Raw genomic sequence first — 57,671 nt, forward strand, 5'->3', positions numbered from 1 at the left:
GCTTTTATTTTATCTTTTGAAGAAAATTTAGCCATAAAAAATGCACCTCCAATTGTTAGTTATGTGTCTAACAATTGGGGTGCACTTCAATGCGATTGGGCCCTTTTTATTTACTTATTAAAGTGTTGTAAAATTGCTTCTACAATGCGCTCTGATGCACGACCATCACCGTAAGGGTTAGATGCTTTCGCCATCTTATCATGAGCTTCTTTATCTGATAACAACTCATCAGCAAGGCCGAAGATTGTCTCTTCGTCTGTTCCTGCTAATTTCAGCGTACCTGCTTCAATACCTTCAGGGCGCTCTGTTGTATCACGAAGAACAAGAACTGGTACACCAAGTGATGGAGCTTCTTCTTGTACACCACCAGAATCCGTTAACATTAAGTATGAACGAGCTGCAACATTGTGGAAATCAATTACATCTAGCGGCTCAATTAAATGAATACGGTTATGTTCACCTAAAATTTCATTTGCTATTTCACGAACAACAGGGTTCATATGAACAGGGTACACAACTTGTACATCTTCATGTTTGTCAACGAGACGCTTAATTGCACGGAACATATTACGCATCGGTTCACCTAAGTTTTCACGGCGGTGAGCTGTCATAAGTACAAGACGATCATTTCCAAGGTTCTCTAGTACAGGATGACTATATGTTTCTTTTACAGTCGTTTGTAGCGCGTCAATCGCTGTGTTTCCTGTGATGAAAATACGTGACTCATCTTTATTTTCCTTCTGTAAGTTCGTTGCTGATTTTGCTGTCGGTGAGAAATGAAGATCCGCCATTACACCTGTTAATTGACGATTCATCTCTTCTGGGTATGGAGAATACTTATCCCATGTACGAAGGCCCGCCTCAACATGCCCTACTGGAATTTGATTATAAAAAGCAGCTAAACTTGCAATAAATGTTGTTGTTGTATCACCATGTACAAGTACAATATCCGGCTTCGCTTCTTTCATTACTTTATCCAAACCTTCTAAACCACGCGTTGTAACATCAATTAAAGTTTGGCGGTCTTTCATAATATTTAAATCGAAATCTGGCGTAATTCCAAAGATACTTAATACTTGATCTAACATTTGGCGATGTTGTGCTGTTACAGTCACAATCGATTCAATTTTTTCTGGGTGTTTTTGCAACTCTAATACAAGAGGTGCCATTTTAATTGCTTCTGGACGTGTCCCGAAAATTGTCATTACTTTTAAACGTTCAGTCATGTGATTGCCTCTTTTCTTTCACTAATTACAGCTTCTATTATGACATATAAAAATATGCATGAGTACATCCCTTTTTAACGCATAACAGAAACTTTTCTATTACAAATACTTTTTCTTCCCACCGAGTAATAATCTATCTTTTGTTTCTTAACATCTTCATCAGTATAACAATTTCTCCCATCAAATAAAATAGGCTCCCTCATAAGTTGTACGTACTTTTCTAACGGATAAGTTTGAATATCTCCCCATTCTGTTACGATAAAAACCGCACTCGCATCTCTAATCGATTCATCTATACATCTACTATATTGTATAGCATCTCCAAATATATTCTTTACATATTGAATTGCTTTTGGGTCATAAAGAACAATATCTGTACCTATATTAATTAATGCTTCTATTATAATAAGAGATGATGCCTCTCTAATATCATCCGTATTCGGTTTAAAGGATGCGCCAAGAACTGCAATTCGCTTTTTATTCATGTTCATAACTTTTTTCGCTTTTTCAATCAATAGCAGCTGTTGCTTATTATTTACTTCAATAACTGCTTTTAACAAACGAAAATCATGAGCAACATTTCCCGCAATTTGCACCAGCGCTTTCGTATCTTTCGGAAAACACGATCCTCCGTAGCCAATGCCCGCATTTAAAAAAGATGCACCGATTCTCTTATCCATTCCCATCCCTTTGGCAACATCCCATACATTCGCACCTACCTTCTCACATATATTTGAAATTTCATTAATGAAACTAATCTTTGTAGCTAAAAAGGCATTCGACGCGTATTTAATCATCTCTGCACTTTTAATATCTGTAACATACGTTTCTAAACATAATTCACTATACAAACTCTCTACTCTTCTTGCTACTTCTTCACTATCCGCTCCAATTACAATACGATCTCCATGAAAGAAATCATAAATACCTGAACCTTCACGCAAAAACTCTGGATTCGATACGATATGTACTGTATGCCTCCCTTTTAACTTCTCCTCAATCCATCCCTTCATTACATCATTTGTACCTACTGGAACTGTACTTTTCGTAACAACAATAATATCGTTCGTCGCATATAATCCAATATCGTTACAAGCACTCTGAATATACGTTAAATCTGCCGTCCCATCTAATAAAGGTGGTGTTCCAACTGCAATAAATATAAACTCTACATCATCAAATGCCTCTTCTTTATTTGATGTAAAAGTTAAAGCATTATTCTCATATGCATAATTTATTAATTCATGTAATCTGGCCTCATAAATAGGTAAATCCCCTTGTTTTATCCGTTCAATTTTTTCATCATCTATATCAAAACATGTAACTGAATGCCCTAATTTTGCCAATCCTACTCCTGTAATCAATCCAACATATCCAGTACCTACTATCGTAATTTTCATTTCCTTTTCGCACAGGAATTTACAATAGAAAAGATATGAAATATAGAACTCTCCCTGCGCTTCCCCCTCTCATATTAAAAATGAGAAAACCCTTTTCCTTCTTCATTATATGAATTACTTCCCTTACTTTTTTTTAAGTTTTTGTAAAATTAAATGCACTATAAAGTAAAACTTAATCAGTGAGAATCAGACTGCCAGGTCACGCGTGATAAATTCCCACATTTTAACACGAAACTTACTCATTTCTACGTGCAACACTTATAATACTGAAATAAAAGTATTCACTATTGAAGAAAAAGAGGAAATGTTACATTCCAAAGCCCAGTACGATTAACCTTCTTATATGATTCAACATTCTATATACAATTGTCATATATTCTATCCGCTTCCATTAACCGTAAAAAGAAAAAAAGATTGAATTCTAATCTTTTTGTGATACCATATGTTATGAGCCTGTAAATAAACATCATAATTTTCAGATAAATATATTTTCAAAAAAAAAATTACGTTAGACTATAAAGGGTGGGGTATTAATGGACTCACAAGTGATTTATGCCATTTTGGCATCATTCATCACTGTACTCGTCGTTACTCCTTTAGTTATTAAATTAGCTTTTAAAATAGGAGCGACAGATAAGCCAAACGCACGTAAAGTGCACCAAAAGATTATGCCACGTCTTGGCGGGTTGGCAATATTTATTGGTGTAGCTGTAGGATTTGTTGTCGGCGGCTTATATGAACAAAGAATGTTATCGATAACGCTAGGTGCGATTATCATTGTAATCATCGGAATTTTAGATGATATGTACGAGTTATCTGCGAGAGTAAAATTCGGTGGACAACTGTTAGTTGCCATTATGATTGTAAAAAGTGGATTATTAGTGCAAGTATTATATATCCCATTCCTTGGGGATACTGAACTTGGATGGCTTGCTTATCCAATTACAGTATTTTGGCTTGTAGGTATTACGAATGCAATCAACTTAATTGACGGCTTAGATGGATTATCTGCTGGGATTTCATCTATCGTACTTGCAACGCTAGCATATATGGCCTTCACTAGCCCATGGGGTACTGGAACAGCTATTATCTTGCCACTTGCATTAATTATATTAGCAAGTACAATTGGATTTTTATTCTACAACTTCCATCCAGCAAAAATTTTCATGGGAGATACAGGAGCACTATTTTTAGGATACTGTATTTCTGTTATATCGTTACTTGGATTATACAAAAGTGTAACGTTATTCAGTTTTATCGTTCCAATTATCATTTTAGGTGTACCTATATTTGATACGATATTTGCAATCATCCGTCGTATCGTAAATAAAAAACCTATTTCAGCACCAGATAAATCGCATTTACATCACCGCTTACTTGCAATGGGATTCTCTCATCGCAAAACGGTACTAATTATATACGCATTCGGTATTTTCTTTAGTGTAAATGCCATTATTTTCACTAGTGCAACGTTATGGTTATCCATTATTCTTCTTTTCGCTTTGATTTTCTTCACAGAAATCATCGCTGAAATAATCGGGCTTGTACATGAACGCTACAAACCAATCATTTCCTTTTATAAAAAAGTGAAAAAACGCGAAGACTAATTGTAGTATAGCCTTTTCAATTATGAAATATTCAAATAGCATCCTCTTTCTTATAAGAGGATGCTATTTTTTATTCTCATTTTATATTTCCAAAATATAGATTGTTTGAGAGTTCCTCTATTGGAGAAAGATATACATAATAAGAAAAGTATCAAGTTTTCTTTTTTACATCTTGATTGTCAAACTGAGGGTGAATGTTATGATCAAGCGAGTATTTCAATGTATTATTTTATTTTTAACGATTACTATGTACGTATCATCTAATACTGAAGCAACAACTGTTATTCCTGCTGAATATCATCCAAATACTGAAACAACTTCTCCTACACAAAAAATTGCGTACTTAACATTTGATGACGGGCCAAACAAATATACTACACAGATTTTAAACATCTTAAAAGAAAAGAACGGAAAAGCAACTTTCTTTGTTATTGGCGGAAAAGTGCCACATTACACAAAAACGATGCAACGATTAATTAAAGAAGGTCATTATATCGGGCTCCACAGCATGTCACATGATGTAAAACGCCTTTACACTGGTGACCCTTCCACTTTAATTGCAGAAATGGAGCAAACACAAAGCATTGTCCAGCAAGTTACGAAATTAAATACACATCTCGTTCGCGTTCCATATGGTAGTATGCCTTACTTAAAAAAGAATTACCGTGACGCACTTGTATCGGCCCAGTATAAAATGTGGGATTGGACGATCGATACATACGACTGGAAAAGCTATGACAATCCTTCTGCCATACTCGAAAGAGTACGTAATCAAAGTGATGAACAAATCGAAGTCATTTTAATGCATGATTCGAGTGTAACCGTACAAATACTGCCAAAAGTAATTGATTATTTACAGTCACAAGGATACAAACTTCTTCCCTATAATCCTTCTTCTCATCTCAAGGTGAATTTTTGGAAAGACACAAGATTGTAACAGCTTTAGTGCCTATGTGCTAAAGCTGTTTTATTTTTCTCTTCCCACCCTTCCCATTTTTGTGTAAAATTTTAAATAGTGATGAAGTTTCGAGGTGAATAGAAATGAAACGAATAGATCTCATTTTTAACGCAATACAAAAAGGCAATTATACAGAAGGTGTAACCGCATCAGAACTCGCTACATTTCTGCAACTAGATCGCGCCAATGTAAGTAGCGATTTAAACAAACTTGTAAAAGATAAACGTTTATTAAAAACAAATACGCGACCTGTTCGTTTTTACATAGAAACGAACACTTCGTTGGAAACGCATTCAAAAGACATAACTTCATTAGATACATTTGCAATTGAAAATACGAGCCTTAAAATTGCAATTGAAAAAGCGAAAGCTTCTATTCTCTATCCTCCAAACGGTATGCATACTTTACTACTGGGAGAAACAGGGGTCGGAAAGTCTATGTTTGCTTCTTTAATGCACGAATATGCAATTGAAGTTGAACAGCTTCCCAAAGATGCACCATTTATCGTCTTTAACTGTGCTGATTATGCAAATAATCCACAGTTACTACTCGGGCAATTATTTGGGATTAAAAAAGGAGCTTATACAGGAGCAAGTGATCAAAAAGGGTTAATTGAAAAAGCACATGAAGGAATTCTTTTCTTAGATGAAGTACATCGCCTGCCTCCAGAGGGACAAGAAATGCTTTTCACCTTTATTGACCGCGGAGTATACCGCCGCCTTGGAGAAACAGAGAACGAACGTAAAGCACAAGTATTAATCATTACTGCAACAACAGAAGAACCAAATTCATTTTTATTAAAAACATTTACAAGACGTATACCGATGACTGTTACGCTGCCACCACTTCGTGAGCGTACACATAAAGAGCGCTTTGCTTTACTACAGCTATTTTCCACAAATGAAGCAATTCGTCTGCGAAAAGACATTCACGTTAGCCCAAATGCAATGCGTGCTTTCGTCTTTTACAATTGTCCCAATAACATTGGTCAATTAAAAACAGATGTTCAAATTGCCTGTGCGAAAGCCTATTCTGATTTGGTCACAAAGAAACGTGATTCTGTCTATGTTTCAAGTACAGATTTACCTTGGTATATGAAAGAAGGATTGTTCATTGAAAGGAAGAGCCGTCACTTATACCAAATACCAAATGAAACATTTGTATTTACAGGTGAGGAAGGTTGGAGTAATCATAAAACAGAAGATGAAAAACGCTCTTCTATTTACGATTATATTGATTATAAATACGAAGAACTTCAAGCACGTGGTATTGAAGAGGAAGAATTAGAATTACTAATAGAAAATGATGTTCAAAGCTTTTTCGTACAATAATTTAACCAAATATCAAAAAAAACAAGCCATGAAAATGTTTTTAAAATTGTGGATCGTAATATCGTTTCCGTATGTGAAAAAATAGCGGAACTTGCTGAAAAGCATTTATCTAAGACGTTTGATGAAAAAGTATTTCTCGCTTTAAGTTTACATGTACAGACAACTCTACAACGTTTACAAAGCGGAAAACAAATACATCACCCACAATTAAATCAAATTCGTACGAAATATAAAGAAGCTTTTTCCGTAGCTATGCAATGCATTCAACTACTGGAGGAAGAATTACAAATAACAATGCCTATTGATGAAGCTGGCTTTTTAACAATGTTCTTCGTTGTTGATCCAATTCCTGCCTCACAAACAGAAGTAAAAGTATTAATATTAGCACACGGTAATGGCATCGCAACTGAAATGGCAAACGTCGCAAACGAACTTCTCGGCATTGAGGAAGTAACCGGTATTGATATGCCGTTACACGAATCACCGAAAGATTTCTTGGAACGTGTGAAAGTGTATATGAAAACACTACAAAATGTAAATGGGCTTCTCTTACTTGTCGATATGGGGTCACTTGCTTATATCGGTGACATATTAGAAACGGAGTTCAAAATCCCTGTACGTGTTCTCTCGATGACGAGCACACCACACGCACTAGAAGCAGCTCGAAAAGCTCAGCTCGGTTATTCATTAGATGCGCTGTATGAAACAGTAAAAAATTTAACACCATTTTACTTAAACGTACAAGAAGAAAAGAAAAAACCTCTCTCTCCAATGAAATCTGTTATTTTAACAGCTTGCTTAACTGGTGAAGGAAGTGCTTTAGCTATTCAAAAAATGTTAGAGAACTATTTACGATTTGATAAAGACTTAATTGAAATTATTCCGATTAGTATCGTCCATGAAAAAGATTTAACGAAAATGATTGAGAACATAAAAAAAGAGCGTAACATCATTTGTATCGTCACGAATTTCGATGTGCAAGTACCATGCTTAACATATCATTTCCAAGACATCGTAAACTACACAGCGATTCAGCCCATTCAAGAATTAATTACGTATGAAGAAACATATGCAAAAATGGCGGATATTCTTGAACAACAAATGCAGCGTAACGATGGAGCATTACTAATCAAAACAATTCGTTACGCATTAAATACAATTCAGGAATTAATTTCCTTACAGCTAACTCCTGATAGCTTAATGGGTGTTATTCTGCATATGAGCTGTATGGTTGACCGTCTTCAAAAAGGAGAAAGCCTTCTTCCTCACCCTGATAAAGAGAAAAGAAGACAAGATGAGTACTGGATGTATATGAAAGTAAAAAAAGCATTGCAACCAATTGAAAACACATTTGAAATACAAATACCTGATGACGAAGTATTTTATGTTATGGACTTCTTTATTAAAAATCAGCCTGTTAAAAATTAATTGAGGCAATTTTTAAAAATATCGACCGTAACGTGAGTTATATCAGCGATTATTGAAATATATCGGCGCAACTCAGATTATATCAGCGATTTTCAAAATATATCGATTTACCGACAATAATTGCTAAAACTAGCACCTTATATAATGAGAAAAGGCTGTTCCAACATATGGACAGCCTTTTCCTCTATTTCTTTACTTTTCTAACTCGCCCTCTTATTTCTCCTCTTTTTTGTGATTTCGTATGGACATTAACATATACATTTGCTTGAATAATTTCTTGAAGTAAATGTACAAATGATTTCCCTTGTAAAGGTCCCTCAAAATCCTCCACATTCACTACACCAGTAATACTTCCCTCGTTCAAGCTAATCCCTTGCTCCAGTGGACCATACAAATATAAAACAACAGGACCAATTTGAGTAGACTTCCCTAAATGAATTTGACACGATGTAACCTTTTCTATATTTTTTAGTATTACTCTGTAATGCAATTTCGTTAAATCATCACTAAAAATAAACTCTGCTACCCCAAAAGCTTCTGTATTTACAGGAGGCACTTCCCTCTTACCTGTTAACCTGGCAAAGAAATGTGTTGTCATAAGGCATTCTCCTTATATAAATTTCCCAGCACTACTTCTACTACTTTATGGTTTAGACATAATCATTTATGACTTTTTCAATTTTAATTACAAAGAAAAGATTCACAAAATCTTTACATTAGATTTGTTCCTTTTGCTTTACCACTTCTTGTATAATGCACATAGCAAAAACATTCTAGGAGGTTATTTTGAAAAAAAACAAACACACCTTTCACACATTATTAGAGATTTTTCTCGTCTCATTTAAATTAGGACTTACTTCATTCGGCGGTCCTGTCGCTCATCTTGGTTATTTCCACCACGAATACGTGCAAAAAAGAAAATGGATGGATGAAAAAAGTTATGGAGACTTAGTAGCACTGTGTCAATTCCTTCCTGGCCCTGCCAGCAGCCAAGTCGGTATGGGTGTTGGATTATTACGGGGCGGGCTTTTAGGAGCTATTATTTCATGGATTGGATTCACTTTACCGTCTGTCCTTGTTTTAGTTTTCTTCGCCTCATTCCTTAATCAGTTCGATCTTGGGAGTGCTGGCTGGATTCATGGACTAAAACTTGTAGCAGTCGCTATTGTCACTCACGCCATATGGGGAATGGCGCAAAAGTTAACTCCAGATCGCAACCGTGCGACGATTGCGATTGTAACTGCCGCAATCGCCTTATTATGGCCAAGTAGCTGGACGCAAGTGATCCTCATTATAATATGTGGCTTTATCAGCTGGTTTTTATATCGCAACCAACCAATTAGCCAATCTCAACATATAAAAGTACCTATTTCAAAAAAGATAGCAGTTTCTTGTCTCGTCTTATTCTTTGGACTCTTACTACTGCTACCAATATTAAGACCGTTCTCTTATTACATCGCTTTATTTGATAGTTTCTATCGCTCTGGCGCACTTGTATTTGGAGGAGGACACGTCGTGCTGCCCCTTCTTGAAGGTGAGTTCGTACAAAACGGCATGATGACGAAAGAACAGTTCCTAGCTGGATACGGATTAACACAAGCAGTACCAGGACCACTATTTACATTCGCCTCGTATATAGGAGCAGTGTTAAACGGGACGATTGGGGCAATACTCGCAACAATTGCGATTTTCCTCCCTGCTTTCTTACTCGTTATTGGTGTTTTACCATTTTGGAACAGCGTGAGAAAAATATCATTCATACAAGGCGCACTACTTGGAGTCAATGCCGCTGTTGTCGGTATTTTAATTGCCGCTTTTTACGATCCCATTTGGACGAGTACAGTTATGAATGCTTCAGATTTCGTTTTCGCTTCGCTTCTTTTTTGCTTACTAGCTTTTTGGAAAACACCACCTTGGGTTATCGTTATACTCGGGGCATTTGGCGGATATGCTCTATCCATTTTATAAATAAAAAACGACGGCATGATGTAGCCGTCGTTTTTCTATTAAAACTTCACAAGCTCTATTCCTTCTGGTAATTCGCTCTCTGTTAAAATACGCAATTCCTTCACACGACCCATTACGTAAGAAGAACGCTTCACAAGCTCTGGATCAATATAGGCTGGATGAACCATAATTTCTACCGTTTGTTCACCTTGTACTCTTTCTTTTAACTTCACAAAGTAATCTTCCGTCACACCATCCGCATAAAAGTCACTGTAAAATACATCAGAAAATGGATGCACCGCTCTATCTTCCCCACAACGACGAATTGGAACATTATATTTAGCTGCTAATCTCTCAAGAACATCGTGTAAGATCGGTAATCCGTGTACATGATGATGACTATCTAAATGAGTTGGTGTTAATCCGTAAGATAGGAATTTCTCAATTTGAGCAGTCCACTCTCTCTCAACTTCTTCTGGATTTATATTCCCTTCCCTTACAACACTTTGTTTATGAAACGATCCGTCGCTACCTACAAGTGATGGTACGTCTCCAAGAAGTGGTTCCCCTGCTGTTAATACGAGATGTACGCCTACTCCGAGTAGGTTATACTCTTTCGCTAAGCGTACCGCATGCTCTGTTCCTGGCATATTCATCATCATCGTCGTTGAATTTACAAGTCCATTTATATGCCCATCAATAATGCCGTAATTTGTACCTTCTGTAAGACCGAAATCATCTGCATTTACAATTAACTTAATCATCATAATACCTCCTAATAGAATAAAAAAAGCGGGCTAAATAGCGCCGCTTTTACTTCTCTACCTTTTTAAAGAACTGTGGAAGATATTCTTTATGTGCTTCCAACATTTCATCTAAAATTTGTTTTGCAACTGTATCTGATGGTACAAGTGGATTGATTGTCATAGCAAGCAGCGCCTTATGATAATCCCCTGTAACAGCAGCTTCAATTGTTGTGCGCTCGAATGATTTAATTTGTTGTACTAAACCGCGAACTGGTACTGGAAGGTCTCCAACTGCAATTGGTTTTGGACCTTCTTTCGTAATAATACAGTTCACTTCAACAGCTGAATCATGTGGCAAGCTTGCAATTGTTCCGTTGTTTCGTGTATTAACAGGCTGGATATCACCTTTATTATTGTAAATAGACGTAATTAAGCTACATGCTGCATCACTATAATAAGCTCCGCCACGTTTTTCTAATTGTGGTGGTTTAATATCTAAGTTCGGGTCTTTATATAACTCAAATAAATCATTTTCTAATTGTTTTACTACTTCTGCACGTGTACCTTTTTCAACAGAAGCCTCTTTCTCTTCTTCTAACATTTCACGTGTTTTGTAGTAGTAACGATGGTATGGACATGGAATTGCACGAAGGCCGCTAATAAAGTCTGGTTCCCAGTTAAGCGCTGCGATATTTTCCATCGTAATTTGCTTTTCTGGATCTGTCACAAGCTCTAACACACGATCCATTACACTTACGCCATCTAAGTATACATCTAGTCCGTATACCATATGATTTAAACCTGCGAAATCAACGTGGACACGACTTGCATCTACTTCAAGTAATCTTGCAAGACCCATGCGGATTCCGATTGGAACGTTACATAGACCAACTACTCTTTGAATATTTGTATAACGAAGGACAGCCTCTGTTACCATACCAGCTGGATTTGCAAAGTTAATTAACCATGCATTCGGACAGAGCTCCTCCATATCTTTACAAATATCTAAAATAACAGGAATCGTTCTCAACGCTTTGAATAGACCACCAGGACCATTTGTTTCCTGACCGATTACATCATATTTTAACGGGATTGCTTCATCTTTTGCACGTGCTTCTAATAAACCAACGCGAAGTTGTGTTGTTACGAAGTCAGCATCTTTTAATGCCTCACGGCGATCAAGTGTTAAATGTACCTCGATTGGTAAACCTGATTTTTTCACCATACGTTTTGCTAAGTTACCAACGATTTCTAACTTTTCTTTTCCTGCCTCAATATCTACTAACCAAATTTCACGAACAGGAAGCTCATCATAACGCTTAATAAATCCTTCAATTAACTCTGGTGTATAACTAGATCCACCGCCGATTGTAGCAATTTTAATTCCAGTCATGCTTTATTCCCCTTTCGCTTCAAGCTTTTTATAAAGATCGATAAACTCTGCTGCTAATTCTTTCACTGTAATCGCATTCATTAAATGATCTTGTGCGTGAATTAAAAGAACACTAACCTCTGTTTTTTCTCCTCTTGCTTCTGATTGTATGAGCTCTGTTTGGAAATGATGCGCTTCATTAATCGCTTCTTTCGCCTTTACCATCGCTTCATCTGCTTCTACCATTTTCCCCTGTTTGGCAAATTGAAGTGCCTCCATCGCAAAGCTTCGTGCGTTACCACTATTTAAAATCAATTGGAATGGAATTTGTTCTGCTGTAGTCATCATAATTACCGCCCTCTCTATAAGGTTCAACCGATTTAAATACCCCTTCAGTTTGAACATGTCTATTAAAGTATGAATTTATTAATGATAGTTTAGTGTTCATATAGATGTTTTTCATCTTTTTGAACATGATATAAAGGTAATTGTTCTCACAGGTATCGTTGTCTATGAGAACAATTACTATGTTACATAGGTAAAGAATTACTATTACCTTGTGCTGCTGCTTTTTCAGTACGAACAACTGAACGGTCACATAACACAACGAATGGATAATAAATTACCATTGCAATTACAAAGTTGAATAACTGTAGAATTGCACCAGAAATATGTCCACCTGTTACAAGATAACCACTAATAATTGGTGGTGTTGCCCATGGAATCATCACAACTGTTTTTGGTACCCACCCCATAGATATAGCTGTATAAGAAGTAATTACTAATACAATTGGTGTTAGGATAAAAGGTAAGAATAAAATTGGATTTAAAATAATTGGTGTACCAAATATTACTGGTTCGTTAATGTTAAATGCACCAGGTCCAATTGATAAGCGAGATACACCACGTAATTGTGCACTTTTTGCTACGAGTAATACCACTACTAAGAATGCTAATGTCGCACCAGAACCACCAAGGTATACGAAAGTATCAAAGAATGGTTTTGTAATAATATTTGGAACATCAAATGCAGATGTACCACCTTTGAATAAATTTATATTTTTCTCTAATGCCGGTAAGTATAATGGCTCAATAATACCACCAACGATATTAGGCCCATGTAAACCGAAGAACCAAAGAAGATGAACAAGGATTACAATGATAATTGCACTTGGTAATGTCCCTGCTAAACTTTGCAGTGGTGATTGAATCGTATTAAAAATAAATTCATGAACACTTGTACCAGATAATTTCACTGCTAATTGAATACCTGCAACTACTGTTAAGATAACAAATGCTGGAACTATAGCTGCGAAAGATCTTAAAACTGCTGGTGGTACTCCATCAGGCATTTTAAAAGTAATGTTTCTTTGTACAAAGAAACGGAATACTTCAGTAACAAGGAGTGCCACAATAATTGCTACGAATAACCCTTGTGCACCTGTCCAAGCTAAGTTCAATCCGCCTTCTTTCGGTGTTGTTGGTGTAAGAATAATTAACGCACCAAATGAAATAATACCTGCTGACAAACCATCAACGCCGTAAGATTTTGCTAAGTTATAACTTGTTGTAAATGCTATGATTAGTGCTAGAATCGCGAAAGAACCAGTCCACATTCCGCCGCCGACTTGTTTCCACGTTTCACCAAACCAACCTTTCATGAAATCTTGGAAAACTTCAGATGGAAAACCATTAATTAGTGATGCCAGTGCACCAACTAAAATAAGTGGCATAACTGCAATAAATCCGTCACGGATTGCAGCTAAGTGACGTTGCGATCCGATTTTACCAGCGACAGGAACAATATATTTCTCCATAAATGCAATAAACTTTTGCATTTCGCTTCCCCCCTAATTATTTTTTAAGTGTTAATGCGTGATCTAAAACTGCTTCTCCATTCATCATGCCGTAGTGCATTGGATTGATAACGTCGATTCCAACGTTTTTCTCGTCAGCAAGCGTTTTCATTGAAGAGAGCATATAACGAACTTGTGGTCCTAGTAATAACACATCTGCTTGGTCGATATTGTTTTTTACTGCATCCCCAGATACAGCCCAAATCTTTCCTTCTAGACCGCGAGCTTTTGCAGCCGCTTCCATTTTTGTAACTAGTAAACTTGTAGACATCCCTGCTGAACAACATAATAAAATATTCATTTGAAAATCCCCCTTGTGTAGTATAAAAAATTTATGTTTATTTATTTTTCTTTACGCTATTTATTAATGCAATTAGCGTGCCAACTTTTTAAAACCACTAAAATCAGTGCTTTTTCGAGCATTTCCTTTGTGTGTTAGCGCTTTCAATTAGTGTGTCGTTCAAAAAACACACAGTGTGTTATAAAACAACACGCTTTTAACACATAACTGTATGAAAATAGATTAGTGTTTAGTCGTCTAGTTGTGTTTAATATGAAAAAACACTAAAAAAACTTTTTCAATGAAAAATAATTCATTATTTTAACCCACTATTTAGTGAAATAAAAAAACCTTGCATAAGCAAGGTTCATTCATCCACCGACATCTTCCTATATAACTCTACAAACTCACTCGCTAATTCTTTCACCGTAATTGCATTCATTAAATGGTCTTGCGCGTGTACCATTAAAAGAGTAACTTCGGTCTTTTCGCCACCAGCCTCTTTCTGGATAAGCTCCGTTTGTACGCGGTGCGCCTCCTTTAATTCCTCTAGTGCTTCTTGTAATTTAGCTTCAGCTTCTGTAAACTCCCCACGCTTCGCACAATCAATTGCTTCCATTGAACAACTTCTCGCGTTTCCCCCATGCAAGATTAAATGAAAAGCTTTCGTCTCTATCGTATCCATTGTAGTTCTTTACTCCCCCTTTTCTTCCGCCAGTTTTTGTTTATCCCATATTTTTAAGAACGGTAAATAAATGAAGAATGCTAGCGCAAAGTTAACAAGTTGCAAAATAACACCTGAAATTTTCCCGCCCGATCCTAAATATCCACTAAAAAGAATAGGTGTCGTCCAAGGTACAGCGGCCCCACTCGGACGTGCAACCCATCCCCATTCCATTGCAAAGTAAGAAACAATTGTTAGCACGACTGGAACTAATATAAATGGAATTAGTAAAAGTGGGTTCATCACAATCGGCATACCAAAAGTTACCATCTCATTAATATTAAATATACCAGGTGCAATTGACAATCTCCCTAAACTTTTTAATTGTTGACTTCGTGCAAATAGTAACATTCCGACAACTAGAGCAAGCGTTGCACCAGAACCGCCCATATAAATCCATAAGTCAAAAAACTGTGCCGTAATCGTATTTGGTACATCTTGCCCAGCTTGAAAAGCAACTCGGTTTTGATCCATTAACGACAACCAAACGGGGCTCATTACACCACCAACAATAGTAGCACCATGAATTCCACACGACCAAAGAACATGAACGAGAATAACTGCTATTATTGCGCCCCAAAGACTAGCACCAAGTACACTAAGCGGTTCCTGTAAAATTTGTCCTACAATATTATGGATACTGCCAAAAGAAGTATTTTCTATAATTAAGCGTAAAATCCAAATAACTGTTACAACAATAAATCCTGGAACAAGTGCTGCAAATGAACGCGTGACAGCTGGTGGAACTGTCTCTGGCATCTTTATAATTATCTTTTTTTGTACAATAAACCGATAAAGTTCAGTAGATATAAGTGCAATAATCATTGCTACAAATAACCCTTGGCTTCCCATTAATGCAGCTGGGATAGCGCCTTCTACAAGTACACTTTCTTTTGTACTTGGTATAATATATGCAACTTGAAATGGAGTCGCAAGTAAAAACGTCACAAGCGACAATGCCCCGGATGCTAAAGCATCTACTTTATAATACTCTCCAAGTATGTAAGCGATTCCAAAAACAGCTATTAAAGCCATTATATTAAAAGTTGCACTAACTGGATACCCTAAAGCTCGCTGCCAATTCTCCCCAAACAAACCTGCCATAAAATCGTTATATCCCGGTATCGGCAGTGCACTAATAATGAGGAAAAACGATCCAATAATTAAGAAAGGCATCGTTAAAATAATTCCATCTCGAATTGCTTGTAAATGCCTCTGCTCTGCAACCTTCCCTGCTACCGGCATCACATACTTCTCTAAAAACCGTATCATCTATCCCACTCTCCTCATGGTTTCATTAACAAAGCTGCTTGCAAGATAGCTTCTCCATTACAAAGTCCGTAATGAACAGATTTAATGACATCAACAGGTATCCCTTTATCCTTACATAGTTCTTTCATTTTCGGTAATAAATAACGTACTTGCGGTCCAAGTAAAAGGACATCAGCTTTATCAATATGACTATTCACTTCAGAACCTGATACTGCCCAGATTGTTACTTCTATCCCTCTTGCCTCTGCTGCTTTCTCCATCTTTGTAACAATCAAACTGGAAGACATTCCCGCTGCACAGCAAAGTAAAATATTCATCCCGCTTCCCTCCCCCTTTTTCTCTACCTAAGTTATGGTGCACTCCTTGCCACCACTAGGTTACAAATATATATGTCTAGATTTCCTGCTGTATGCCGAGCTTAAAAACAAAAATTTCTTGATTTTCACGCTATTCCATTTATCCGTATTCTCCTAGTAAACAGGCCCCTAACTCGCTATAATGATTCAGTATGATTTTTTTAATTGATAGGAGGATATATTTATGAAGGCATATCGCTTTCCACTTATTTTATTATCTTCTATCCTAATTGGTGGTTTCATTGGTTATTTCATGGGTGCCGATGCAGTTGCTTTAAAGCCGCTTGGTGACATTTTCTTAAACTTAATGTTTACGATTGTTGTACCTCTAGTGTTCTTTAGCATCGCATCGTCTATTGCTAATATGGATGGATTAAAACGTTTCGGTAAAATTATGTCTAGTATGGCTGGGACTTTCTTATTTACAAGTATTTTAGCTGCTATTTTTATGATTATTGTCGTGAAAGTATTCCCGCCAGCACAAGGTGTTGTACTAGAACTAACACAACCTGACAAAGCCGGTAAAGCTGTTAGTGTTGCAGATCAAATCGTTGGTATTTTAACAGTATCTGACTTCTCGAAGTTACTATCTCGTGAAAATATGTTAGCTCTTATTTTCTTCTCTATCTTAATGGGGATTGCAACTTCAGCAGTTGGCGAAAAAGGAAAGCCATTTGCTACATTCCTACAAGCTGGTGCAGAGATTTCAATGAAGGTTGTATCTTTCATTATGTACTACGCTCCAATCGGACTTGCTGCTTACTTCGCAGCATTAGTTGGCGAATTCGGACCACAACTTCTTGGAACTTACTTCCGAGCAGCAATGGTATACTATCCTGCTTCTCTAATTTATTTCTTTGTATTCTTCACATTCTATGCATACCTTGCAGGTCGCAAACAAGGTGTACAAGTATTTTGGAAGAACATGGTCTCTCCTACAGTTACATCACTTGCAACTTGTAGTAGTGCCGCAAGTATTCCAGCAAACTTAGAAGCAACAAAGAAAATGGGTATTTCTTCAGACGTTCGTGAAACAGTTGTCCTTCTTGGTTCTACTCTTCATAAAGATGGCTCTGTTTTAGGCGGCGTATTAAAAATTGCTTTCTTATTCGGTATTTTCAACATGGAATTCGAAGGACCGAAAACATTAGCAATCGCACTTGTTGTTTCTCTATTAGTAGGAACAGTAATGGGCGCTATTCCAGGCGGCGGTATGATTGGTGAAATGTTAATCGTTTCTTTATATGGCTTCCCGCCAGAAGCATTGCCAATTATCGCAGCAATCAGTACAATCATTGATCCTCCTGCAACGATGTTAAACGTAACAGCAGATAACGCTTGTGCCGTAATGACAGCTCGCCTTGTAGAAGGTAAGAACTGGATCAAAAACAAATTTGCTTAATAAATAGAAAGAGGATGCTCCAAACGAGCATCCTCTTTCTTTGTTGTTAATCCATTCCGCCACAAATTTGTTAAAACCTTCACAAATATTCCACACCTCTTATCCATTCTCCGTACTATAATCATGTATGGAAAAGGAGATGGATCTAATGACTCAAAGCGCACCAGAATTTAAAGTTTTGCAAAGCATTGCATTTCTCGCTGTCGTTTTGCAAAGTTCTTTATTATATACAATGAATCAAGGAAATGTCTTACTTGAGGAATCCCTCATTATGGGCATGCTATTTAATCTTGCAAAATTCTCAGCACCAGCATTCATATTTATCGTTGGATTTCACTTAATTCGTCACTATACAAAGCAATTAGTATATAAAGAATATATTTCCGAAAAAGCGATACACTTACTCATTCCGTATTTCTTTTGGTCTATTCTTTACTTATTAACAACAAACGATCTTATTACATTACAAAGTGGAATAAAAAGTTTATTACTCGGAACAGCTGCGCCCCATCTTTGGTACGTTATTATGATGTTCCAAATTCACTTATTGTTCCCTTTACTATGCACACTTTTTTATTGGTTTCAAAAACGAACAGAAAATAAAAAAGACATATATAAATATATGACCTTTTTCGCTTGCCTATATTTTCTATTAATGTGGTTCTCTTCTCACTATATTTTTAATGGAGAAAAATTAACAAGTTCAACAATTTTACATTATACAGATCGATCATTTCTATTCTACTCATTCTATTTCGTTATGGGCGGCATTGCCGCTGTAGCACTAAAAACTTGGCGTCTATTCGTCATGAAACATATCCCGCTTATAACAATATTATTTTTCATCTTATTTTTATTCATCAATTATGAGTTGTTTAGTTTTTACGGAGCAAATTCTATTCATTTAACTGTTTCTACCTATTTAAAACCATCTATGTTTTTATATATCGTATGCGAAATTATCATACTGTATGTGTTATCTATTATGATAGTACAGCGTCGTGGTTTCTTATATAAAACGTTACGTTTCATTGGAAATTACACGTATGGTGCTTATTTAGCTCATTTATTCTTCTTGCAACTATGCACAAAACTTCTTTCCTTATTCACGCTGCAAGAAAATACTATATTATATAGCCTATTACTATTTGTGTTAACGGCTATTATCTCTACTTCAACAATGGTCATTTGTAGCACAATACCATTTCATACTTGGATTACAGGTCCTTCTCCTACAACAAAGATGAAATGGACGAAGGTTGTATTACGAAAAAATCATAAAAAACTATTCAAGCCATATATTTGATATAATAATACGCATATAAAAAGAAAGCGAGAGACACCTATGATTAATCAAGTTGGACAAATTATGCTATATGTAAATAACCAAGACGAAACAGTACAATTTTGGACAGAAAAAGTAGGGTTCCAAATCATTGCGGAAGAAAATAACGGAAACGGATTCCGCTGGATTGAAATTGCACCGGCGAAAGAAGCAGGAACAAGCATCGTCCTTCACGATAAAGCGTTAATCGCGAAGATGCAACCTGAACTAAACCTAAATACACCTTCACTTATGTTCTTCTCAAATGACTTAGACCGTCTATATAAAGATCTTTCTGAGAAAAATGTCACAGTTGGACAGGTTGTAGATTTACCTACTGGTAGAGCATTCAACTTTGCTGATAATGAAAATAATTACTTTGCAGTAATGGAACGCAAATAAAAAATAAGCTATCCGAAAAAATCGGATAGCTTATTTCATTTTAAGAAACTTGTTCTGCATTCGTTTCTCTATGCTGTATATGGCTCGTGACCCAAGCAATTCCACCGGCAACAACGAGATAACATAGCAATATTAAAATTTGCATTTGTAATTGCGACCAATCTCCTAAAGAGATAACATCTTGTAATCCTCTAAGAGAATGAGACATTGGGAGAAACTGTCCAATTTTGCTAAGAACAGCTATGTTTAATTCTCCTGGGAAAGTACCTCCGCTCGTCGCTAATTGCAGGACAAGAAGCGTTACCGCTAAGAACTTTCCAACAAGACCAAATACTGTTACTAGCATAAGAATAAATGTCATAAACGTAAAGGAAATAACAATACTTGATAAAACAAAGAGTGGCACACTTGCGACTTCTAATTTCATAACACCTAGCACAACTACATCTACGAGTAGAGCTTAAATAAGTCCAATTAAATATACCAATCCTAGTTTATTAATAAAATGTACCGTTCCGCTTACCTTCATGTTTTGTCTGCGGCCAAGAGGTAAAATATTCGATGCCATAATTCCGCCAACATAAAATGCAAGTGATAAGAAATATGGTGCAATGCCTGAACCGTAGTTAGGAACGTCAGAAACTGTTGACTTCACTAACTGAACTGGCTCTGAGAACATCGTATTGCGTGCATCATCATTACGAACATCCGCTATCTTCTCTGCGCCCTCTCCTAATTTCGTAGAAAGTTCTTTCGCACCATCATCAAGTTTAACAAGTCCATTTGTTAATTTACTAGCACCGTTATTCAGCTCCGTTTCCCCACTTCATAAATCCATCAGCCAAATTCGATGCACCATCTGCTATCTTTTTCGTTCCAGCAGTAGCTTCATTTAACTTAAATCCGAATGTATTCATGCCTTCTTCAATCTTATGTTGACCATCAGTTAGCTTCTTCGCACCTTGTGTCAATTGTTGTTGGCTATTATTTAAAGTACTTGTTGCTTTAGCTAGTCCATTAGACGTAGCAACAATTTTTTGAAAAGCGGGATCTTGCTGCACTTCTGGATGATTTTTCACGTACTCTTCTAATTGTTGTTTTACACTATTTGCCGCATTGTCCGCTTTCGCTTGCCCTTCAGCAAGTTTTTCATTTCCATTCACCCATTCATTTGTACCAGCACTTAATTCACTAATTCCTGATTGTAACGTTTTTTCACCTTGTGCTAATAACTCCATACCACTATGAAGTGATGTCGCTCCTTGACTCAGCTCATTTGCTCCCCCCGTTAAGGCAGATTGGCTAGACGCAAGCTTGTCACTTCCTTCTTTCAATTTCGATGTCCCGTCACTTAAACGATCAATACCATTCGCAAGCTGACTTGCTCCATTTTTTGCATCGGTCGTTCCTTCATGTAATTTCCCCGCACCGTTACTTGCATCACTCAACCCTTGTGCCAAATCTTGAAACTTTGAAAAGACACCTTCTGTATAAGATTTCGTAATACTGTTTGAGATTTTTGTTTTCATATTTTCAACAGCTGTCGTTCCAATTTGAGCCGCTACAAAGTTTTTACCTGGATTTACTTTGTACTGCAACTTTGCTGGCTCTGGTTTCTCATTCATAAGTGTACTTACCTTTTTAGAGAAATCTTCCGGAATCGTAACAACCATATAATATTTATCTTCTTTTAACCCTTCATCAGCATTTTTTTCTGATACGAAATGAAAAGCCAATTCCTTATTTTCTTTTAAATTTTTAACAAAATCGTCTCCTGCATGAATTGTTTTTTCATCCATCGCAGCGCCCTTATCTAAATTCACAACTGCAACAGGTAATTTATCTAATTTTCCGTACGGATCCCAATATCCAGCTAAAAAGAATCCTGAATAAATTAACGGAACGATTAATAAAAAAATTAAAGCGATACGTCCATGTTTATGGTGCCACATCGCTTTCCAATCTTTAAATATAAGTTTAATTCCCTTCATGAAACATACTCCTCTTCTAATTTAACACCCTTCGAATGGTTTAACAGATTTACTATACACGTCACTTTACATACTGTATAATACATCTTTAATTATTAATTCATTCCTTTTGGTCTATAGAAAGGAGACTCGAAATGGAACTGCTCCAGTTAAAATACTTTCAGACAGTTGCACGACTAGAACACATGACAAAGGCAGCTGAAGAATTGCATATCGCGCAACCTTCACTCAGCAAAACAATCGCTAGACTCGAAAAGGATTTAGGAGTCCCTTTATTTGATCGCCAAGGCCGACAGATTACTTTAAATTCTTTCGGAAAAGTATTTTTAAAACGAGTAGAACGTATTTTTCATGAATTAAGCGAAGGGCAGCGAGAAATTAAAGATTTAGCCGAATTACAACAAAGCTCTATTACGCTGGCCGTTTCTATTCCGAGAATATTACCAGAACTACTTGGCTCTTTTTTACTAGAACATCGTAACGTTCGATTCCAACAATTTCTTGCATCCACTCCTTCTATGAAACGACAACTAGATAATATAGAAATTGACTTTTGTATCTCCTCTGTGCCAATTGAAGGTGAGGAGATTGTTTGGGAACCACTTATTACAGAAGAAATTTTCTTAGTCGTCCCTTCAGGCCATCGTTTATCAGGCCGAGAAAATATCCACCTGCATGAAGTAAAAAACGAACCGTTTATTAGTATGAACACTGGCTATGGATTTCGACACTTAACGGATGGATTTTGCAAAGAAGCTGGTTTCACTCCGCATATTGCTTTTGAAGTAGATGAACCGACCGTGATTAGCGACCTCATTAAGCAAGGTCTCGGCATCGCTTTTGTTCCAAGTTTAACTTTATTAAAAAACTCTACTTTAGCATCAAGCAAGTTGCGTATTATTGAACCCAATTGTCAGCGAACCATCGGATTAAGTTGGTCAAAAAAACGCTACTTATCAAAAACAGCTCAGCAATTCCGTGAATTTGTGATTGATTACTTCTCCAACATTAGGACGTAAAATTATATCAACAAATAAAAGTTGCCACCCTCATATGGTGGCAACTTTTATTGTTCACTCTTTTTTAATTCCATTTCAGCTAAAAGTGGTAGTACATTATCAAAAATATGCGTATTATTATTTTCACCTGTTACATATCCACCGTAATATCTACTAAATACGTTATCATTTCGGAATGTGGCCATATGATCATACAATTCTTTCGCAAACTTTTTATCACCTGTTTGTAGTACGTACAAAATCGTTAATCCGTATGCGGCTGGCGATTCATAATTCACAGTTTGTTTTCCTGTTTCTAAATTGTAACGACCGTATAGCTTTCCATCCTCCTGGAATTTCTTCTTTATAAATTCCAAATAAGCAGCTGATGAAAGACCACCTAAACTTCGATGATATGCAACGTATGATTGGTCAATAAGATTCACTTCTTTATCGTACGTAAATGTACCATCTTCTTTATACTCTTTCGGGAATGCCCAGCCATGCCTTGGATAATCCGCTAAAAATTGAACGACTTCCTGATATTGCTGAGTAGAAACTTTGTCGTACTTCTTCATATAGGAGAATGCACGTGGATTTATGTATGATGTTGTTACAAAATTATTTTGTTTCCCTGCATCTGCATCATAATAATCAACATAATAATTATCTTTTTTATTATAACGAAGTACAGCATCACTTAATTGATCGGCAAGGTTTTTATAACACTCTTCCTTATACATTTCATAAGCACGATATAATTGTTCTATAATACGAAGATCATCTATAAGTGCATTTGTAGCTGACTGCCTCTCTCCCTTTTCAGAGAGTTTCCATAAAACGATATGATTCTTATATACGAAATTATCTTGAATAACCTTTACTTGCTCATCAAATAACGCCTGATCATCTTTATCAAGTGTATATTGTAACCATAATCCCGCTGATTCTGATAAAGCTTCACGTCCCTTTGCTTCACCCGTACCTGCCTTAGTATCTACTAAACGATACGTGGCAAGCGTTCCATTGTCATTCACCATATGCCTTAAAATAAAATTTTCTGTACGGTTTCCTTGTAAAGCTGACCAAAATACAATTCCACCTAAAGCGATTAAGAAGATAACTCCAATCCCTATATATAAACGTTTCCGCAATCTTTTCACCTCCCTAGTAAGGCTAACCTTAATTTTATCAGAACATACATAAATTTAAAAAAGACAATCCACTAGATTGTCTCCCCCATTTCTATCCCTCGCAAACCTCTTTAGAAGGTTTATATAGCGATTGTACAAGTCGATCATATTCACGACGTGTAATCTCTTTATTATATAGCTTCAATAATAAATCTCTATGCTCTTTTGAAAATGCCATCTTTTTAATGACTTCAGGATACATAAAACACCCTCTCCATTTCACATAAACTTCTTCTTTCCGAAAAAACAGAACTTATGTTCGCATAAAAGATTATAAAAGATTCCTGTAAAAAAACAAACAAAACATGAGAAACTATTTATTTCTTTCTATTCTAAATATTACAACATTATATTATCATATTCACTTTTTAAATACATATATATTTTTGGTAGTTTTTTTGAATAAATCTTCCAATTCAATCAGAAAATAATGGCAAAAAAGAAGAGGAGTTTACATATGGATACGGTAACATTAGCAAGAGCATTTTTTGGTTCTTCATTAGCATTCCACATTATTTTTGCAACACTTGGCGTCGGACTTTCATTGATGATTTTTATAAGCGAAATACTCTATCACTGGAAGAAAGACTCCGACTATGCCATTATGGCGAAAAGATGGACAAAGGCGTTTGCTATTCTTCTCGGTGTAGCAATTCCAACTGGAACAATTGTTGGTGTGCAAATCTCACTTCTTTGGCCTGGTTTCGCCAAAATTGTTGGGCAAGTTATTTCTGTTCCCTTCCAAATTGAGATTTTCGCCTTCTTTTTGGAGGCTTTATTCATGTCGATTTACGTATATGCAGCCGATAAACTTCCTCCATTTATGAGATTAATCTCGCTATTTTTCGTCATGCTTGGTGCCACGGCATCCGCCGTGCTTATTACATCAGCAAATACATGGATGAATACACCAGCAGGCTTTTCAATGAATCCAGATGGATCTGTTTTTAACGTTGATCCGTGGAAAGCTTTCTTTAATCCAAGTTTTGGCACAAGTGCATTTCATGTCGTTATTACGGCTTATGCAACTGGTGCGGCTGTCATTGCTTCTATTGCTGGATTTAAATTATTGAAGAAAAATTTAAGTACACGTGAAATTGCTTATCATAAAAAAGGGCTGCTATTAGGGCTTGTGGTTACATTTATTACAGGCGCTACGATGTGGCTTTCAGGACATGAATCAGCGATTGCCTTACATAAACACTCACCTGAAAAACTTGCATCTGCTGAAGCTTTATTTGAAACAACATCACACGCACCGCTATCCATTGGTGGAGTTGTGGATCCTAATACACTTGAACTAAACTATGCACTTGAAATTCCAAACATGCTTAGCTTATTAGTGGGACTAGACCCTAGCACTGTCGTAAAAGGACTAAACGAATTCCCACAAGAAACATGGCCACCATTTTATACACATACACTATTCAACTTAATGGTCGGCACTGCTGCGTTTACCTTCGCTGTTGCAGCAATTGCGCTCTTATATTGGTACTTCGTTTACCGAAAAAAAGGAACAGAACTACCGAAGTGGCTACTTTTGGGGGCTGCCGCATGCGGACCAATTATGATGCTCGGTATTGAATTCGGATGGATTTTCAGTTGTAGCGGTCGTCAACCATGGACAATTTATGGTATGCAACGTACCGTCGATGCATCTACACGCGCCGATTTCGTCGGTCCTTTATTTGTTTTGTTCATCATTTTATATATTGGACTCGCTATTTTAACAGTCATTGTTCTACGGACATTCTTTAGAAGACATCCATTAAAGAATGATTTACAACACCAAGGAGGCGATTCTCATGCATGAGGAAAGTATTGCAATCATCATCTTATGGGCCCTTATTTTCGTATACAGTATACTAGGGTCCATTGATTTTGGCGCTGGTTTTTGGGGCATGGTATACGCAAAACATCCGACGCTCGCTGCTAAACTTGCGAATCGGTACTTATCACCAACTTGGGAAGTAACAAATACGTTTCTCGTTTTCGTCGTTGTCGCATTTCTCGGCTTCTTTCCGAAAGCGGCCTTTACTCTTGCGACAGTAATGTTCGTACCAGTTATGTTAATTTTAGTGCTCATTGCAGTACGTAGTACATTTATGGTATTTGCTTACTCCTTGCCAAAATATCAATACCTTCTTCGGGTTATTTCAGGTATTACTGGTCTATTAATTCCAGCACTATTAATTACCGTTTTACCCGTTACAGAGGGAGCCTATATTACAATGTCTGAAGGAAAGGAAGTACTCTTATATGGAAAACTTCTTTCTAGCCCAGTTATCTACTGTTATATGCTCTTCGGACTAACTTCTGAACTATTTCTCTCCTCTCTCTTTCTTGCTGATTTTTCGAGAGAACAAAGTTCAGAAGATACGTATAGAATTTATAGAAGAAATGCTATCATCCTTGGTCCTGCAACGCTCGTTACGGCAATTATTGCCCTCGTTGTAATGGATCCAGAAACACATTGGCTTATGCAAGGATTAATAAAGCAATTCCCGTGGTTTACAGTTTCTATTGTTTTATTCGTTATCGGATACTCGTCCCTTTGGTGGACAAACAAAAAGTACAATACACTAGGATACCCTCGCATTGCCGTTTTAGCTGTCGTCGCTCAATATGCATTTGCAAGCTATGCTTACGGGGTCGCGCATTTACCGTATATTATTTATCCTGACGTAACTGTATTTACAAGCTTTACAACGAAAGAAACGTTCTATGCACTGCTCATTCTATACGCAATTGGGATTGCAATTTTATTACCAGGATTTATTTTCTTCTGGAACTTATTCTTGAAGGATCGTACTTTTTTGAAGGAAAAATAATATAGCATTGGAGTCTGTTCCAAAAGGCATTTTGGGATAGGCTCCTTTTTTCATGTTTTGTCGATAAGTCTATACATTTTAAAAATCGCTGATATATTTTCAGTTGCGCCGATATATCTCAATAATCGCCCATATAAATTTCATTTACTATCTTACTGCCCAATAATTTATAGACTCCTCTCATAATAGTTATTTCACTATTCGTGACACTTGTCCTTTAGCATGAAAAACACATATTCACTTCATCTCGTTATACGTCTAGTTCTTCTTATTTTTTGCTGAATATACTACCAATATAAACTTGAGACAAGCTACATCTGTTTAAGGGAAAATAGAAAGGTAGGCAAAATATGAGCATTGAAATATGGATTACTATTATTGTATTCTTCTTAACAATGATTGTTATCTTTTGGCGGCCTAGAGGTTTAAATGAGGCGTGGCCAGCAGCAATCGGAGCTGGTATCATCATAATTACTGGACTTGTATCAAAACCAGACATCATGGATATTATAAGTAAAATTGGCGGTGCTTCCATAACAATATTAGCAACTATTGTTATGGCAGTTATATTAGAAAGCTTCGGCTTCTTCCATTGGTCCGCAGCGAAACTGGCAAATCTAGCGAAAGGTTCTGGACGCCGTCTATACTGGTATATTCAATTATTATGTTTTCTTATGACTCTTTTATTTAATAACGACGGTAGTATTTTAATTACAACTCCAATTTTAATTCTTCTAAAAAACCTTCAATTAAAACCACATCAACAAATTCCTTATTTATTAAGTGGTGCTTTAATCGCTACGGCATCTAGTGCACCAATTGGTGTAAGTAATATCGTAAATTTAATCGCATTAAACATCGTCCATATGACTCTTTATATGCATACTGCTATGATGTTTGTACCTGCAACATTAGGCTTATTATTTATGTCATGGCTCATGTATACAGTTTTGAAGAAAAAACTTCCGAAAAAATTACCTGTTTCTTCATATGATATTGAATAAATTTTCTTCACGAAAAACTTCCATCCACTAAAAGGAAATAATTCTGTTGATACGAAACAAAAACGGACAAGATTCATGTTAAAAGTATTAGGTTTCGTCTTCCTTATGCGCTGTCTTCTATTCGTTGCATCCTTCTTATCCATCCCAATTGAAATCGTTGCGGTACTTGGTTCACTCGTTCTGCTCATTTGGAGATGGTACTACTTACGAACAAATCCTGTCGACATTTTGAAAAAGACACCGTGGCACATTTTAATTTTCGCCTTCTCTATGTACGTCATTATTTACGGACTCCACAACGCAGGATTAACAGCTGCACTTGTACAATGGCTCGAGCCATTTGTGAATCAGCATCTACTCTATGCTAGCTTTGCAATGGGCGGACTTGTATCCATCCTCTCTAACGTCTTCAATAACCATCCTGCCCTTATGATTGGTACAATCACATTAACAGAAATGGGACTAGATCCAGTCACATTAAAAACTATCTATCTTGCAAACATCATTGGTAGTGACATCGGTTCACTATTACTACCAATTGGTACGCTAGCTTCACTCATTTGGATGTATATTCTGAAACAAAACAAAATTAAAGTAAAATGGAAAGACTATTTAAGTGTATCCCTTATCGTTATCCCGCTCACAACAGTCGTCACACTATTCCTCTTATTCTACTGGGTACATCTCTTCTTCTATAATAAAGTTAGGTACTACAGTGTGATCAATCAAGTAAAGAGGTGTAACATGTTATTGATATAAATGACTACCAGCTTCTTTAAATTCTTCTGCTTTCTCTTTCATTCCTTTTTCAATTGCTTCTGTCGTTTCTAAATCATTTTCTTTTGCATATTCACGAATATCATGTGAAATTCTCATACTACAAAACTTCGGTCCACACATTGAACAGAAGTGAGCTGTCTTTGCCCCTTCTGCAGGCAACGTTTCATCATGATATTCCATCGCACGTTCAGGATCTAAAGATAAATTAAATTGATCGCGCCAACGGAATTCGAAGCGTGCTTTTGAAAGTGCATCATCACGCTGATGAGCCGTTTTATGTCCTTTCGCAAGATCAGCCGCATGCGCTGCAATTTTGTACGTAATAACACCCGTGCGTACATCATCTTTGTTTGGCAAACCTAAATGTTCTTTCGGCGTTACATAACAAAGCATCGCTGTTCCAAACCAGCCAATCATCGCAGCTCCAATTGCAGATGTAATATGGTCATAACCTGGTGCAATATCTGTCGTTAGTGGCCCAAGTGTGTAAAACGGCGCGCCCTGACAAATATCAAGCTCTTTCTCCATATTCTCTTTAATTAAGTGCATCGGTACGTGTCCAGGTCCTTCAATCATAACTTGCACATCATGTTTCCAAGCAATTTTGGTTAATTCACCAAGTGTTTCAAGCTCAGAAAACTGTGCTTCGTCATTGGCATCTGCAATAGACCCTGGACGTAATCCATCTCCAAGAGAGAACGAAACATCGTACTGCTTCATAATTTCACAAATCTCTTCAAAGTGAGTATATAGGAAGTTTTCTTTATGATGGAATAGACACCACTGCGCCATAATCGAACCACCGCGCGAAACGATACCTGTCGTACGCTTTGCCGTGATTGGAATGTAACGAAGCAATACACCAGCGTGAATCGTAAAGTAATCAACGCCTTGCTCCGCCTGCTCAATTAACGTATCACGATATACTTCCCACGTTAAATCTTCTGCAATTCCGTTTACTTTTTCCAGCGCTTGATAGATTGGTACAGTTCCAACTGGTACAGGCGCGTTACGAATAATCCACTCCCGCGTCGTATGAATATTTTTACCTGTAGATAAATCCATAATCGTATCTGCACCCCAGCGCGTTGCCCATGTCATCTTCTCTACTTCTTCTGCAATCGAAGAAGATACAGCTGAGTTTCCGATATTGGCATTTACCTTCACGTGGAAATTACGCCCGATAATCATCGGTTCAGCTTCTGGATGATTAATATTCGCTGGTAAAATAGCGCGGCCTTCTGCGATTTCCTTACGAACAAACTCCGGCTCTACCCCTTCACGAATCGCAACGTATTCCATCTCAGACGTAATAATGCCATTACGTGCATAGTGCATTTGCGTAACGTTTGCACCTTGCTTTGCTCTAAGCGGCTGGCGATCCATTTGCGGGAAAACAGGTGTATGCTTCGAAGCTACTTTCACACCGTCATCCTCTGGTTTCACTTCACGCCCTTCGTATGCTTCTACATCACCACGCCCCATAATCCAAGAGTGGCGCGGCGTTGGAATTCCTTTTTCCAACTCGACCTTATACGCAGGATCTGTATAAGGACCGCTCGTATCATACACACGGATTGGTGGATTTGGGACGCCATTCGTTTCACTTTGTTCAATCTCACGCATCGGCACTTTCATACCTTCTCGTGGTCCATCCACATATACTTTCTTACTCCCCGGTAAACTAGATTTCAATTCAATTTGCTCAGCTGAAACAGATTGTTTCATAATTTTTGTTGCCCCCCTGTTCGTGACAAGGACGAGATATGGCCAGCGCATGCCAAAATAAAAAGAGCCAGGTCCATAAAAAAATAAGGACCTGGCTCATAAAGACATCATTATGTAAAGCCGTTAACTTCCCTACGCTGGTACGAGCCAGATCAGGTCCAAAGGGTTAAGAAGTTCACGCGCTTCTCTCTCAGCCTACGCATACGTTAGGCACCCCTAGTTTATCACTGATTTAATTTTCAATACTTTCCCATCATACACGATAATCTGAAAAATGAAAAGTTTATTTCTTTTGCACTTTACGGAATCATCCAATTTAAATAATATGCCTGAACATAAGTCATAATCCCCACAATTATGACGAAGAACAAGCTATGCTTCACTGTAAAACGGAACAAATCCGATTCTTTTCCGGCAAGACCAACTGCTGCACAAGCGATCGCAATCGACTGCGGGGAAATCATTTTCCCTGTTACACCGCCTGTTGTATTTGCTGCAACGAGAAGCACTTCAGATACGCCGACTTGCTGCGCTGTAATGGCTTGTAAATTTGAGAACAGTGCATTCGCAGACGTATCAGACCCTGTTAGGAATACGCCAATCCAGCCTAAGAATGGTGAGAAGAACGGGAATAGTCCGCCAGTTCCGGCTAATGCTAACGCTAACGTAGAAGATAGGCCAGAATAGTTTGCGATAAATGCAAACCCTAGTACAAATCCGATAGATAGAATTGGCATTTTTAATTCGTTTAACGTTTCTTTAAATGTCACTGCTGCGTCTTTTACATTCATTTTCAAAATAAACATAGAAATGATACAAGCAATTAAAATCGCTGTTCCAGTTGCCGATAATACATCAAACTTCAGAATTGCCTCGTAAGGCGTTGGTTTATTTACAATTGGCTCTGCTTTCATTACTAGGTTATGCAGACCTGGAATTTCAAACTTAAATACAAGACTTTCTAAAGCCCCTCCTGGAGCGAATAATGCCTTAAAGAAACTTTGGCTCCAAATGACTACCATAACCGTTAATACGATAAATGGGGACCATACCTTCACTACTTTTCCAAACGTTAATTTTGGCATCGATGCTACTGTCGTTGTTGCTGCTACTTCACTATTTGCTTGCCCGGATTGATAAGTTTCTTTCGGCTGCCAAACTTTTAAGAACAGCGCTAAACTAATTAAACTTACAAGTGCCGATGTAATATCCGGAAGTTCCGGCCCTAAAAATGTCGCTGTAATGAACTGCGTAATCGCAAATGAACTACCCGCTACAAGTAACGCAGGCCACGTTTGTCTTATACCTTTAAATCCATCCATTAAAAATACGATAAAGAATGGAACAAATAATGATAGGAACGGTAATTGATGCCCAGCCATTTGTCCAATTTTATGTGGATCAATACCTGTTACTTGTCCAGCAACTGTAATCGGAATTCCCATCGCTCCGAACGCCACTGGTGCAGTATTTGCAATCAAACAAAGACCTGCTGCGTATAAAGGATTTAACCCAAGACCCGCAAGAAGCGCTGCTGTAATCGCTACTGGTGCCCCAAATCCTGCCGCTCCTTCTAAAAATGCTCCAAATGAAAATCCAATTAAAATAACGAGTAGACGATGATCGTTCGTAATCGATAATACCGATGCACGAATCACATCAAATTGACCTGTTTTTACAGAAATTTTATATAAAAATACGGACATAATGATAATCCAAGCAATTGGCCATAACCCGTACAAAAAACCGTATCCGGTTGCTGCCATTGCCATCGTGAACGGCATTTTATAAGCGAATAACGCCACTAAAACTGTAAGTACAACTGTAATAAATCCTGCCACATACCCCTTCATGCGGAAAACTGCTAAAGCTAAGAAAAAAAAGATAATCGGAATAAGTGCGACCGCTGCCGAAATCCAAATGTTTCCGAATGGATCATAAACTTGTGTCCATGTGTTCATTGTTCTCTCCCCCTAAAGAATCCCCTTTTAAATAGAATAACCTCATCAATAGACTATCAGGTCATCATACCTTTAAGCCTAAAATAAAAAAACGTTTAAGAAAACGTTTTCAACAACTTTCATTTATACTGTACCATAACAATTTCTATTAAAAAAGATTTTTTTGAAAATTTTATTATTTAACAGAAAATCTTACAAAATCGTCACGTTCTTGTAATGTTCATCGATAGGAAGTTTGCCAAAATTATTGCATAATAATAGTATAACAACAGAAATTATTCATGAGGTGATATATATGAACGGAAATAAAATATTAGCTGCGTTATCATACTTTAGTGTACTATTTGCCCCTATCTTATTCCCTATTATCGTTTGGATCGTGGGAGACGCTGAAACAAAACCACATGCAAAACGTGCTCTATGGACACACATCATTCCAAGTATCGCTACATTCATTGGCGTAACTATTCTAGGAATTATGGGTCTTGGATCTGATCAACCAGATGTAACACTTGGAATTGGATCAATGATTGTCTTAGCTATTTGCGGAATCATCAGCTTATACTACTTCATCTGGAACATTGTAAAAGGAATTAAAGTGCTGAAAGCTTAATTTTAAACAAATGTTTGTTTAAAAAGGGCCCCTTGCAATTTGCAAGGGGCCCTTTTCCTAATTCGTTCACTTTATCTTCTGCGTTTCTTCTTTTTTCTCATCATTTTCTTTCGGCGCGTATTCACTTTATCCGCTATAATGTGGAGCGTACTTGCCACAACAATTCCCATTAAGAACGTTACAATTTCAACCTCATGCTTCTTCGCAATTTCTATTAAATTACCATCCAGTGCGATTACATTTAATAGTAATAAAAATGGAAAAAAGACGATTAACATGTACGCAATACGAATCACATCACCAAGTATAATCGTATGCGTAAAGAAAGATCGATGCGGTATTACTTTCTTATAAGGATACCAAAATATACGTAAGAAACCCCATTTGTTATAAGCATTACTGTACGTATCTAAATCTGGTGTTAAAAATGAAGTACCTACTAAAAAACCAATTGCAAAAGTTAATAAAAAATCAAAATTTGTTAATCCATACGAAAAGAGCAAAAACAAAACAACCGGAAGGGATATTAAGTTTATTTTCGTATGCGTTCTTCCTGATGGCATAATGCACTTCCTCGCTTATGTTCGTCCTGTCACCTTATGACAGATTTCACCTATTGACCTAATTTCTGATCGATAAATGTTGTGTCTATATCCGAACCAAACCATTCTGCCAACTTCACACGTGCCTTATCTTTCACATCTTCATTGACGTATAACGACACCTGTATTAGTGCGGCCGTTAACGCCCCTAAATCATCCGTATAGCCAATTCCAGCAATGAAATCTGGAATCGCATCAATCGGTGCAATAAAATAAGCAAGTGCTCCAATTACAATAATTTTCACTCGTTTTGGAACATCGGGTCTTTGCAAAACGTAAAACAGTAATAAACTTGCATAAATGATCGACTGCCCTGCTTGCTTTGCAACATGTTTTACTTTCTTCCAAAACGCTTCAACTGAAAATTTTTGTTTCATGTAAAAGCCTCCCTATTTTTAAAAAGAAATAAGCTACAATATGTTATCAGTAAAAGTTCATGGAAATTACACAAAACCTATCAATGAACTTTCATTGTAACAAACAAACTAAAAAAGAACAAGTGTTCGTTAATTTTCACACTATTTCCTTCATATAATAGATTTCTAGATAACCCTTACCCATCTTCATTTCTTATTTCTCAACAAAGAAAATTTTCACTTCCACTTAACATTCTGCTCTACCTTTGTTATATTTTCTAGTTGACGGACATATAAACGAATGTTAAAGTTTTCTCTGGTAGTGACAAATCTTATACAAAAAATGTAAAATGTTATAGTGTTTCTCAGAAATGAATTTTGTTGTATAATACAGAAATGACGTTATGCTTATGAGCAACAAAAGAAACCAAAAGGGTATGCATAGTTATAGTCGTATATGGGTGAATATAGAACCTTTAATTATGGCCAAGAAAACTATGTATTTTTTATTTTAACATTTTTCGCTCCAAAATCGACCAAGCCTGATAGAGAAAGGGTGGAAATGAATGAAAGAAACCTTGAAATCACAATTTCAAAATGTGCGTTTCACTGTATTCGTAGCTTTAGCCTTATGGCTGAAAACTTACCTTATTACACGCACAAGCTTTGATTTAAAACTTGAATCTTTCATGCAAGAATTCATTTTATTCCTTAGCCCATTAGCAGCATCATTACTGCTTGTTGGTCTTGCATTATTTGCAAAAGGGAAAAAACGTAACTATATAGCACTTGGAATTAATTTTGTCTTAACAATCGTTCTTGTTGGTAACGTAATGTTCTACGGATTCTACAATGACTTCGTTACATTACCGGTGCTAGGACAAACATCTAACTTCGGAAGTTTAGGTTCTAGTGTGAAAGAATTATTTAACTACAAAATTATCCTTGCATTTGCAGACATTATCATATTCTTCGTTCTGTTGAAGAAAATGAAAAACTTTGCACCTACAGAGCGTGTAGCACGCCCGATGCGTTCCCTATACTTCGTATCAACAGTTGCTATCTTCTTCGCAAACTTAGGACTTGCAGAAGCTGAACGCCCAGAACTATTAACACGTTCATTCGACCGCGTTATGCTTGTTAAAAACTTAGGATTATATGTACACCAAGTATACGATCTTGGCTTACAAGCAAAATCAAGTTCACAAAAAGCGTTCGCTGACGGTAGTAAATTACAAGAAACAGAAAACTACGTAAAAACAACACAAAGTAAACCAGATCCAAATATGTTCGGTACTGCAAAAGGGAAAAACGTAATTGTTGTCTCTCTTGAGTCATTACAAACATTCTTAATTGGTGCAACAGTTAACGGACAAGAAGTTACACCATTCTTAAACCAATTTACGAAAGAAAGTTATTACTTTGATAACTTCTTCCATCAAACTGGTCAAGGTAAAACATCTGATGCTGAATTCCTAGTAGATACTTCGTTATATCCACTAGACCGCGGTGCTGTATTCTTTACACACGGTAACAATGAATATACAGCAACTCCAGAAATTTTACGTCAGCAAGGGTATCACACGTCGGTATTCCACGCAAACAACGCAACATTCTGGAACCGTAACATTATGTATCCAGCACTTGGTTATGATCGTTACTACAACGAGCTTGATTACAAGATTACGCCAGAAACAAAATTAAATTGGGGATTAAAAGATATCGAATACTTCGATCAATCTATTGATATGTTAAAACAAGTGAAGCAACCATTCTATACTCGCTTCCTTACTTTAACGAATCATTACCCATTCACTTACGATGACAGTACAAAATTAATCGACGAATATAATTCTGGTGATGGAGTATTTGACCGTTACATGGTAACTGCTCGTTACTTAGACGAAGCAATGAAACACTTTATTGAGCGTCTAAAAGCAGAAGGTATTTACGACAACTCAGTAATCGTATTCTACGGTGACCACTACGGTATTTCTGAAAACCATAACCGTGCAATGGCACAGTTCTTAGGAAAAGAAGAAATCACTGCATTTGACCATATGAACTTACAAAAAACACCGATGTTTATTCACGTTCCAGGTCAAAAAGAAGGTAAAACAATTTCGAAACCAACTGGTGAAATTGACATTAAACCAACTATTCTAAACTTACTTGGTGTAGATTCTACAAATGACGTTCGATTCGGTCATGATGTATTCTCACCTGATAATAAAGGATTTGTTGTTCTTCGTGACGGTAGCTTCGTTACAGATAAATACATGTACACAAACTGTACATTCTATGACCGTGCTACTGGTGAAGTTGTACAATTACCGAAAGAAGAATCTCAACCACTAATTGATCGTGCCCAAAATGAATTGAACATGTCTGATAAAATCATTGAAGGTGACTTACTTCGCTTCTCTGAAAGTAATAAGATCAAAACTGGTGAAGTAAAAACAGTTATTAAAGAAGAAAAGAAGAGCGCTGAGTAATCTCAGCCTCTTTTTTATTTTCTTCCATACAACTACTTATATTCATAAACTTTAAAATTACATAACCTTTACCAAATATTCACATAGTGTTAATGAAGAATCTCTATAATAAAATATGTAAACGAGGTTCTACATATTTCTTATCTCTCATCTTTCGTAAGATCCCTTAAAGAAATGTGTAAATCTTTTGTTTCTACTTTCTTATAATTGTCTTTCAACTTGTTTTGTTTCCATACACAAAGCATTCAACGAGACAATGTCCCTATGAAAGATAGCTACCCTCCTTGTGCAGCATTCCATAAGAATGTTGCTTTTTTTTATTTAAAAGCAGGATTCTCATTTCTTATTTTCGAATTTGTATATACAAAATGCTGTAAAGTGAAACTTTAATCAGCCCTCACCAATCGGGCATTTACGGGCAGTGATTCGCACACTTCACTTCTTTGCTCTACCCAAATTTGTAAGTAGGGGCTTTACTACCGTTAATGCGGGGTAAATCATCCTTATTTCTCTATGATTTACAAATACATATACGGTCATATGTAGAGAATTGCTCACATAAAAATTACTATAGTGATTTTTATCTCGCATGAATGGAAGTTTCACGTTACTTACGTACTTACGAAAGGATGGGACGGAAATTGGCATACGAAAAATTTGTACTTTGGAATGATGAAGTTATTGATACAACAAAACAACAAACGTACATAGAACTTGAAGAGAGAGGTTCGCAGTTCGGAGATGGTGTCTATGAGGTTATTCGCCTATATAAAGGGAACTTTCATTTATTAGATCCGCACATAACGAGATTATATCGATCCATGGAAGAAGTAGAATTATCGCTCCCTTTCTCAAAAGCTGAGCTCATCACTTTACTTTACAAATTAATTGAACGAAACCATTTCCACGAAGATGGCATCATTTATTTGCAAGTATCTCGTGGTGTACAAGCTCGCACACATGTATTTTCATATGACAACCCTCCGACAATTTATGCCTATATTACAAAAAAAGAACGACCAGCTTTATGGATTGAATATGGTATACGCGCTATATCAGAACCCGATACTCGATGGCTACGCTGTGACATTAAATCATTAAATTTATTACCAAACGTACTAGCTGCTACGAAAGCTGAACGGAAAGGCTGTAAAGAGGCACTTCTCGTAAGGAACGGTATTGTAACGGAAGGAAGCCATTCCAACTTCTTTTTAATTAAAAACGGAACGCTTTACACACATCCAGCCAATCACCTTATTTTAAATGGCATTATTCGTCAATATGTCCTTTCTTTAGCGAATACTCTTCACATTCCTGTGCAGGAAGAACTTTTCAGCGTTCGTGACGTTTATCAAGCAGATGAATGCTTTTTTACAGGCACAACGATTGAAATTTTACCAATGACCCACCTTGATGGGACCGCGATTCAAGATGGGCAAGTTGGGCCTATCACCAAAAAACTGCAAAAATCTTTTAATCAAATCTTATTACAATCCAATATGGCATCTTCTTAAACACGAATAATTTCTGTCCTTTCATATTCAATATATGCATTTAAATGGAAATCAAGGTGTAATTTTATGCCTTGATTTTTTTCTTGTAATCTTTTTGTCATATTCAGATTCCTATATAAGTCTTGACAGTAATCGACATGCTCTTTAGAATTTTTAACAGTTGGTAAATATTTCTTCACTACATTACAGACAGAAAGGAATCGACAAATTATGAAAAAGTATCTTGCCGGTCTTGCGGCAGTGTCTGTAGCAGGAGGAGCAGCACCTACACTTGATAGTGTTCAAGCTGCACCTGAACAAAATACACAAAAAGCTGCTACAACTGTCCAAGCTTCTGCATCAAACAGCTCATCTTATAAGGTAAACGCGAGCGTATTACATGTTCGTGTGGGATCAAGCACTTCTCACGACATCATCTCACGCGTTTATAACGGTCAATCACTAAACGTGATTGGCGAAGAAAACGGTTGGTTCAAAATTAACATTAATGGACAAACAGGCTTTGTTAGTGGCGAATTTGTATCAAAAAGTGGCGCAGCAAACAACAATGTAAGTACAGGTGGAAACAATAAAGTTACCGCTGATGTATTACGTGTACGTACAGCTCCTAACACATCTAGTTCTGTTTCTGGGCGTGTATATGAAGGACAAACATTAAACGTAATTGGACAAGAAAATGGTTGGGTGAAAATTAACCATAATGGACAAGTAGGTTATGTAAGTGGCGAATTCGTATCTGGCGTTTCTTCTAATGCAGGTTCTTCAAACAACAATACGAATAATAACAACCAAGAAGTAAAACCAGCAAGCGGAAACTATACAGTAAATGTATCTTCCCTTCGCGTTCGTACAGGTCCTAGCACTTCTCATACAACTGTAGGTTCTGTCAAAAAAGGACAAGTAGTACAAGTTGTTGGCGAAGTTCAAGATTGGTTCAAAATCAATTACGCAGGACAAACTGCTTATGTAAGCAAAGACTACGTAACAAAAGGCGGTTCTAACGAAAACGTTACAGAAGGCAACAAACAAGAGCAAAACAATAATAATGGAACTATTCAAACTGGTGGTTCTTACGTGGTTAACGCTACATCTCTACGTGTTCGTACAGGCCCTGCCGCTTACCATAGTGTAATTGGTGGCGTTTTAAATGGTACAACATTAAACGTAGTTGGATCTGAAAACGGTTGGTTTAAAGTAAATTACCAAGGAAAAACAGGCTTTGTTAGTAGCGAATTTGTGAAATTCGTTAAAGGTGGCACTACTACTCCTGAGCAACCAAAACAACCTGAAAAACCTAACCAAGGTGCAATTGGCGACTACTACATTAATGCTTCTGCACTAAATGTACGTAGCGGCGAAGGTACAAATTATAGAATCATAGGCGCACTTCCACAAGGACAGAAGGTTCAAGTAATCTCTGAAAACTCTGGATGGAGCAAAATTAACTACAACGGTCAAACTGGTTATATCGGAACACGTTACCTGTCTAAAACACCAGTTGGAGGCGCAGTAGATAATAAGCCTAACAATAACCAAAATAACAACAACAATAATAATACAAGCAATAATAGCGGCGACAGTTCTTCCGTACTTGCATACGCAAAATCAATGCAAGGTGTACCATACGTTTGGGGCGGAACTTCTGCTAACGGTGTTGACTGCAGTGGTTACATCTACCACGTATTTAAGAAATTTGGTCATAACATTAGCCGCCAAAGTGTTGCAGGATATTGGAGTAGCCTACCAAAAACTTCAAGTCCACAACCGGGTGACTTAATTTATTTCCAAAACACTTATAAATCTGGCCCTTCTCACATGGGTATTTACCTTGGGGGCGGATCATTTATCCAAGCTGGAGATAAAGGTGTCGCAATCGATTCATTAAGTAAATCTTATTGGAAGAGCCACTTCTTAGGATACACGAAAGCACCTTAATTAATAGTTTCAAAGCCTTCTAGTTTACTAGAAGGCTTTTTTGCTATGAGTTCAACATATTACTCCCTTTCTCCTACCTTCTCTCTACAAAAATAATGTATCCATTCTTCCATTTCATACACTTTATTCTACAAAAACAATGCATAACGTTATCATAATGTATATATTTTCATAAAAAACATAACCTATTTCATGTCTATTTATTTTATATGTGTTTTTTTGAAGAATTTTCTTTTTATTTAAACTTTTCATTAGACGTTTGACCTCCGATGTCCATTATGATAAGTTACTAAAGATGTTATATTCGCAAACGTATAGACAACTGGTTTATACACTGTTTTTACTATGAGGAAGGAGCATACACTGCATGAATCTTTTATGGGGAATTGGCGGCGTGATTGGAGTATTAGCAATTGCTTTCTTACTATCTTCCAACCGCAAAGCTATTAATTGGCGCACAATTTTAATTGCGCTAGCATTACAAATGTCATTTTCATTTATCGTATTACGATGGGACGCTGGTAAAGCAGGTTTAAAACACGCTGCTGACGGTGTTCAAGGATTAATTAATTTTTCTTACGAGGAAATTAAGTTCGTTACTGGGGATTTAGTCAACGCAAAGGGACCTTGGGGATTTGTATTCTTTATTCAAGCACTACTTCCAATCGTATTTATTAGTTCATTAGTAGCAATCTTATATTATTTCGGTATTATGCAGAAATTTGTTAGCATCGTTGGTGGTGCATTAAGTAAACTTCTTGGAACTTCTAAAGCAGAAAGCCTAAACTCAGTAACGACTGTATTTTTAGGACAAACTGAAGCTCCAATTTTAATTAAACCTTACTTAGCACGCTTAACAAATAGTGAATTCTTCACTATTATGGTAAGCGGTATGACAGCTGTTGCTGGATCCGTTCTTGTCGGTTATGCAGCAATGGGTATTCCGTTAGAGCACTTATTAGCAGCTGCAATTATGGCGGCTCCATCGAGCTTATTAATTGCGAAACTAATCATGCCAGAGACAGAAAAAGTAGATAATAACGTTGAACTTTCTACAGAACGTGAAGACGCAAATGTTATTGATGCAGCTGCACGCGGCGCATCTGAAGGTATGCAACTTGTTATTAACGTAGCAGCAATGTTAATGGCTTTCATCGCATTAATCGCTTTATTAAATGGATTATTAGGATGGGTTGGTTCTCTGTTCGATATTAAACTTAGCCTTGATTTAATCTTTGGTTACTTATTATCACCATTCGCAATCTTAATCGGGGTTTCTCCTGGTGAAGCGATACAAGCAGCAAGCTTTATCGGTCAAAAACTTGCAATCAACGAATTCGTTGCATACGCAAACTTAGGACCACACATGGCAGAGTTCTCTGACAAAACAAATCTAATTTTAACATTTGCAATCTGTGGATTTGCAAACTTCTCTTCTATCGCAATTCAATTAGGTGTAACAGGAACGTTAGCTCCTACTCGCCGTAAACAAATTGCACAATTAGGGATTAAAGCCGTTATCGCTGGTACATTAGCGAACTTCTTAAACGCAGCAGTTGCAGGTATGATGTTCCTATAAACTTATATAGAGTCTTCTCTTTCTACAAGAGGAGACTTTTTTCATGCAATCCAAACGTCTTTTATGTATCTATTAATCAATTTATTCTAAATATAAGCACATTATGATACAATAATGTTTAAGTCTTTTTATTTTTCTTATGAAAATAGAGATACTACTTGTTGTTGCCCTTCAAAAGAGTTTCACGACATGGTCAATTTCTTAATAATTGCGCATACTACAAGTATCTATTGATGAAATAGCTTTAAGGAGGAAAGTTTTGTGAAAGATAAGTTCTATAAAATCCTCTCTATGTGGATTTTACAAATTGTATTTTATTTTACTACTGTATATGTGACGAAATATGAGCATGCTCTCATTTTTACAATAATATACATAATCGTAAATGTACTATTCTTATTTTTAGCTGACAAAACAGCATTTGTTTTCTTCATACTAGGAACCATTATTTCCGTATTTTATTTGTTCTATCAAGCATGGCTTCACTTATGGAGTACATCAGATCAATGGCAATATATGATTACCCACTTCCTGATGGCAGCTAACTTCTTCATTGTATATATAACAACTCACCTATTGAAAAAAGTGATTCATGAAAATAAAGCTTTAACTGAGTGCGTGAGAACATTGGAACAATATATTGGAGAATCCAAATTACTAACAAGACAAGAATTCGAGAGACGCCAAGCGTTATTAACGACTGCAATGAATCGTCGTAATGAAACAGGCATTATTGTTTACTTTGATTTCACTTCCTTTAGTAAATATACAAAGGAAAGTGTTATGGACCGTGTAGCTTCTTTATTAGTTGAAACGGTAAGGAATGATTTTGACCTTGCTGCTGAATATGATAATAATACGCTAGTTATTTTATTACAAAACACAAATGCAGCTGGTGCTGACATTGTAATGAACCGCCTAAAACCAAAAATGGAGCAATGGCTTGCTGCTGAAGCAATCAAAGATATAAAAATTTCACGCGAGCAAATTGGAAACAAAGGACAGACACTGTTATGATGACTCTCGTTATACTTCTTTTATTCCTTCTGTTTTGCGTACTCGTTTTTTGGATTAGCATCACATTTTCAATTAAATATGTACTTATTTTTACGGCCTTTCTATTCTCTGGCTTACTCGTTTACTACTCTTTCTTAACAATCGCGGGCTTAATTCACCGAAATAGTAAACGGAAAGATCGTACGCTAGAACATTATCCGAGCGTCGATATTTTCATACCTGCCCATAATGAAGGCGTCGTTATTAAAGATACTTTAGAGGCGATGGCAAAGATTGAATATCCAGGAAAGCTAACTATTTATTTATTAAATGATAACTCTCAAGATGAAACACCTGAAATCGGAGATGATTTCGACAAAGCTTATGCTCATATTCGCCATATTCGTGTTCCTCCCGGTGAACCGAAGGGTAAATCACGTGTACTAAACTATGGGCTTAGTATTTCAGATGGTGAGTACTTCTGTGTTTACGATGCAGATAACCAACCTGAACCACACGCACTGCGAATGCTTGTAGAGCACGCTGAAACAACTGAAGATGCTGTTGGAGCTGTTGGACACGTTCGTACAGTAAACGAAAAAAGAAACTGGTTGACGCGAATGATTTCGCTAGAATTCCAAATCTTCCAGCTCCTTATGCAATCTGGACGCTGGTTACTATTCCAAACTGGCTCACTGACAGGAACAAACATGCTTCTTCGTCGCTCCGCACTAGAAGAGCTTGGTGGCTATGACCCTTACGCAATTGCAGAAGATGCTGAATTAACATTACGAATTACACAAAAAGGTTATCTCTTACCAATCGTCCCAGAATCAGTTACTTGGGAACAAGAACCAGAGCATTTAAAAATTCTTATTAAACAACGTACACGTTGGCTCCAAGGAAATTTATATATTTTAGAAAAAATGTTCTCATCATTAAGTTTCTTTAAAGGAAAGCTGCTTGTTCATTCCTTACAACAAGTTCTAGTGTATGTTGTATTTTGGCTATTCCTAATCATTTCGAACGTTTGGTTTGTAATTGGGCTGCTCGGGATATTCCAAATTCAATATAGCATTCCGCTACTATTTATGTGGTATGTCGCATATATTACATATGTTTCTCAATTATTTAGTGCCCAGAGTGTCGAACGAACCTTTACACCGACTAATATTTTTATTAGCGTTATTATGTACTTTACGTACGCACAGCTCTTTACGTACTTATTTATTCGTAGCTTAATCTTATACTTACGTGCAAAGAGCAAGAAACAAGTCATTGGCTGGGATAAAACAGTTCGATTCAAAAAAGATAAATAATAAAAATAAGCACAGAGCGCCGTATGCTCTGTGCTTATTTATTGCCGTATAAATTATATATCAGACAATACCCCTTAGCTGAAAGTAATTTCACGTCCATCCCCCAACGAACGATCGACCTTCATTTATATACGAAAAAGTGATTGCTATTTTTGTAGAACCAATTGCTTCTCTTGCTGTTCTTTGCGCGTTTCAGTCTTAGGTTCCGTGCTTTCTTGGACACTACGATGTGCCACACGTTTCAAACAAATATGCTTCCACTTTCTTTCGTAACGTTTCATTATTCTAGATGTCCCCCTTGAATGCGCTTTAAAACTATTTGAAATCGCTTACAGGAAATAATATAGCACATATATATAAACGTGACAACACATTTCCGACAATTTTTTGACAAAAATATGAATAGAATTCGTAAGGGATCGAATATTGTCGAAACCTATCGTTTTTTTTTCGTATAAAAGGCATACTACTTATATGGTAAAGTATTTTATTTCCCCTACCCGCATTTCAAATTCCTTCTATATAAAGTGAGATTTTAATCAGTCATCACCAATCAGACTTTTACAGGCAGCCCGATTTCTTTGCTTTTGCTGACTTTTGAGTTGGGGGGCTTACTGCCCGACAAATAGAGGGATTAAAAAAAGAGCTGATATAAAATCAGCTCTTTTCCTTCTATTATTAATGACGCTTCATACGTCCTTCTTTTTGTAACTCTTTAAATAATGCTGCCATCATAAAGAAAATAACAAAGACGAATGGGAATGCTGCAATGATAGCTGCCGTTTGTAAGGCTTCTAATCCGCCAATATATAATAAGGTAGAAGCTATCGCGGCTAGAACGATACCCCAAATCATTTTAATACGATTTGGTGGGTTTAAACTACCATGTGTCGTTAACATGCCTAAAACAAATGTTGCAGAGTCTGCAGATGTAATAAAGAATGTAGAAATAAGAAGAATCGCTAAAACAGATAAAGCTGATCCAAAGCTTCCCATCTGATCGAACATAGCAAACAATCCTACTTCTGTTCCCATCTCTTTAATTTTTTCAAAGATATGTGCATCACCAAACAGCTCCATGTGAATACCAGTCCCGCCGAAAACGGAGAACCAAAGCGCACCGATTACGGTCGGTACAAGTAACACACCGATAACAAACTCACGAATTGTACGACCTCGTGAAACACGAGCAATAAACGTACCTACGAACGGTGACCATGCAATCCACCATGCCCAATAGAAAATTGTCCATGACTGAATCCATTGATTTCCGCCTTCATCCAATGGACTTAAACGGAAACTCATACTTGGCAATTCCTGAATATACGAACCTATTGTTGAAGTGAAGTAATTCATAATAAAGTTTGTTGGACCTGCAAATAATACAATAATCATAAGTGCAAACGCAAAAATAATGTTCGTATTACTTAAATATTTAATTCCTTTATCAAGACCTGTTTGTGCAGATAACATGAAAAGAACTGTTACGATTGCAATAATAACTAACTGTGTCGTTAATGAATTCGGGATAGATGTTAAATAACTAACACCACCTGCAATTTGTTTTGCACCGAGACCTAATGACGTTGCAACACCAAACACAGTTGCGAAAACAGCTAACACATCAAATGAATGAGCAATACGCCCGTGTTCCCCGCCCTTAAATAACGGACCTACTGTCGCACTAATCGTACTTGCTTTTCCTTTTCTAAAGGTAAAATAAGCAATACATAACGCTACAAACGCATATAGTCCCCAAGGATGTAATCCCCAATGGAAAAATGAAAAACGCAGTGCAAGGCGCGCACTTTCCTCAGTTGCACTATCTCCAAACGGAGGTGCGTATAAATGATTTAATGGTTCGGCAACGCCCCAGAAAACTAAGCCGATACCCATACCAGCACTAAATAACATAGCAAACCATGTCATATAACTATAATCAGGTTCGTCATCATCTTTACCTAAACGAATAGAACCGTATTTCGAAACAATTAAAAAGATAGACACACCTAAAATAATAGAAACGGAAATAATATAAAACCAGCCAAACTTACTAACTAATGCAGTTTGAATTGCGGTTGTTACATTTCCTAAACTACCTTTTCCAATAATAGATTCGGGAATAATCCCCCAAATTGTAAATGCAATACATAATGTTAATGAAACGATGAATGTTTTTGTCAGTTTCCTCATCAAATCCCCCTTCGTAGGTTTCGCTTTTGTAAATAACATAAATTCCGATATGTAAAATCGGATAGAAAACTATAATTTTGCGGTGATTTTCTTACTTTCACTTTCACCTTCACCAATTCGAATTCTTATGGACAGCCTTATCTTTCGTATAACCTTTTCACTCTGCAAGAGCTACAAGTTAGAAATACTGGTGTCAAATTGTGTGAGAAAAACGCGGATAGGAATGTATTTTCCTAAAAAAGGATGTGTTACATATGTAAAAAAGGGCAAATTTCTTCCTTGCAACCCTTTCGTTTTGTAACAATTATGCGGTTTTTTTGCTAGTATATAGCACGTGTTTATAGCTTCACAAACAAAATGTTTATGTTTATATAACTATATTACCCATAAAACGGTAAAATACTCAAGGAATGTAATCGTTTAGTAAACATCATGTAACATTCCTGTAATATTTTTATTTACGTCGAAAAAAACATGTTGTATTAAATATTTTGAATATAACTAGAAACCTATGAGTCATATAGAATGAAAAACGCTTTCCTATATTTTTTGTTATATTACAGGATATTAACGACTTATTACGAATGGTTTGTAATTGTGTGTTTTCCCCAAATCCGAAAAAATCTGTTGCTATAATGAGGACACGAAAACAAACGCAATGGAGGCTATCATGAAAAAATTAATTGGTATAGCAACAGCAGCAGTTTTTGGTCTTGGGATTTTCACATCATCTGCTAATGCAGAAACTGTTGTAACAACAGACGTACTAAACGTACGCGAAAACCCTACTACGGAATCAAAAGTTGTCGGTAAATTACTAAACGGTAATAAAATAGATGTACAAAATACAGAGAACGGATGGTCAAAAGTTACTTTAAACGGTAAAGACGCATTCGTAAGTGCAGAGTTCACAAAAAGCATCTACTACGTAACAGCTAACGTATTAAACGTACGTGCTGAAGCGAACACAAACTCAGAGGTTCTTGGAAAGTTGAAGAAAGACGATGTAATCGAAACAACAAACCAAGTACAAAATGAGTGGTTACAATTTGAATATAACGGGAAAACAGCTTATGTTCATGTTCCTTTCTTAACAGGTACAGCACCTGTAATTGAGAAACAAGAAACAACTGCTCCTGCTAAAGCTGAAGCACCAGCTAAGGCTCAAGCACCTGCAGCACAAGCAAAACCAGCTGCTAAGCCTGCTGTAAAAGCTGCTGAAACTAACACACCTTCTGGTGGTCGTGAGTTAACAGTTGTAGCTACAGCATATACAGCTCACCCGAGCGAAAACGGTGGCACATATGGCGGCCGTGTATTAACTGCAATGGGTCATGATTTAACTGCGAATCCAAACATGAAAATGATCGCTGTTGACCCGAAAGTAATCCCATTAGGATCTAAAGTATGGGTAGAAGGTTACGGAGAAGCTATCGCTGGAGATACTGGTGGTGCAATTAAAGGTAACCGTATTGATATCTTACTTGGATCAGATAGCGTTGCTCAAAAATGGGGACGCAAAACTGTTAAAGTGAAAATTTTAAAATAACCAATGACTGCTAAATTACAAGCCGGTTCTCTTTATTGAGAGCTGGCTTGTATTTATTTATAATACATATAAGGAGGCTATGCCCATGAATGTACAAGCAAAAGTAGACTGGATTGGTACGCCAAAACCGTACATATATAAAGATGAAGTAACATATAACGCTACGTCTATTGATTTCTCACTCGCTGGCGATGATAACCGCTATAAGTTAATTGTGCTCAAGTCTGAAAACAATACACATTACAAAATTGTGCAATATGGAGTAAAACCAGGCTCTCAAAAGCCATTTCCTATCGACATTCCATTTGAACAAAACATGTTACCAATTATAGAGCAGATATTACATGATCCATATGTACAAGAAATATTAAAGGAAACACACTCATAATTGTAAAAAAATATATCAACGATTTTTCAATTATATCTATCATAACTTACGATATATCAACGGTTCGACACGAAATATCGATTTAGCTACAAAAAAGAAGCTGTTCAAATATTGAACAGCTTCTCTCATATTAACGAGTTGGACCAGATACATCTTCTGATTTCAAAGTATTATTTGCACCAAGAGAATAATACAACATCTTTCCATTTCCATTCACGGTTACAATATGTTCGTTATTAAAACTTTTGAACTTCACAGATCCATCACCGTAACGAATATGATACTCTTCATATGTCGTTACTTTATATTTCGTATCACTTTGACGCTCTACATTACGAACTTCCATCGCTAATAAGTCTTCTGTAATTCCTTTTTTGTGTAAATACTGTATATAATCACGGTCTTCCTTATACGATTTCCCGCTCTTATCATAATTCTTTTCAATTAAACTAAAATCATTTAATGAAATTGCACGTACGTTATCATAAATATGATTTCTTACAAATTCGCCCACCGCTGAACTTGATGTTTCTTTCGGGAATTTTAAGTAATACGTGCTTTGGTCTCCAATTTTAACACTTTCAGATTTCATCACACCAAAATCAGTAGTTTTCTCTAAATGTACTTCTACTGTTTCATCTGTGGATACAGGACCAAGCTTATAACTTCCATAATTTAATTTTCCACGTTTTTTCCCGTTCACAAATACAGTTGCATCACTTTCATCAGAAGAAATGCTTACATACTTGCCTTCAAGCGATAAATCCACTTTCACCTTCTCGCTCTGTTCATCCGCTAAATCTACTTCTTTCTCTGTTTCTAATTCAGTAAGTTCTGTCTTCGCCGTTGCCTTTACAACATATGTACCTGGGAAGTATGGCCCCAACTCTTTCGAAGTTTTATCACTAGAAAGCTCTGTTTCTTTTTTGTCATTCACATGTATTTCTGCATTTTTTGCAGTTGTACTAATGCTCATATAATAAGATTTCATGCTTAACTTATACTTTGGATATAAGAACCACTCTTTTCCCTCTTCTACTATTTCCCCGTCTTTAAATGCAGGTTTATCTTTTGTTAACTTTTGATCTACTGTCTCTTTCTGTAAATAAGACAGTAATTGTTTGTTGTAAGAAGGATTCTCTTTTAAATAACGCATGTACGCTTTAATATCCTCTGTCTTAATCTTTAAGCTTGAATCATTCGCTTTTACAAACTCATCAATTGCATTAATATCTTTCTTTTGGAATGCTTCAATCATTACATTTACTTGCTTTTCTTTTGAAAACTTATATGCTCCAAATTTATATGCCCCAAATAATAATGCAGCAATAACAACAAAACCAATGATCAAAAATAAATTTTTCTTACTTTTCACTGGTTTTGTCTCGCTTTGTAATTCTGTATATGAAGCAGCAGTGTTATCAACGATTACTTCTACTTTACTCCCACACTCAGGACAAAAGTTCAAATGGTCTGCAACATTCTTTTTACATGTTCCACAAAACTTCAACGTGCTCTCCTCCTATTTTTTAGCTAATTTTATTCCAGCAAATGCTGCTACATATGTCACAATCAAGCTAAACAAAGTTAAATATATAAATGAATTTTGCATAGATAATACCGTTCCACTTGTTCCAAATAAACCTGTTACCGTTCCTGAAACATTAATTTGGAACTTAGAAATCATATTCATTACAATCATCATAATTGTGTAAGAACCACTGCATACCGCTAATGTAATATATATATTGGCGGTCGGTAATTTAGCTAACTTTCTTCCCGCTCTAAACATAAAGAACAATGGAATAATAAGCAGTAATAAACCATAATGGAATACATTATTCACTTTATCGAATTCTGCAAGGCTTTCCTCATTTGCTCCTTTTGAAATCAATATCTCTCTAAGCTCTACGCCATTTACAGAGACGCCTGATATAAATGAAAACGATAGTGTGCTCTCATATGTATTTGATTTCTTACCAATTCTAGTAAATTCTTTACTAAGTGCTGGACTTGATACTTCTAACGCGCAAAATGAGCCATACTCCATAATTGAGGTGTTAACTCTAATGCTAATAATGTACTTTCAGATTTTAAAGTTGTTATTTCTTTTAATGGTTCAATACCGTCTTCCTTACTTACTAACGCCATAATACAAACCGCTACCGCTGTTACTAAAAGTCCTTTTATCATAGCTGAAACACCGTAATAAACAGACGCTCCATATGGCATTAACTCTTGAAATGCTGCTGCCATATTGTTTTTGCTTGTATGAGCAATAAATCCTAATAAGGTAAATAATGTTCCACATACAAAACCACTCAATAAACTCTTAATCGCTGAATAGCCAACCGTAATCTTACCTGCTTCTGAGAATGGAATTGCAAAAGATTGTGATGCTATAAAACTTATAATGAATAAAAAGATGCCATAAATAATACCAACTGTTGCTGCCATAAAGATTTGATCTTTAATCGTTTTCGCAACATGCTGTTTCCCTAACCAAATTCCTGTACCAGCGAAAATAATAAATGGAATGATTAATAATAATGTAAATGGAGTATGCCAAGATAAAGAAAATATCAATCCACTATCATCGTTAGCTGTAAAACCAAGTAAATGGTAACTTAACATCGTAGAAGTTGCACTCGAATAAAAACTTGGCAACATTTCTAATTCCTTCGCAAATTTGCTAAACATCTCACTTAACATAGAAGCAAATAATAAACTACCAATCCAGCCAGCAATTAACATGAGAATACTTGCAACAGCCCCACCAATAAAACCTTTTTGTAAAACGGCTTTATCTGCTTTAAATTCAACTTTAGGAGCACCATCCATTGTAGGCAATTTTACAGATTGTTCTTTTTTCTTCACAACAGATAAAGAATACCCACACTTTTGACAATATAAATTTTTTTGAGCATTTTCACTGCCACAACCTTTGCAGTATTTTGCAGTATCTTTTTCTAACGTTACTGCATCTATAGCTCCTGCAATCTCCATACTACCTTCATTTGGGCAATAATTTACTTCTTCACCATGTTGTTTTCCACATGTGCGACAATACATTTAATTCACTCCCCACTTTTCTTAATTCCACAAACTGGACAGTAAGTAGAGTTTTTATCAATATGCTCATTACATGAAATACAATTTACCGTTTCACCTTCATTTTCTACTGCTAACATCGGGTTAGGTTTTCCACACGAACCACAAAACTTATCATTTATTGATAAAGGTCCACCACATTCACATGTAGCTTTTTCACCTTGTTGTTTTTGCAATTCAACAATGCGCTTTCTTGCTTGATAAATAGCTACATCAAATTCTTGAACTGGAGCAATCATTTCTTTTAAACTCGCTTCATTTACTCCACTTCCTCTTAATTGAACATACACTTGCTGCCCAACCTCTAATAGAACCTCTGCTTTTTTCTGCATTTGCACTTGCATTCCCTTTTTCAATTGAGCAATTTCTTGTGCAACTTGCAACTTCATTTTCCCTTGTTCTATTCCTTCTTGTAACTTATTCATTCCACTACCTAACTTCGTCTGTAAATCTGACAAATCATTTCTCCTCATATACGTATATACTCATATATAAAATTAACATTTTATATATTACCATGATTTTCAAGTTATGTAATCCAAATTTCATTTTTTCTGTTTTGAGCATTTTTTGTTTATAATGGTAAAGGAAAGAAATATGTGTACGGAGGAATATTATGCTGCAACACTCAATTACGAAAGATGAAATTATGATGATTGCGAATGAGTTCGTTCAAGGACTAGATCCGCAGCAAACAGCTGATCAGGAACATGTCGCTACAGCTCGGCACCTATATCGTAGTGGTGTTGTCTACAACGTTGACTTTGATGGTTATACACTGTCAGGAACTGTAGATGCGGAAGGCAACGTATATAGCGTTCATATTCCGATTCGTAATGTCGCTGAAAGTTATTGTGATTGCTTCGCACCAACACAATGTGAGCATATGCTCGCTGTATTACTATCTGCAGCGTCTAGTTTCGGGCAAGTAGGAGATGTATTAACTTTATTTAAAAATAATACGAAACCTTCCCTTCCTCCTATTAGAACTGCAAGACAAGTATTGCAATCATCAGCTTTTGAAGAAACGGATTATAAAAGTTGGGAATCATATTTTGAAAAAGAATATGAATCATTTAAAAAAGAACAAGCTCGCCTTACTTATAAACAAATGTATTTTCTTATGAGTATCTTTACAGATTTCTATACGAAGCTTGAGCGGAAAGCTCCGCGCGTCATCGCCATACATGAATTATTCAGGTTACATGCAGCAATTTACTGCTTTCAAAAATTATTAGAAGAAATTCAGGCATTCGAAGCAAACAAAACGTATTCTTATCACCAACCTGTTAATGTCATTCGCCTATTTGTAGATAAAGTGGAATCCATCGTTCGGGACTTACAATCAGAAGCGATTCCTTCAGAGTCTGAAATAATTTTGCAAGAAACAGCTCGTCTCGTCCATGAAGTATTCTTCTCTACCGACGCTTATACGCAAGAGCGATTTTTCATTTATCGTCACATATGGAGTGAACTTTTAAACAATAAAGAGAACATACAAGAGGAAGAAAAACGAATCGATACGAAAATCAATCCACTATCCAAAGCATTAGCGTCTTCTCATCTTCTCTTTTTAAATGATGAAGATTTACTAGCGATGGACTTACTAAAGAAACAACCTGCTTCTGTTGTGAGTCTATACTTCTATTGGTTAGAAGAACTATTAAGTGCCATGCAATGGGATCGTGCAAAAAACTGGCTTTCCTTTACGTATAAACAAGTAAAGAAAACGATCCAAGATCACGAAAATACGATTTTCATAAAAGATATCGTTCGGCTATTTGTAATCATGTATGAAACATATGCAACACATACAAATGAACAAGCTGGTTTTGAAATGATTTTACAAGAACTATTGCCGTATAGTTTCACAAACTACGAACAGTACGTACTCGCGAAAAAACAGTATCGCACATGGGCAGAGCTTCATCTCTTATATGGATTTGAGGCAATTGAACTGTTGAAAGAACCACTGAAAGATATTGAAAAAGAAGCGCCAGAAGTGGCACTTCCTCTTTACCATCTTGCTGCTGTAGAGGCGATTGAAGAACGAAATCGTAAATCATATAAACGTGCAGTTCGTTACTTAAAGAAATTACGTACATTATATAAACGATTAAAACGCACCGATGAATGGGATGCTTTCATTATTCACATCGCCAATCTCCATTCACGTCTGCGTGCACTACAAGAGGAATTACGGAAAGGAAAATTAATCGATGATCAATCAAACTGAAGTAACAATTAGGCTCCAGCATGTTAGTCAAGGTTGGTTCCTTTGGGGAGAAGATGACAGCGGTACTCCATTATCCGTAACAAGTTGGAAACGAAATGCATTCACATGGCACTCCACTTCTTTCTACGGTACGTTTCTAAAAGAAGCAACCTTCGAAGGAAAACAAGGTGTGCTGCTAACAAATGCACAAGCCTTTGAATACATTGCAAACAAACCGATGAATTCCTTTGCACATATTCAAATAAACGGCACGATTACAGCACTTACGAAAGATGCAAATGAACTATGGGATGCCTTTACGAGTGGTAGTTTCGTACCAGATATGAATCATTGGCCTAAACAACCATCTTGGAAAGTTCAAAATACACCAATTGAAGATGACACATTAGCATCGCTTTTCTCAGCAGCAGTTAATGAAAGCATATTACAAGACAACCGCTCAAATGACGGCTGGGAAGATGCTAAAAGACTATATGAACATTATGACTTTACGAAAAGACAACTGGAAACAGCACTACATGAAGAAGATTGGCTTCGGAAAATTGGTTATATTGAAGATGATCTTCCGTTTACAATCGGACTAAGACTACAAGAACCACAAGAAGAATTTGAAATGTGGAAGCTTGAAACAATTGTGACACCAAAGCGCGGGGCGCATCGCATATATGTATATGAAAACATCGATTCCTTACCGAAAAGATGGCACGATTACGAAGAACGGATTACAGAAACACAAGAAGGTTTTAGTAAACTCATACCGTGGTTAAAAGAAGGAGATACGTTCCGAAATGAGCTCTTTGAAACAGAAGCTTGGAACTTCTTAACAGAAGCAAGCAATGAATTACTTGCAGCCGGCATTACAATTTTACTACCATCATGGTGGCAAAATTTAAAAGCAACAAAACCGAAATTACGTGTCCAGCTGAAGCAAAATACAGCACAAACACAATCGTTCTTCGGTATGAATACGCTCGTTAATTTTGATTGGCGCATTTCGACGAACGGCATTGATTTATCAGAAAGCGAATTTTTCGAACTCGTTGAACAAAATAAACGTCTATTCAATATAAACGGTCAATGGATGCGACTAGATCCAGCCTTTATCGAAGAAGTAAGGAAACTCATGAACCGTGCCGATAAATACGGACTAGAAATGAAAGATGTCCTGCAGCAACATTTATCAAATACGGCTGAAACAGAAATTGTAGAAGATGATAGTCCGTTTACTGATATTGAAATCGAACTAGATGGATATTATGAGGAACTATTCCAAAAGCTGCTTCATATTGGAGATATTCCAAAAGTAGATGTCCCTACTTCACTAAACGCAACACTTCGGCCGTATCAACAACACGGCATTGAATGGTTATTATATTTACGAAAGCTTGGATTTGGGGCATTGTTAGCTGACGATATGGGACTCGGGAAAAGTATTCAAACAATCTCTTACTTACTATATATAAAAGAAAACAATCTCAAAACAGGCCCTGCATTAATCGTAGCGCCGACATCTGTTCTTGGAAATTGGCAAAAAGAATTTGAGCGTTTCGCACCGAATTTACGTGTTCAATTACATTATGGAAGTAATAGAGATAAGGGCAATTCTTTTGAAGATTTCCTTCAATCAGCAGATGTTGTATTAACATCTTATGCATTGGCTCAACTCGATGAGGAAGAACTAACTTCATTATGCTGGGATGCTGTTATTTTGGATGAAGCACAAAATATTAAGAACCCACATACGAAACAGTCGAAAGCAGTACGAAACTTGCAAGCAAATCACAAAATCGCTTTAACTGGTACACCGATGGAAAATCGCCTCGCTGAACTTTGGTCCATTTTCGACTTTATTAATCATGGATATCTAGGAAGCTTAGGGCAATTCCAACGCCGCTTCGTCACACCAATTGAAAAGGATCGTGATGAAGGAAAAATCCAGCAAGTTCAACGGTTTATCTCACCATTTTTACTGCGCCGAACGAAGAAAGATCAAACAGTCGCATTAAATTTACCAGATAAACAAGAACAAAAAGCTTACTGTCCTCTTACTGGTGAACAAGCTTCCTTATATGAACAACTTGTTCAAGATACACTGCAAAATGTCGAAGGATTAAGTGGAATTGAAAGACGCGGCTTTATATTACTTATGCTGAACAAGCTAAAACAAATTTGTAATCATCCAGCTCTTTATTTAAAAGAAGAAGAGCCACAAAATGTCGTTGAACGCTCTATGAAAACAAAAACGTTAATGGAGCTCATCGAAAATATAAAAGATCAAAATGAAAGTTGCCTCATCTTCACTCAATACATCGGCATGGGGAACATGCTAAAACGTGTGCTAGAAGAAAAATTCGGCCAGCGTGTCCTCTTCTTAAACGGTAGTGTACCGAAAAAAGATCGCGACAAGATGATTGAGGAGTTCCAAAACGGAACGTATGACATTTTCATCTTATCCTTAAAAGCTGGCGGAACAGGATTAAACTTAACCGCTGCCAACCATGTCATTCACTACGATCGTTGGTGGAATCCAGCTGTGGAAAATCAAGCAACAGACCGCGCATATCGCATTGGTCAAAAACGATTTGTTCGTGTTCACAAACTCATTACAACAGGAACATTAGAAGAAAAAATTGATGAAATGCTAGAAAGAAAACAATCTCTAAACAATGCAGTCATCACAAGCGATAGTTGGATGACTGAACTATCAACAGACGAACTAAAAGAATTACTTGGTGTATAAAGTGAAACTTTAATTAGGCCATTTACGGGGAGTTTTACTACCCGCAAAAAAAGCGCTAATCTCAAAATGAGATTAGCGCTTTTTTCTATTCCAAAACCAATTACTTATTATAATCCCCGTTAACCCACCGCACGTATCAAGCAATGAATCTTGCCACATTGGTGTACGGTCTCCCGTATACCATTGGTGAATTTCATCAAATGTTGCATAACCGGCAACGAAAAGAAGGGCATATATAAAACATCTTTTCCTCGAATGACCTGATCGATGAAAAGCGTAATAAATCAATGAACCTAGCATAAAGAACACCATAAAATGAGCACCTTTACGAAGGAAAAACTCAATAAATCCGCCTACCCCCTTATTCGCAATACTAACAGGGGTTCCTCCACCATAATCAATAGATACCCATGAAAAATGCTCTTTCACAAATTCAACATTTACATATTGTTCAATATCTGAACGCATATCCTGCTTTTTATATGGTTGTGCCGAAGAATAGAAAATCAGCCCCATCCATAGTAATACAGGAATCCAAAATAACCATTTACGATTCATTATCCAGAATTCTCCTCTCTTAATCTTTTAAGGGTACCAAAAAAAAGAAAAAATTTCACGCCAAAACATGACATTTGTACCCTATTTATAAAGTGAAAGGAGGTGATACACATGGCAATTGAAACAATCGTAATGGATTTAACTTTACGTCTTGTCTTAAACAACGGATTAGATAAGAACGGTAAAACAGTTTTCAAGAGCAAACAATTTAAACGTGTTAAAACAAACGCGAGCTTAGATCAAGTACACAACGTAGCTCATGCTCTAGCTTCCTTACAAGCATCACCACTTCACGCTGTGCAACTTGTAAGCACATCAGATCTTTCTAAACTATAAAGTAAAACTCGGATTAGTGGGGATTTTATTCATCCCCGCTGATTATTAGACCACAATTTAACCGGCAGACCCGAATCCCGTAAATAGCTTGATAAATACAAAAGAGGGAATAACACATGCAAGTACTAGAGTTGATTTTCGCGAAAGAAGATGGAAAAACAGTCGTTTTTTCTATCGATACGCCCATCACACCAATCGATGCACAAGTCGTAAATCAAGTAATGGATACAATCCTTGCCTCATCTGTATTTTCATCCATTGATGAAAATACACGAAAAAAGGGAGCTCGCCTTGTAGAAAAAAATGTATCTGAAGTTCCAATTACTCTATAAAATTAAAAAGACGAATCTGCATCATTTTGCAGATTCGTCTTTTTTCTTCGGCATTTCAATCGGAATAAAAATCTTTGAGAAACCGACGTATACGTACTTATAATGTTCTTCCCCTATATCAAACTCAGTCGTATATGTTGAGAAGAATATATAATCATTTCGCTTCGTATAATGATCAATTAATAACCCAACTTGTGGCTCAACATACTTTTTCGCTAACTTTTTACCGGCCGATGCCAAGTCGCCAAGGAGACCCTCTTCATTCTCTTTTTGAACTTCATCTAGCTTCTTACTCACATCATTACGCTTCATAAACTGCTTCGCTGCCCATTCTGTATATTCGCCCTTACTCGGATTACTGTTTGCTAAATATACTAGGAGAACGACAACTAAAGCCATAATAATATACTTTTTCTTCATACTATATCACCGCCTACTCTTTTCTATTTTCATATATATGTACAAGCGATGCAAATTAGAAAGACTATCACCTATTGATTGTAAACGAATAGCCAAAATTTACAATATGAAATAGAATATTAACAGTGAATTTACTTAATTTATATATAATTATATTCGGAATTAAAATTATAAGGGAGGCTATAGAATTATGGATAATGAAAACAACATTTTTATTTCTAGTTCTACAATGATGCTTGAACCATGTAAACACCCTTATTACCGTACAAAAATTATCGACAG

Annotated in this window: 45 protein-coding genes, 4 pseudogenes and 1 riboswitch (1 of these 50 running past the window's edge); of the genes and pseudogenes, 25 read left to right on the forward strand and 24 right to left on the reverse strand. The window is 36.6% G+C overall.

Features of this window, described 5'->3' with window-relative positions; all coding sequences use genetic code 11:
• Positions 1-110: 110 nt before the first annotated feature.
• Positions 111-1,226 (reverse strand): non-hydrolyzing UDP-N-acetylglucosamine 2-epimerase, encoded by a 1,116-nt coding sequence (gene wecB / locus MR169_RS00005; protein WP_242318701.1) that lies wholly within the window; start codon positions 1,224-1,226, stop codon positions 111-113.
• Positions 1,227-1,300: 74 nt separating this feature from the next.
• Positions 1,301-2,626, reverse strand: coding sequence for a UDP-glucose dehydrogenase family protein (locus MR169_RS00010; RefSeq protein WP_242318702.1), 1,326 nt, complete (start codon positions 2,624-2,626; stop codon positions 1,301-1,303).
• 533 nt (positions 2,627-3,159) lie between these two features.
• On the opposite strand from MR169_RS00010, the gene MR169_RS00015 reads away from it, so the two are divergent.
• From MR169_RS00015 to MR169_RS00025, 3 genes and pseudogenes are all read left to right on the forward strand, one after another.
• A complete protein-coding gene (locus MR169_RS00015; RefSeq protein ID WP_000378319.1) occupies positions 3,160-4,233 on the forward strand; it encodes a glycosyltransferase family 4 protein in 1,074 nt (357 codons plus the stop codon).
• Between the two features lie 199 nt (positions 4,234-4,432).
• Positions 4,433-5,170 carry a polysaccharide deacetylase family protein gene (locus MR169_RS00020; RefSeq protein ID WP_016118900.1) on the forward strand — a complete coding sequence of 246 codons (738 nt, stop codon included), beginning with the start codon at positions 4,433-4,435 and terminating at the stop codon, positions 5,168-5,170.
• 104 nt (positions 5,171-5,274) lie between these two features.
• Positions 5,275-7,950 (forward strand): annotated as a pseudogene (locus MR169_RS00025) (sigma-54-dependent transcriptional regulator).
• Between the two features lie 184 nt (positions 7,951-8,134).
• On the opposite strand, the gene exsM reads toward MR169_RS00025, so the two are convergent.
• On the reverse strand, positions 8,135-8,548 hold the full coding sequence (gene exsM / locus MR169_RS00030) for an exosporium regulatory protein ExsM (protein ID WP_000207046.1): 414 nt from the start codon (positions 8,546-8,548) through the stop codon (positions 8,135-8,137).
• 188 nt (positions 8,549-8,736) lie between these two features.
• On the opposite strand from exsM, the gene MR169_RS00035 reads away from it, so the two are divergent.
• On the forward strand, positions 8,737-9,918 hold the full coding sequence (locus MR169_RS00035; RefSeq protein ID WP_242318703.1) for a chromate transporter: 1,182 nt from the start codon (positions 8,737-8,739) through the stop codon (positions 9,916-9,918).
• A gap of 38 nt (positions 9,919-9,956) precedes the next feature.
• Here the strand turns inward: MR169_RS00035 and chbG are convergent, their stop codons facing one another.
• From chbG to MR169_RS00075, 8 genes are all read right to left on the reverse strand, one after another.
• On the reverse strand, positions 9,957-10,661 hold the full coding sequence (gene chbG, locus MR169_RS00040; protein ID WP_242318704.1) for a chitin disaccharide deacetylase: 705 nt from the start codon (positions 10,659-10,661) through the stop codon (positions 9,957-9,959).
• A 49-nt stretch (positions 10,662-10,710) separates the two neighbouring features.
• Positions 10,711-12,036, reverse strand: a complete 1,326-nt coding sequence (gene celF / locus MR169_RS00045) for a 6-phospho-beta-glucosidase (RefSeq protein WP_242318705.1) — start codon at positions 12,034-12,036, stop codon at positions 10,711-10,713.
• 3 nt (positions 12,037-12,039) lie between these two features.
• Entirely contained in the window at positions 12,040-12,363 is a 324-nt protein-coding gene (locus MR169_RS00050) for a PTS lactose/cellobiose transporter subunit IIA (protein WP_000989059.1), read from the reverse strand.
• Between the two features lie 182 nt (positions 12,364-12,545).
• Entirely contained in the window at positions 12,546-13,853 is a 1,308-nt protein-coding gene (gene celB, locus MR169_RS00055) for a PTS cellobiose transporter subunit IIC (protein ID WP_242318706.1), read from the reverse strand.
• 16 nt (positions 13,854-13,869) lie between these two features.
• A complete protein-coding gene (locus MR169_RS00060; RefSeq protein WP_001023563.1) occupies positions 13,870-14,172 on the reverse strand; it encodes a PTS sugar transporter subunit IIB in 303 nt (100 codons plus the stop codon).
• A gap of 346 nt (positions 14,173-14,518) precedes the next feature.
• Entirely contained in the window at positions 14,519-14,836 is a 318-nt protein-coding gene (locus MR169_RS00065) for a PTS sugar transporter subunit IIA (RefSeq protein ID WP_000379645.1), read from the reverse strand.
• Between the two features lie 9 nt (positions 14,837-14,845).
• Positions 14,846-16,147: a PTS cellobiose transporter subunit IIC gene (celB, locus tag MR169_RS00070; protein ID WP_242318707.1), complete on the reverse strand. Its 1,302-nt coding sequence runs from the start codon at positions 16,145-16,147 to the stop codon at positions 14,846-14,848.
• Positions 16,148-16,161: 14 nt separating this feature from the next.
• Positions 16,162-16,464 (reverse strand): PTS sugar transporter subunit IIB, encoded by a 303-nt coding sequence (locus MR169_RS00075; protein ID WP_242318708.1) that lies wholly within the window; start codon positions 16,462-16,464, stop codon positions 16,162-16,164.
• Between the two features lie 223 nt (positions 16,465-16,687).
• On the opposite strand from MR169_RS00075, the gene MR169_RS00080 reads away from it, so the two are divergent.
• From MR169_RS00080 to MR169_RS00090, 3 genes are all read left to right on the forward strand, one after another.
• The gene (locus tag MR169_RS00080) at positions 16,688-17,905 is read left to right on the forward strand and encodes a dicarboxylate/amino acid:cation symporter (protein WP_000649376.1); all 1,218 of its coding nucleotides are present in this window, start codon (positions 16,688-16,690) and stop codon (positions 17,903-17,905) included.
• 148 nt (positions 17,906-18,053) lie between these two features.
• Positions 18,054-19,211 carry an acyltransferase gene (locus tag MR169_RS00085; RefSeq protein WP_242318709.1) on the forward strand — a complete coding sequence of 386 codons (1,158 nt, stop codon included), beginning with the start codon at positions 18,054-18,056 and terminating at the stop codon, positions 19,209-19,211.
• 39 nt (positions 19,212-19,250) lie between these two features.
• A complete protein-coding gene (locus MR169_RS00090) occupies positions 19,251-19,631 on the forward strand; it encodes a VOC family protein (protein ID WP_000610162.1) in 381 nt (126 codons plus the stop codon).
• Between the two features lie 40 nt (positions 19,632-19,671).
• Here the strand turns inward: MR169_RS00090 and MR169_RS00095 are convergent.
• Positions 19,672-21,622, reverse strand: a pseudogene (locus tag MR169_RS00095) (YhgE/Pip family protein).
• Positions 21,623-21,756: 134 nt separating this feature from the next.
• On the opposite strand from MR169_RS00095, the gene MR169_RS00100 reads away from it, so the two are divergent.
• Positions 21,757-22,641: a LysR family transcriptional regulator gene (locus tag MR169_RS00100; protein ID WP_000421942.1), complete on the forward strand. Its 885-nt coding sequence runs from the start codon at positions 21,757-21,759 to the stop codon at positions 22,639-22,641.
• Between the two features lie 47 nt (positions 22,642-22,688).
• Here the strand turns inward: MR169_RS00100 and MR169_RS00105 are convergent, their stop codons facing one another.
• Both MR169_RS00105 and MR169_RS00110 read right to left on the reverse strand, forming a co-directional pair.
• Positions 22,689-23,774 (reverse strand): transcriptional regulator, encoded by a 1,086-nt coding sequence (locus tag MR169_RS00105; protein WP_242318710.1) that lies wholly within the window; start codon positions 23,772-23,774, stop codon positions 22,689-22,691.
• 91 nt (positions 23,775-23,865) lie between these two features.
• A complete protein-coding gene (locus tag MR169_RS00110; RefSeq protein ID WP_000283179.1) occupies positions 23,866-24,015 on the reverse strand; it encodes a hypothetical protein in 150 nt (49 codons plus the stop codon).
• A gap of 255 nt (positions 24,016-24,270) precedes the next feature.
• On the opposite strand from MR169_RS00110, the gene cydA reads away from it, so the two are divergent.
• The 3 genes and pseudogenes from cydA to MR169_RS00125 all read left to right on the forward strand — a co-directional run.
• Positions 24,271-25,626 carry a cytochrome ubiquinol oxidase subunit I gene (gene cydA / locus MR169_RS00115; protein ID WP_000381982.1) on the forward strand — a complete coding sequence of 452 codons (1,356 nt, stop codon included), beginning with the start codon at positions 24,271-24,273 and terminating at the stop codon, positions 25,624-25,626.
• Complete coding sequence (locus MR169_RS00120; protein ID WP_000544169.1) at positions 25,619-26,644, forward strand: cytochrome d ubiquinol oxidase subunit II; 1,026 nt, start codon at positions 25,619-25,621, stop codon at positions 26,642-26,644. The genes cydA and MR169_RS00120 overlap by 8 nt, the downstream gene beginning before the upstream one ends.
• 350 nt (positions 26,645-26,994) lie before the next feature.
• Positions 26,995-28,341: pseudogene (locus MR169_RS00125) on the forward strand (arsenic transporter); the annotation flags it as partial.
• A 54-nt stretch (positions 28,342-28,395) separates the two neighbouring features.
• Here MR169_RS00125 and thiC read toward each other — a convergent pair.
• Both thiC and lldP read right to left on the reverse strand, forming a co-directional pair.
• Positions 28,396-30,156, reverse strand: a complete 1,761-nt coding sequence (thiC, locus tag MR169_RS00130; RefSeq protein ID WP_000814479.1) for a phosphomethylpyrimidine synthase ThiC — start codon at positions 30,154-30,156, stop codon at positions 28,396-28,398.
• Positions 30,157-30,268: 112 nt separating this feature from the next.
• Positions 30,269-30,384, reverse strand: a riboswitch (TPP riboswitch).
• A 71-nt stretch (positions 30,385-30,455) separates the two neighbouring features.
• On the reverse strand, positions 30,456-32,117 hold the full coding sequence (gene lldP, locus MR169_RS00135; protein ID WP_242318711.1) for an L-lactate permease: 1,662 nt from the start codon (positions 32,115-32,117) through the stop codon (positions 30,456-30,458).
• Between the two features lie 295 nt (positions 32,118-32,412).
• On the opposite strand from lldP, the gene MR169_RS00140 reads away from it, so the two are divergent.
• Positions 32,413-32,730 carry a magnetosome magnetite crystal formation protein family gene (locus tag MR169_RS00140; RefSeq protein ID WP_001014099.1) on the forward strand — a complete coding sequence of 106 codons (318 nt, stop codon included), beginning with the start codon at positions 32,413-32,415 and terminating at the stop codon, positions 32,728-32,730.
• Positions 32,731-32,801: 71 nt separating this feature from the next.
• On the opposite strand, the gene MR169_RS00145 is transcribed toward MR169_RS00140, so the two are convergent.
• Together MR169_RS00145 and MR169_RS00150 are read right to left on the reverse strand one after the other, a co-directional pair.
• Positions 32,802-33,293 (reverse strand): metal-binding protein, encoded by a 492-nt coding sequence (locus MR169_RS00145; protein ID WP_242318712.1) that lies wholly within the window; start codon positions 33,291-33,293, stop codon positions 32,802-32,804.
• A gap of 50 nt (positions 33,294-33,343) precedes the next feature.
• Positions 33,344-33,709 carry a YkvA family protein gene (locus tag MR169_RS00150; RefSeq protein ID WP_242318713.1) on the reverse strand — a complete coding sequence of 122 codons (366 nt, stop codon included), beginning with the start codon at positions 33,707-33,709 and terminating at the stop codon, positions 33,344-33,346.
• Between the two features lie 545 nt (positions 33,710-34,254).
• On the opposite strand from MR169_RS00150, the gene MR169_RS00155 reads away from it, so the two are divergent.
• The 6 genes from MR169_RS00155 (at position 34,255) to MR169_RS00180 (ending at position 43,526) form a co-directional block, all read left to right on the forward strand.
• Positions 34,255-36,183, forward strand: coding sequence for an LTA synthase family protein (locus tag MR169_RS00155; protein WP_242318714.1), 1,929 nt, complete (start codon positions 34,255-34,257; stop codon positions 36,181-36,183).
• 629 nt (positions 36,184-36,812) lie between these two features.
• Positions 36,813-37,697, forward strand: a complete 885-nt coding sequence (locus MR169_RS00160) for a D-amino-acid transaminase (protein ID WP_080119342.1) — start codon at positions 36,813-36,815, stop codon at positions 37,695-37,697.
• A 210-nt stretch (positions 37,698-37,907) separates the two neighbouring features.
• Positions 37,908-39,632, forward strand: a complete 1,725-nt coding sequence (locus MR169_RS00165; protein WP_242318715.1) for a C40 family peptidase — start codon at positions 37,908-37,910, stop codon at positions 39,630-39,632.
• Between the two features lie 367 nt (positions 39,633-39,999).
• Positions 40,000-41,211 carry a NupC/NupG family nucleoside CNT transporter gene (locus MR169_RS00170; protein WP_242318716.1) on the forward strand — a complete coding sequence of 404 codons (1,212 nt, stop codon included), beginning with the start codon at positions 40,000-40,002 and terminating at the stop codon, positions 41,209-41,211.
• Positions 41,212-41,472: 261 nt separating this feature from the next.
• Positions 41,473-42,228 carry a GGDEF domain-containing protein gene (locus MR169_RS00175; RefSeq protein ID WP_242318717.1) on the forward strand — a complete coding sequence of 252 codons (756 nt, stop codon included), beginning with the start codon at positions 41,473-41,475 and terminating at the stop codon, positions 42,226-42,228.
• Positions 42,225-43,526 (forward strand): glycosyltransferase family 2 protein, encoded by a 1,302-nt coding sequence (locus MR169_RS00180; RefSeq protein WP_000988751.1) that lies wholly within the window; start codon positions 42,225-42,227, stop codon positions 43,524-43,526. Before MR169_RS00175 ends, MR169_RS00180 begins: the two co-directional genes overlap by 4 nt.
• Before the next feature lie 678 nt (positions 43,527-44,204).
• Here the strand turns inward: MR169_RS00180 and opuD are convergent.
• Positions 44,205-45,719 carry a glycine betaine transporter OpuD gene (gene opuD / locus MR169_RS00185; protein ID WP_001229104.1) on the reverse strand — a complete coding sequence of 505 codons (1,515 nt, stop codon included), beginning with the start codon at positions 45,717-45,719 and terminating at the stop codon, positions 44,205-44,207.
• A 670-nt stretch (positions 45,720-46,389) separates the two neighbouring features.
• On the opposite strand from opuD, the gene MR169_RS00190 reads away from it, so the two are divergent.
• Positions 46,390-47,268: a cell wall-binding protein EntA gene (locus tag MR169_RS00190; protein ID WP_242318718.1), complete on the forward strand. Its 879-nt coding sequence runs from the start codon at positions 46,390-46,392 to the stop codon at positions 47,266-47,268.
• Positions 47,269-47,353: 85 nt separating this feature from the next.
• On the forward strand, positions 47,354-47,656 hold the full coding sequence (locus MR169_RS00195) for a DUF3910 family protein (RefSeq protein ID WP_001102542.1): 303 nt from the start codon (positions 47,354-47,356) through the stop codon (positions 47,654-47,656).
• A gap of 130 nt (positions 47,657-47,786) precedes the next feature.
• On the opposite strand, the gene MR169_RS00200 is transcribed toward MR169_RS00195, so the two are convergent.
• The 3 genes and pseudogenes from MR169_RS00200 to MR169_RS00210 all read right to left on the reverse strand — a co-directional run bounded on the left by MR169_RS00200 (position 47,787) and on the right by MR169_RS00210 (position 51,225).
• Positions 47,787-49,166 (reverse strand): zinc ribbon domain-containing protein, encoded by a 1,380-nt coding sequence (locus tag MR169_RS00200; protein WP_000666891.1) that lies wholly within the window; start codon positions 49,164-49,166, stop codon positions 47,787-47,789.
• A 12-nt stretch (positions 49,167-49,178) separates the two neighbouring features.
• Positions 49,179-50,728, reverse strand: a pseudogene (locus tag MR169_RS00205) (zinc ribbon domain-containing protein).
• Positions 50,729-50,733: 5 nt separating this feature from the next.
• On the reverse strand, positions 50,734-51,225 hold the full coding sequence (locus tag MR169_RS00210; RefSeq protein WP_242318719.1) for a zinc ribbon domain-containing protein: 492 nt from the start codon (positions 51,223-51,225) through the stop codon (positions 50,734-50,736).
• Positions 51,226-51,383: 158 nt separating this feature from the next.
• On the opposite strand from MR169_RS00210, the gene MR169_RS00215 reads away from it, so the two are divergent.
• Positions 51,384-53,003 carry an SWIM zinc finger family protein gene (locus tag MR169_RS00215; RefSeq protein ID WP_000939133.1) on the forward strand — a complete coding sequence of 540 codons (1,620 nt, stop codon included), beginning with the start codon at positions 51,384-51,386 and terminating at the stop codon, positions 53,001-53,003.
• Positions 52,987-55,743, forward strand: a complete 2,757-nt coding sequence (locus MR169_RS00220) for a DEAD/DEAH box helicase (protein ID WP_242318720.1) — start codon at positions 52,987-52,989, stop codon at positions 55,741-55,743. The genes MR169_RS00215 and MR169_RS00220 overlap by 17 nt, the downstream gene beginning before the upstream one ends.
• Before the next feature lie 72 nt (positions 55,744-55,815).
• Here the strand turns inward: MR169_RS00220 and MR169_RS00225 are convergent, their stop codons facing one another.
• A complete protein-coding gene (locus MR169_RS00225) occupies positions 55,816-56,301 on the reverse strand; it encodes a VanZ family protein (protein ID WP_001080707.1) in 486 nt (161 codons plus the stop codon).
• Between the two features lie 111 nt (positions 56,302-56,412).
• On the opposite strand from MR169_RS00225, the gene MR169_RS00230 reads away from it, so the two are divergent.
• Positions 56,413-56,637 carry a DUF1659 domain-containing protein gene (locus MR169_RS00230; RefSeq protein ID WP_000963861.1) on the forward strand — a complete coding sequence of 75 codons (225 nt, stop codon included), beginning with the start codon at positions 56,413-56,415 and terminating at the stop codon, positions 56,635-56,637.
• A 116-nt stretch (positions 56,638-56,753) separates the two neighbouring features.
• Positions 56,754-56,969: a DUF2922 domain-containing protein gene (locus MR169_RS00235; protein ID WP_001197593.1), complete on the forward strand. Its 216-nt coding sequence runs from the start codon at positions 56,754-56,756 to the stop codon at positions 56,967-56,969.
• 21 nt (positions 56,970-56,990) lie between these two features.
• Here the strand turns inward: MR169_RS00235 and MR169_RS00240 are convergent, their stop codons facing one another.
• Complete coding sequence (locus tag MR169_RS00240; protein WP_242318721.1) at positions 56,991-57,389, reverse strand: DUF4359 domain-containing protein; 399 nt, start codon at positions 57,387-57,389, stop codon at positions 56,991-56,993.
• A gap of 190 nt (positions 57,390-57,579) precedes the next feature.
• On the opposite strand from MR169_RS00240, the gene MR169_RS00245 reads away from it, so the two are divergent.
• A protein-coding gene (locus tag MR169_RS00245; protein ID WP_000368313.1) for a competence protein ComK crosses the window boundary here: on the forward strand, positions 57,580-57,671 show its 5' portion. 385 nt of this gene lie beyond the right edge of the window; 92 of the gene's 477 nt are visible here — the first part of the coding sequence; it begins with the start codon at positions 57,580-57,582; its stop codon lies beyond the right edge, outside the window.

This window comes from Bacillus cereus group sp. BfR-BA-01349 (assembly GCF_022663795.1).
Lineage (GTDB): Bacteria > Bacillota > Bacilli > Bacillales > Bacillaceae_G > Bacillus_A > Bacillus_A cereus.

What these genes read in the sequence shown, in the direction of transcription:
- MR169_RS00060 (WP_001023563.1), bottom strand. Translation starts at nt 14,172, where the DNA reads ATGAATATTTTATTATGTTGTTCAGCAGGGATGTCTACAAGTTTACTA.
- chbG (WP_242318704.1), bottom strand. Translation starts at nt 10,661, where the DNA reads ATGATTAAGTTAATTGTAAATGCAGATGATTTCGGTCTTACAGAAGGT.
- MR169_RS00065 (WP_000379645.1), bottom strand. Translation starts at nt 14,836, where the DNA reads ATGGATACGATAGAGACGAAAGCTTTTCATTTAATCTTGCATGGGGGA.
- wecB (WP_242318701.1), bottom strand. Translation starts at nt 1,226, where the DNA reads ATGACTGAACGTTTAAAAGTAATGACAATTTTCGGGACACGTCCAGAA.
- MR169_RS00165 (WP_242318715.1), top strand. Translation starts at nt 37,908, where the DNA reads ATGAAAAAGTATCTTGCCGGTCTTGCGGCAGTGTCTGTAGCAGGAGGA.
- MR169_RS00215 (WP_000939133.1), top strand. Translation starts at nt 51,384, where the DNA reads ATGCTGCAACACTCAATTACGAAAGATGAAATTATGATGATTGCGAAT.
- MR169_RS00050 (WP_000989059.1), bottom strand. Translation starts at nt 12,363, where the DNA reads ATGATGACTACAGCAGAACAAATTCCATTCCAATTGATTTTAAATAGT.
- MR169_RS00015 (WP_000378319.1), top strand. Translation starts at nt 3,160, where the DNA reads ATGGACTCACAAGTGATTTATGCCATTTTGGCATCATTCATCACTGTA.
- MR169_RS00160 (WP_080119342.1), top strand. Translation starts at nt 36,813, where the DNA reads ATGGGACGGAAATTGGCATACGAAAAATTTGTACTTTGGAATGATGAA.
- MR169_RS00145 (WP_242318712.1), bottom strand. Translation starts at nt 33,293, where the DNA reads ATGCCATCAGGAAGAACGCATACGAAAATAAACTTAATATCCCTTCCG.
- MR169_RS00120 (WP_000544169.1), top strand. Translation starts at nt 25,619, where the DNA reads ATGCATGAGGAAAGTATTGCAATCATCATCTTATGGGCCCTTATTTTC.
- MR169_RS00170 (WP_242318716.1), top strand. Translation starts at nt 40,000, where the DNA reads ATGAATCTTTTATGGGGAATTGGCGGCGTGATTGGAGTATTAGCAATT.
- MR169_RS00085 (WP_242318709.1), top strand. Translation starts at nt 18,054, where the DNA reads ATGACTCAAAGCGCACCAGAATTTAAAGTTTTGCAAAGCATTGCATTT.
- MR169_RS00225 (WP_001080707.1), bottom strand. Translation starts at nt 56,301, where the DNA reads ATGAATCGTAAATGGTTATTTTGGATTCCTGTATTACTATGGATGGGG.
- exsM (WP_000207046.1), bottom strand. Translation starts at nt 8,548, where the DNA reads ATGACAACACATTTCTTTGCCAGGTTAACAGGTAAGAGGGAAGTGCCT.
- MR169_RS00080 (WP_000649376.1), top strand. Translation starts at nt 16,688, where the DNA reads ATGAAGGCATATCGCTTTCCACTTATTTTATTATCTTCTATCCTAATT.
- MR169_RS00155 (WP_242318714.1), top strand. Translation starts at nt 34,255, where the DNA reads ATGAAAGAAACCTTGAAATCACAATTTCAAAATGTGCGTTTCACTGTA.
- MR169_RS00020 (WP_016118900.1), top strand. Translation starts at nt 4,433, where the DNA reads ATGATCAAGCGAGTATTTCAATGTATTATTTTATTTTTAACGATTACT.
- MR169_RS00240 (WP_242318721.1), bottom strand. Translation starts at nt 57,389, where the DNA reads ATGAAGAAAAAGTATATTATTATGGCTTTAGTTGTCGTTCTCCTAGTA.
- MR169_RS00235 (WP_001197593.1), top strand. Translation starts at nt 56,754, where the DNA reads ATGCAAGTACTAGAGTTGATTTTCGCGAAAGAAGATGGAAAAACAGTC.
- MR169_RS00075 (WP_242318708.1), bottom strand. Translation starts at nt 16,464, where the DNA reads ATGAATATTTTACTTTGCTGTGCAGCGGGAATGTCTTCCAGTTTGATT.
- celB (WP_242318706.1), bottom strand. Translation starts at nt 13,853, where the DNA reads ATGCAAAAGTTTATTGCATTTATGGAGAAATATATTGTTCCTGTCGCT.
- celF (WP_242318705.1), bottom strand. Translation starts at nt 12,036, where the DNA reads ATGACTGGAATTAAAATTGCTACAATCGGCGGTGGATCTAGTTATACA.
- MR169_RS00010 (WP_242318702.1), bottom strand. Translation starts at nt 2,626, where the DNA reads ATGAAAATTACGATAGTAGGTACTGGATATGTTGGATTGATTACAGGA.
- celB (WP_242318707.1), bottom strand. Translation starts at nt 16,147, where the DNA reads ATGATACGGTTTTTAGAGAAGTATGTGATGCCGGTAGCAGGGAAGGTT.
- lldP (WP_242318711.1), bottom strand. Translation starts at nt 32,117, where the DNA reads ATGAACACATGGACACAAGTTTATGATCCATTCGGAAACATTTGGATT.
- MR169_RS00180 (WP_000988751.1), top strand. Translation starts at nt 42,225, where the DNA reads ATGATGACTCTCGTTATACTTCTTTTATTCCTTCTGTTTTGCGTACTC.
- opuD (WP_001229104.1), bottom strand. Translation starts at nt 45,719, where the DNA reads ATGAGGAAACTGACAAAAACATTCATCGTTTCATTAACATTATGTATT.
- MR169_RS00190 (WP_242318718.1), top strand. Translation starts at nt 46,390, where the DNA reads ATGAAAAAATTAATTGGTATAGCAACAGCAGCAGTTTTTGGTCTTGGG.
- MR169_RS00110 (WP_000283179.1), bottom strand. Translation starts at nt 24,015, where the DNA reads ATGTATCCTGAAGTCATTAAAAAGATGGCATTTTCAAAAGAGCATAGA.
- MR169_RS00230 (WP_000963861.1), top strand. Translation starts at nt 56,413, where the DNA reads ATGGCAATTGAAACAATCGTAATGGATTTAACTTTACGTCTTGTCTTA.
- MR169_RS00195 (WP_001102542.1), top strand. Translation starts at nt 47,354, where the DNA reads ATGAATGTACAAGCAAAAGTAGACTGGATTGGTACGCCAAAACCGTAC.
- thiC (WP_000814479.1), bottom strand. Translation starts at nt 30,156, where the DNA reads ATGAAACAATCTGTTTCAGCTGAGCAAATTGAATTGAAATCTAGTTTA.
- cydA (WP_000381982.1), top strand. Translation starts at nt 24,271, where the DNA reads ATGGATACGGTAACATTAGCAAGAGCATTTTTTGGTTCTTCATTAGCA.
- MR169_RS00150 (WP_242318713.1), bottom strand. Translation starts at nt 33,709, where the DNA reads ATGAAACAAAAATTTTCAGTTGAAGCGTTTTGGAAGAAAGTAAAACAT.
- MR169_RS00220 (WP_242318720.1), top strand. Translation starts at nt 52,987, where the DNA reads ATGATCAATCAAACTGAAGTAACAATTAGGCTCCAGCATGTTAGTCAA.
- MR169_RS00090 (WP_000610162.1), top strand. Translation starts at nt 19,251, where the DNA reads ATGATTAATCAAGTTGGACAAATTATGCTATATGTAAATAACCAAGAC.
- MR169_RS00100 (WP_000421942.1), top strand. Translation starts at nt 21,757, where the DNA reads ATGGAACTGCTCCAGTTAAAATACTTTCAGACAGTTGCACGACTAGAA.
- MR169_RS00140 (WP_001014099.1), top strand. Translation starts at nt 32,413, where the DNA reads ATGAACGGAAATAAAATATTAGCTGCGTTATCATACTTTAGTGTACTA.